Consider the following 42,200-nt stretch of genomic DNA (forward strand, 5'->3'; position numbering starts at 1 on the left):
ACGACCGCCACGTGATGGATGTACGGCCCTTCGATAAACGCCCGCTCCCACTTCGGCCAGTCGTCCACTTCCATCCAGACGTAGGTGTTCTGGGTCTGCGGGCCGGGCACGGCTTGGCCTTCGCCGGCGATCAGGCGGTAGCGTCCGCCGTCGCCGTCGAACCGGGCCACGGTCAGCGGGCCGCCTCGCAGTCGCGCGTGCAGCATGCCGGAAAGCGGGCTGGGCAGGATCCAGTGCTTGCCGATCCGCTTGGCGCTGTCGTCGGCGATCAGCGTGGTCGGGCCTTCCGCGTGCCACAGTAACACCGCGTCGTCGTTGTCCGGATGCCGTATGGTCAGGTCGGCCAGAAACGACGGCGTCCGCTCCAGCGTCGCCGCCTCAGCCAGCACCGACGAGATCGCCCCGTGCACGTCCGTCTCGCAGACCACCGGCAGCCCCTTGTCGCCCGCCAGGGCCCTCGCCAGCGAGTCGTAGGCGCCCAACTCATCCGGCAGCGATGTGAACGATTCGACGGCGATCGCCAGCAGGCCCTGTTCGTGGGCCCATTCCAGGTAGAAGTCGCGCAAGGCCAGCAGCCGCACCAGCGGTTCGTCGCTTTCAAAGCCCTCGAACGTGAAGGTCTGCTTCAGCTCCGCCAGTTCCTCGCGATAGCGGCCCTCCCGCTCGGCGGCGGTCTGTCGAACCCGCTGCACCACCTTCACCAGGTCGATCGGGACGATCTCCACGCCGAACCGTTCGAGCAGTTCGCTCTCGTTGATCTTGGTCGTCCAGAAAAAGTCGATCCGCCCGCCCACCAGGCCGATCCGCAGCCGTCGCGACGCCTTGACCACCGACGCCGTCCGCATGAAGTCCATCATGCCGTTCCGGAATGCCGGCTCATCGATCCGGCCGTTCTCGACGTAGGTAAACGGCACGCCGAGTTTGACCAGCACCTTGCTGGTGGCGAACAGCCCGCAGAGCGTATCGCGAAGCCGCGTGCCGTCCGCCAGCGGCGCCTCGTCGCGCGGGCCCCACAACAGGACCGGCAACCCGAGCTTCTTGGCGATCATCCCGGCGGCCCCTTCGGTGCCGAAGTTGCAGTGCGGCACAAACAGGGCGTCCACGCCCTCGCGGCGGAAAAAGTCCACCACCGGCCCCACGTGTCGCTGATCCCGCACCAGCCCGTCGTCGTCGGGCAGCACGTCGTCGAGATCGACGTACCAGATGTCCCAGGCGTCCAGGCAGGCTTTGATCCTCTGTTTATAGTCGATCGCGTCCTCATGCGAGAACACGAACTTGCCGATCGGGCAGAGCCCAAGTTTGACGTTCCGCCAGTTCATCCGGCACTCCTTCGTGTACGGGTCAGGACCTCAAGTCTACCCCGGACGCCAACGGCGTGACAGGAGATTCGCTAGCGATCCGCCAGCGGCTCATAGCGGGCGATGTCCCGGCCGGTGTAGATCTGGCGGGGCCGCGCAATCTTCATCTCCGGTTCCGCGTGCTGCTCGCGCCAATGGGCGATCCAGCCGGGAAGACGGCCGATGGCGAACATCACCGTGAACATGTTCGTCGGGATGCCCATCGCCCTCAGAATGATCCCGCTGTAGAAGTCCACGTTCGGGTACAGCTTGCGCTCGACAAAGTACGAATCGGCCAGGGCCAACTCCTCCAGCTTTCTGGCGATATCCAACAACGGATCGTCGATGCCCAGAAGCCCCAGCATCCGGTCCGCCGCCGCCTTCAGGATCTTCGCCCGCGGGTCGTAGTTGCGGTACACCCGGTGCCCGAAACCGGCCAGGCGGAACTGGCTCGTCTTATCTTTCGCCATGCGAATGCAGTCCTCCGGCGTCATGCCGCCACGGTGGATCTGTTCGAGCATCTCGATCACATCCACGTTCGCCCCGCCGTGCAGGCGGCCCCACAACGCGCACACCGCCGCCGCGCAGGACGCGAAGCAGTTCGCCCGACTCGAGCCCACCATCCGCACCGTCGACGTGCTGCAGTTCTGCTCGTGGTCCGCATGGAGAATCAGAACCAGGTTCAGCGCCTCCTCCACCTCCGGGCGCAGGACGTACTCCCGATGCGGAAGCGAGAACATCATGTGCAGCAGATTCGCGCAATACCGCAGGTTCGGGTCCGGGTAGATGAACGGCAGGCCCAGCGACCGACGATAGGAGAACGCCGCGATCGTCCGCACCTTACTGATCAGGCGGGCGCTCATCTCCTCGAACGCGTCATCGTCCTCGAGCTGGAAGAACTGCGGATGGAAACACGACAGGGCGTTGATCATCGCCGACAGCATCGCCATCGGCGGAGCGCTCACCGGAAAGCCCTCGAAGTGATGCTTCATCGACTCATGGAGCAGCTCGTTGTTCGTCAATCGGCGGCTGAACGCCGACAGCTCCTTCCGGTCGGGAAGCCGCCCGTAGATCAGCAGCCACGCCACCTCCACGAAATTCGTCGTCGCTCCGGTCAGTTCCTCGATCGGAATCCCCCGATACCGCAGAACCCCCTTCTCCCCGTCGATGTAGGTGATCGCGCTCTCGCACGAGGCGGTGTTCCCATAGCCCGGATCGTAGGTCACCAAGCCCGTCGTCGCCCGCAGCTTGCGGATGTCGATCCCCCGCTCCCCGTGAACCCCGGTCACCACCGGCAGTTCCACCTCCCGCCCGTCAACCGTCAGCTTCACCGTCTCACCCATCGGAAACCTCCCGTCAGAAGCGATCCGCCCAGCGGCCGACCGGTCCCCGACCGTACGTTCGGATCAGAGGCCGTCACCCACCGCATGGATCGCGGTTCCGATGGCGGCCCGACCATCGCATAACCCTGCAGCGGCCCGCGCCGCTGCACCCTTGTTCGCACCAGTATTATACGATGCCCTCCACATCCGGTTCAGAACCCGCCCTCAGCCTCCCCTCGCGAAGGTCCATCAGCGGATGCACGTCGGCTTCATTAGGGCCGACCGGCGCCGCCCCGCCAGATCTCACGCACGTGGTAGATCCGCTTGCCCGAGGCCTCGAAGTAAATCCGCGCCAGCACCTCGCCCAACAGCCCCATCGAGACGAAACTCACACTCACGATCACCAGCAGCACCGTAAGCAGCACGAGCGGCCCGTGGAAGGCCATGATATCCATCCCGCGCGCGAACTTGTCCCACAGGATGTACAGCCCGAGCACGAAACCCATCGCGAAACAGATCAGACCCAATAGCCCGAAGAACTGCAGCGGGCGGTGCAGGTAGCGCAGCAGGAACCGTACGGTCAGCAGGTCGAACAGCACGCGGACCGTCCGCCCGATGCCGTAGTTGCTCTTGCCGAACGGCCGGTTGACGTTCTGGATCGGAAGCTCGGTGATCTTGGCCCCCACCGAACTGGCCAGCGCCGGGATGAACCGGTGCAATTCGCCGTAGAGCCGAATCTCCTTGATCAGCTCCGACCGGTACGCCTTGAACGTCGTGCCGAAATCGTGAATCTCCACGCCGGAGAGCCACCGCATCAACCGGTTGGCCACCAGCGAGGGAATCCGACGCACCCAGAAATTGTCCACCCGCTTTTCACGCCAGCCGGAGACCAGGTCGTAGCCCTCGTCGATCTTGGCCACAAACCGCGGAATCTCCTCCGGGTGATGCTGAAGGTCGGCGTCCATGGCGATGATGGTCCGGCCGCGGGCCTCGTCGAACCCAGCCGCCAGGGCCGGGGTCTGGCCGAAGTTTCGCCGCAGCAGCACCAGCCGCACCCGCGGGTCGTCGCCCGCCTCACGCTTCAGGACGGCTACGCTGTTGTCCCGGCTGCCGTCGTCGACAAAGACGATCTCCCAGCTTCGGCCCAGATCCATCAGGACCTTGCGGGTCCGGCGGTACAGCTCGGCGATCGAGTCCGCCTCGTTGTAGACCGGGAAAACGATCGAAAGCTCGACGTCCATCACCGGCTCTCCCGGCCCTTCGACGGCCCGCTCGCCGGATGCGGCGGGCGATCCATGGACAACTCGCGATAGCTTATCAGCCTGATGTTGCGCAACCGACATCGCTCTATGACCTCTCGATCCGTAAGCAGTTCCAACTCCGTCTCCCGCGAACCGGTAAGCCGCGTCTCGTCGGAGGCCAGACCGCAGGCGTAGCCTGGATGAACCATCAGCTCCGTCGTGCCCGGCGATAATCGATCCAATATATCCAGAAGCCCCTGCTTTGTCCATGAACCGGTCCACGAGATGCCCACGAAACGATCCGCAGACGCCACTTGTGATGATTTAATATAATAATTACATATTAACGCCATCGGACTCAGCATCGCCAGCTTGACCCGCGTGGCCGGCTGGCCGCCGCCCGTCCACCATCGCTCGCGCAAGGCCCGCACGGCGGGGATCGAGAACTCCTCGGCGATCCGGCAGACCATACGTCCGATAACCGGGCAGAAGTGCAGATGCTTGTGGGTGTCCAGGTGCGTCGGCGTGGTACCGTGGTCCAGCAGCCACCGGACCTGGGAAGCGAAGTGCTGGTAGAGCTGATCGCGGGCGACGCGGCTGAGCCGCACCGCCAGCCAGAGCCGAATCACCCCAAACCGCGCCCGACCGTCGGTGTGGTAGATCGCCGAGAGGCGGCGGGGCTCCACCAGCGACCGGCCCAGACCGTAGGCCAGGTGCACGCCCACGCCCAACTCCGGATTCTCAGCGGCCAGACGCACCGCGTGCTCCGCCGCCGGGCCCGTCGCCGCCAGCGTCGCGCTGGTCACGATCCCGTTGCGGTGGGCCTCGACGATCCCTTCGTTGACCCCTTCCGACCAGCCGAAGTCATCCGCGTTGACGATCAGACGTCGTTCCAACATCCTTCCCTTCCGCCGTCGCGTGGCGATGGTTTTTGATGAGCGCCAAATTCCGGACATAAATGAATACGCCCAGCCCCTGTCCGAAAGTGAAGACGGGGTCGTTGATCCCGATCGCATAGATGGTCAAAATGATCCCGCCGAGCAGCGACAGATACCAGAACACGACCGGCACGTAGCTCTGCTTCCGCCGCTCCGAGGCGATCCACTGGACAATGAATCGTGAACCGAATACCGCTTGTCCGGCGAAACCCACCGCCGTCCACGCGCTGAAATCAAAGGGATTCGTCATCGGCGCATTCCTCAATATACTCCGGCTGGAATCTTGTCTGCCGAAAAGCTCAGTAGACTACAACGGCCTCGCCAACGCAAGCGAATCGCCCGCAGCGGCCGCCTTCTGTGCTGTTGAACCGGCCCGTTCCGCGGGTACAATGCGGGAGCATCACCAGTAACCCAAGAGGAGGCCGCCATGCCGACTTACGAATGTGACGTGGTTGTGACGGGGGCCGGACCGGCTGGGTTCGCCGCCGCGACATCCCCGCCGGCTTACGACATCGACGCCGCCGAGATCCGTTAACCGGATGAAACACTGAGCTTCCAGGAAACCACTGCCATGCAAGTCACGCTGAATGCCAACCACGGCTCCGACGTCGACGTCCTGGTCTGCGGTGGAGGGCCGGCGGGCGTAGCCGCCGCCGTCGCCGCCGGGCGACAGGGGGCTAGGACGCTGCTCGTCGAGCGGTTCGGCTGCCTCGGCGGGGTCGCCACCAACTCGCTGGTCGGCGTCTGGCTGGGCAGCTACTCCCGCGACGGCCGGTTTCCCGTCATCGCGGGCGTCTTTCAGAAGGTCGTCGATCGTCTGGTCGCCGAAGGGGCGGCCGTTTCACAAACCCAGGACGTGATCAGCGGCACCCGTCACGTCGGCTACGGCCCCAACCACGGCCGGACCGTGCCATTCGAATTCGAGCCCTGCAAACGCATCCTCGACCAATTCGTCGGCGAGGCCGGAGCGAGAGTCCTCTTTTTCACCACCGCCATCCATCCCATCGTCGAGAGCCGCCGCATCGCGCAAGTCCTTCTGCACGGCAAGTCCGGCCTGACCGCCGTGCGTCCCAAGACCGTGGTGGACGCCACCGGCGACGCCGATCTGGCCTTTCGGGCCGGATGCCCCACCGTCAAGGGCCGCGACGAGGACGCCCTGATGACCCCCGCGTCGGTCATCTTCGTGCTCGAGGACGTCGACTCAGCCGCGTTCGAAGCCTACTGCCGCGACACCGGCGACGTGCGTTTCCGCCGCATCATCAGCAACCTGCGAGAAACCGGCGAGTGGCCCTTTTCCACCGACATCATCGTCGGCTGCGAGATGCCCAGGCGAGGCACGTTCTTCATCAACGCCCTGTGCCACTGCGGCATCGACGGGACCGACGACGCGAGCCTCACCCGCGGCATGATCGAGGGCCGATCCGAAGCTCACAGCCTGTTTCAGATCATGCGGAAGCATATGCCCGGTTTTTCTCGCTGCCGGCTCACCCAGACCAGTCCCGCCATCGGCATTCGCGAGACCCGCCGCATCGTCGGACGCTACACCCTCACCGACGAGGACCTTTTGGCCGGGCAATCCTTCGACGACACCGTCGCCCTCACCGGCTATCAATGGGATATGACCGACCCGAAAAAGCCGTCGCATCAGCCGATGGATGGCAAACCCATCACTAAGCCTTACACCGAAATCCCCTACCGCTGCCTCGTCCCGCAGGCCATCGACAACCTGATCGTCGCCGGACGCAGCATCTCGGTCTCATGGAACGCCCTGGGACCGGTCCGCATCATGCCGTGCTGCTTCGCCACCGGCCAAGCCGCCGGCGCCGCAGCCGCCCTGGCCGCCGCGTCAGGCGCCGCCGTCGGCGAATGCGATCCGCACCAACTCCAGAACGTCCTGCGATCCGCGGGGGCGATCATCCAACCCGCGATCGGCTGATCGATCCTCAATCCGTCAGGCGATCGAGCACGATAAAGCCGATGACCTCTTCGTCGTTCGTCAGGCATCCGCTGTTGGGCGTCTGACGCAGGGCGCGGAACGCCACCGTGTTGCTCGAACACGACACGTCCGTCGCCATCAGCGTGCCGGTCTGGCTCTCGTTGAAGGGATCGTCGAACGTCTCGAAATCCCCGCCCGTGCTCATCTGCAGATGCTCGACCGCGGCGTCCACCGGGCCGATCCCCGCAATGAACCACCGCGACCCGTCCGGCGTGATGCACATCGTCCGGCCGTACCCGGCGATCCCGCCCGATACGCACGCCGACTGGCTGCCGAGGTTGTCAAGCTGTCCCGCCGTCGTCGAACCCGGCGCATCGGCCACTTCCCCGATCGCGCTGCGGAACAACTGCCCGTCGTCGGTCATGTCCGCCTCCTCGGCGAACATGAAATACCCGAAGCTGCCGCCCTTGATCGCCACCGGCAGGCTCGGGCTCGCCGGATTGTTCGTGAAGACCGTGATCGTCCCGTCCGTCACGTCCAGCAGGGCGCGATCGTCGGATGCCCCTTGCCCGTAGATGATGTAATCGCCGTCAATCGCCATCTGGACATTGTCCTGAAAACCGTCCTCGAACACGTCAATCGCCAGCGGAATCGCGTTCGGGTCGTCCACGTCGAACACGTAGATCATCTCGCCCGGACTCTCGCCATGCGCCGCCACCCGACCGGTCGTCGCGTCCACCGCCACCTGGTCGAAGGAGCCCTCAAACCCGTCGGGATTCGGGAAACTGATCACCTGCGGCGACGAACCGCTCACGTCGATCACCTTGATCACGTTGCCGTCTTCCACCTCGTCGGCGTCATTGATCGTCGCGATCAGCGACCCGTCCGCCGCCATGTGGCCCGGAGCCTGAACTTCAACGGGCATCACGAACGGGTCCAGCTCAATCTGGCTGCCCGGAACGTCCGTCAATATCCCCGTCTCGGTGTCGAAGATCGCCACCTGGTTCGAGCCCCGCACCAGGGCCACCTTCTTGCCCGCCACCCGGAAATTCCTGGTCCCGAACAGCGTGCCGCCGGTGATCTCCGTCGCCGTCGTCGCGTTCGGGTCCGTGGTCGAGGCCTTCAGCCAGTAAACCGTATCGTTATCCCCGAACACCACGATATCATCTCCCGCCTCGATCCGACCCGGATTCAACGAAAGGCTGATCAGCGTCTTGACCAGCGCCGGCAGCGCCTCGTTCGGATCGCTCGTATTCGGATCGGCGGTGTTGGGGTCCGTCACATTCGGATCGATCGTATTCGGATCGACCGTGTTGGGATCCGTGGTGTTTGGATCGGTCGTATTCGGATCGGTCGTCGGGCCGCCGCATCCCTCAATCCCAACCAGGGCCACCAACACAACCGCCACCCACACCGAAAACGCAAACCGTCTTCGCAACATCGCACTGCCTCCGAAAGATATATCCCATTACTCGCACCCTCTCAGCAGGATGAGAAACTCAGTTGCACCAGCGCAATCATCCTACCGCCACGATCAGGGCAAGGCAATCGGAATTTCAGTCTGACTAAGAAAAAAGGAGCCGCTACGCCGCCGGTATCTGGCCCACTCCGTCGATCACGTGCCGCGGCTGATACGGAAATCGCGGCAAGTCCTCCCGGCCGGTGATGCCCGAAAGCACCAACACCGTCTCAATCTCCGATTCGATTCCGGCCACGATGTCGGTGTCCATCCGGTCGCCCACGATCACCGTCTCCTCGCGCCGGCACCCGAGACGCTTGAGCGAATCCCGCATGATCAGCGGGTTCGGCTTGCCGATGAAGTATGCCTGCCGGCCGGTGGCCAGTTCGACCGGGGCGATCAGCGCCCGGCACGCCGGCAGGATGCCCCGCTCGCCCGGACCGGTAACGTCCGGGTTGGTCCCGATCAGCTTCGCCCCCGCCAGCACCAGGCGGATCGCGGTCTCGATCTGCTCATAGCTGTAGCCTCTCGTCTCGCCGACCACCACGTAGTCCGGCCGAACGTCGTCCATCGAAAACCCCACGTCGTAGAGCGCCTGAATCAGACCCGCCCCTCCGATCACGTAGGCCCGTCCGCCCGGACACTGCGAAGCCAGAAAGCTCGCCGTCGCCAGGGCGGAGGTCATGAAATGCTCCTCACCCACCTCGACCCCCATCCGCAGCAGCTTCTCCTCCAGCTCCCGCGGCGACCGCTCGGAACTGTTGGTCAGGAACAGGTACTGCTTGCCCGCGCGCTTCAGCCACTCCACGAACGCGCCGGCCCCCTCCAGCAGCCGCCCGCCGTGATAGATCACCCCGTCCATGTCGATGATAAAGCCCCTTTTCTGCCGAAGTACGTCCATCGCCGCTCATCCTTTACGCATCGCCGGTCGTTGCCAAAAGCTTGGATTATACCCGCCGGCCGGCCGTCGTCACAGCCCCCGCCGCGGGCAATTCGTCCAAAAAGCGATATTCCCGCCATCTGCCTGTAGCGGTATGGACGCGGCTCGGTATAATCGGGCGCGCCCGGTCGGCGACCGGAACGGTCAGACCGAGGGCTTGTGGAGTTCGAGCAAAGCCGACGACCCAGCGAGCAAGGCATCCTACCGTGAGTTCCGAACTGACCAACGTCGAACGCATGCGACGCCTGCCCTGGCTCTACGCCAGCACGCTCGCCAACACCGTCTTTTGCCTCCTGACCTTCTTCGGCTCGGTCTTCGTCATGTTCCTGGACGCCCTGAAACTCGATAAGGCGCAGATTGGATTCCTGCTCTCGCTGCTGCCCTTCGCCGGATTGATCGCCGTCCCCATCGCCCCCACCCTCTCGCGTTTCGGCTGCAAACGCATCTTCATTACGTTCTACGGCGCCCGCAAGGCCATCACCGCCCTGCTCCTGCTGACCCCGTGGGTCCTGGCCCGGTACGGCGAGGCCGCCGCGTTCTGGTTCGTGGCTGCGGTAGTGCTGGCCTTCGCGCTGGCCCGGGCGGTCGCGGAAACCGCCTGGACCAGCTGGTTCCAGGAAGTGATCCCCAACCACGTCCGCGGCAAGGTCGGCGCCGTCAACACCATCGGGGCGACCGTCGCCGGCATTGTCACGCTCAGCGTCGCCGGCTACGTGGTCGGCCGTTTCACCGACCTGGGCCTGAGCCGGTTCATCATCCTGATCGCCGTCGGCGTGGTCGCCGGCGGCGTCTCGATACTTTTCTACTCGGGTATCCCGGGCGGAGCCGCAAACCCTTCCCTTTCCACCGGGCGCACCGAGTTCGCGATGATGACCGACGCCCTGCGCGATGCGAACTTCCGGCTCTACCTGCTCGGCCTGGCCGCGGTGACCTTCGGCCTCGTGCCCCTGCTCTCGTTCGTGCCGCTCTACATGAAGGAACAGATCGGCCTGAATCCCGGCCGCGTGGTCTACCTCGACGTCGGTTACTACCTGGGCCTGCTGGCCTCCTGCTACCTGTGGGGCTGGGCCTCCGACCGCTACGGCAGCAAGCCGGTCATGCTCTCGGGGCTTTGCATGTTGCTGGCCCTGCCCGTCCTCTGGTTTCTCATGCCCGCCCACAGCGTCTGGAGCCTCGGGGTCGCAATGGCCATTGCCCTTCTGTTGGGCATGGCAAGCCAGGCCTGGGGCACCGGCTTTTCTCGCTACCTCTACGTGACCGCCGTCCCTCCCGAAAGCCGCACCGCCTACATGCCGATCTTCTACGCCTGGGCCGGACTGACCGCCGGACTCGCTCCGCTTCTGGCCGGGTGGTTCCTCGACCGCTGGGCCGATCTGAACTTCACCGTCGCGTTTCTGCGCGTCACTCCGTTCACGCCCCTGTTCGCCGTCTGCGTTGCACTGCTGGCGGCCGGCATCATGATCATGAGCCGCGTCCGCACCCACGGCGAGGTGTCAACCCCCAAATTCCTCGGCATGTTCTTCCAGGGCAACCCGCTGATGGCGATGGAGTCCCTGGTCCGCTACCGCTGGGCGGGCGATGAGCGCCAGCGGATCCACGTGACCCAGCGCCTCGGCCAGGCCCGCAATCCCCTCAGCGTCAATGAGCTGGTCGAGGCCCTGCACGATCCGAGTTTCAACGTCCGCTACGAAGCCATCACCGCGATCTCCAAGATGCCGCCCGAACCCGTCCTGGTCGACGAACTGCTCATGGTCCTCGGCGGCGACGAGCCCGACCTGGCCATCGCCGCCGCCTGGGCCCTCGGGCGCCTCGGCGACTCCAGCGCCGTCCTGCCGCTCCGCGAAACGCTCCTGTCCGACTATCCGCTGCTGCGAGCCCACAGTGCCCGCGCCCTAGCCGCCCTGAATGACCGATCGAGCATCCCGTTCCTGCTCGATCAATTCCGCGAGGAATGCAACGACGGGGTCTGCCTGGCCTACGCCTCCGCTCTGGGCGTCCTCCGCGCCGCTGAGGCCATCGACGATCTGCTGGCCGCCCTGGAACGCATGGGCCGAGAGGCCCCGCGCCAGGAACTGGCCCTGGCCCTGGCCCGAATTGCCGGGTCCGAGCGGAACTACATCGGCCTGTGGCGGGGCTTCCGCACGGACCCTGGCACCGCAGCCGCCCAGGCCCTCCTGAACCTCCGCAAGTCGCCCGCCGCCGACCCGGAGCTTCGCCGCCTCATGGAGCAGTGCGTCCACTGCTTCGCCCGCAACGATCTGGCCCTCGGCGCCCAAGGACTCTGCCAAATCCTGGACGGCGTCTGCCAGAAGGCCCGCCGCGAGAGCCTCCAAAAGATCCTTGGCCAGTGCGCCGCTTGTCTGCGCCGGTCGGACCAGGTCCGTCCGGAGTACCTCCAATTGGCCCTGCACGCGATCGCCCTCGGCCTCAACAGCCGCTGCTGATGAACCGATGCGGCACGCGACCCGCCTGCCGCGCGAATCCCGTTGCCAGGACAGGCTGCGATCGCTATGATGTCATTTGGGCCGCAAACGGCTCAGCCGCGAAGGTGTCGCTCGACGGCCGAAGGAATGGGGGGCGGTCGCGCCCACCGCGACCGGAGAATTCCCGTGTGTCCGCCTCAGCGGATCAGGGACCGAGACATGACCGACAACCGGAAATCGCTTTCGATACAACTTGTTCTGTTCTTCGGCGCCATCATCTGCATGTCCGCTGCGATGGGCGTCCACGAGTCCATCTTCAACAACTACCTCGCCGACACCTTCAACCTTTCCGCGCCCGCCCGCGGATGGCTCGAGATGCCGCGCGAACTGCCCGGGTTTCTCGTCGTGGTGATGGCTGGCGTCCTCTGGGCCCTGCCCGTCACCCGTTTGGGACTGGTCGGAGCCGCCATCTTTCTGGTCGGAACGGTCGGCTTGGCCGTTCTCGGCTCGTCCTACGGGGCCATGGTCGTCATGATGGTGCTGGCCAGCGCCGGGCAGCACCTGATCCACCCCGTCTCCGCCTCCATCGCCCTGGCCACCAGCGACGCGACCAACCGCGGATGGCGGATGGGCCAGATGCGGGCCACCGAGACGATCGGCCTGATCCTCGGCGCGGGAATCGTCTGGTTCCTCTTCGATAAGGTCCATCCGCAGTATCGTCTGGGATTCCTGATCGCCGGCGTGGTCGGTCTTCTGGCCGGTATCTTCTACGGCTTCATGCACATTCCCCAACTCCACAAACCACGCCCCAAGCTGGTGCTCCGACGGAGGTTCACCCTCTACTATGTTCTGGAATTCGTTTTCGGGGCCCGCAAGCAGATATTCCTGACGTTCGGGCCTTGGGTGCTGATCCAGGTCTACGGCCTCTCCGCCTCGTCCATCGCCGGGCTGCTGATGACCGCGGCGATCATCGGCATCGTCTTCAAACCCCTTGCCGGGCTGGCCATCGACCGCCTCGGCGAACGGGCCGTCATGGTCGTCGACGGCCTCGCGCTCGCCGTCGTCTGTCTCGGCTACGGCTATGCCCTGCACCTGGTCCTCCTGACCCGATCCGTCGCTCCCGGCTACTTCCTCGCCGACGGACTCTTCTCGTCAGCCGCGTTCGGCTCCACCGTCGGCACGACGGCCCGCACCCTCGCCTGCGGATGCTTCATCGCCGATAACCTCCTCTTCGCCCTCGGCTCAGCCCGCGCCACCTACCTCTCGCGAATGAGCCACTGCCACCAGGAAATCTCCTCCACCCTGGCCATGGGAGTCTCGATCAACCACATCGCCTCGATGACCATTCCGGTCGTCGCCGGCGCCCTCTGGGCCGCCCTCGGATACGAACACCTCTTCGCCGCCGCCGCCGTTCTGGCCCTCTCCATCTCAGCCCTCTCCACCCTCGTCCCCGCCCGCGGAGTCCCGCTCATCGCCCACCAACCGCCCGCCCCCGAACCGCCTCTGGAACCCGAACTGCAACCGGTCGCCGCCGAATCCAGCTCTCTCGCCAAGTAACCGTTCGAATTCTTCTGCCGCCGAGAACGGCATTCTGGCTTCTGAATTCTCTCTTCTCAGTAATCCGGCTCCGCCGTCCGCAGCAGTTCCTTCCACCGCCCGATGTGCCCGTGCTCATCCGCCAGGTTCTTCTCGATCACCGCACGCGTCTCATCGTCCCACTCGACCGACTTGAGCAGTGCCCGGTAGTCCTCGATCGTCCCCTTCTCCACCCATATCCCCGCCCGCAGGCTCCGCGTCCGCCCCATCAGCCGCGAACCAAAGCCCACCATCGCCCCCGCCCAACCGTACAACCCGCGAATCCAACTCGGACGGCCGCTGTACTCGAACAACTTGACCATGTAATCCTGCAGGTGAGTCATCTCGTTGCACATCGCCGCGATCAGCTCCCGGTTGTGCTCGCACATCCGACGGTGAATCTGGTACCGATACACCCCCACCGCCAGCGTCTCAAGATTGCACAGCCGCCGAAGCCCTCGCCGGATCGCCCGCCGCTTCCGCCGCGACATCGCGTGCCCGCGAATCTTGAACTGCTCGATCCGCACCTCCGGCCGGATCACCGATACGTCATGCCCCCCTATCTCGCCTCCCGTCGCCTGCGATCCCACCGGCGCACCGCTCGTCTTCGACTCCACCATCACAAAACCCTCCCGAAATGATCCCCACGATGCCTCCTATTCTACCCGATACCAGGCATCGAAAGCAACCGGCCACCCGACGCGGCCCAAACGCAAACCCTGACGCGGCCGCTATCCGTCGATCTGCTTCTCAACGTACGCCAGCCATTCAACCGTCTCATCCCGCTCGTCCGTCATGCCGGTATCGAGGGCCTGCCGCAGGAACTCCCGCGCCTCGGTCCACCGACCCGACTGCATCGCCTCCTGGGCTTGGAACAGCAACGACAGCCCCTTCACGCGTACGGCGCAGTGCCTGACGTACTGCTTGAACTTGCGACACTCCGCCAGATCCGCATCGCGAAGCTCACCGGCGTCCCGATCGAGCTGATCCAACACGCCCACCGTCTTCGAAAAAACCTCCAGCCGGTCCTTGCCATGCCTTCCCAGGTCTGTGCTCAACTGCCAGCGATACTGCGGCATCTTGCGGTTCCATCCCAGACCCCACGCGTCCGTCGACCGATTCCACGGAAACCGATAGATCAAGGCCTGAAGGGAACTCAATGCCGCGTTCAGCCGGTCCCACAACGCTTCCCCCTCCAACGCCTGGGATTCCCCGAACGCCCATCGATAGTAGTCCCGACGGTAGGCGCCCGCGTCAAAACCCTTGTCCTCAGCCATGCGGGCCCACAACCCGCCGTTCTGATAGCCCACCCAGCTCATGCCCTGGTCGCTCTCCGTGTTCCAGGTGATCCACAGCAGGAACATCTGGTCGATGCCCATCCGCTTGAACTCCCGGAAATCCGCCGCCATCGAGGGCCCGAACACCGGACAGAGATTCGACAGCATGAAGGTGTCGGTGTGCATGGAAAAGACGTACGCCGCCTGCGAATTCCGACGGCAGTACTCCTGCAGGTATTCGTGAAACAGCCGATGCCCGGGCTCAGGGTTCTCCGCCAGGGGAATTGAAAGGTTCTGCCCCCAAAAGGCGAACAGCGTCGGGACGTCACGGCATTCGGGCGGCACCCGCAACGTCCGCGTCGTGCTCTCAACCGTCAGCGGCCGTTCGCGATTGTCGAAGTTGTACGCCTCCTGAAAGACCTCCACGTCGGGCAGTTCCTCCTGAACCCGCTGGCGTATGCGCTTCACCGCGTTCCCGTATAACTCCATGAACGGCTTGTCTCGGCACCGCTCGCACCGGCACACCGCCCCGCCGTCGCCCGGCCAGATGCTCAGCCGCTTCATTTGCGGTATCCGCCGAAGCGATGCGATCACGTTCCTGGCGCATTCCTCGACCGCCTCAGCCGCCGAGTAGCAGAAATTGTCGCCCGTGTACTTGCCGCGAACGCGCTGCCCGTCAACCTGCGGATACCAATCCGGATGCCGGTCGTAGTATGCATCCGACTTGAGGAAGTAACACATCGCATGCCCGCTGCCCTCGAGCATCAGGCCGCGAAGGTTGACCGCGTCGATGATGGCATTGGCGTCCACGTGGCTGGTGCTTCCGTCCCAGCGCCACATATCGAGGCCAAACGAGTTGAACCGGTTCTTGGCCGCCCAATCGACCAGTTCGACCGTCATGTCCAACTCCGCGCGAATCGTCCGGACGTCGAATTCAGCCGTCTGCGCCCTTCGCGCGTCGCGGGGAATCTCAAGGCGATCCCGCTGCGGAACGCACTCGAAATCCGGCGAGAAAAACCGCACGCCGCCGAATGTCTCCAGAAAGGCATAGACCCCGAACAGGACGCTGCGGGAATTGCTGCCGGCGATCACGAGGTTATCGCCCTGCGTCTCGATCGAATACCGGTCCCGATCCTCGTCGCCACCCATCTGCTTCAAGATGATCGCCGGCTCCCCGGCGGCAACACCGGCAAGCGGCAGCCAAACCCCTCCAATCCGCTCCAGGTACCGCCGCAACTCAGCCGCCGCGAAACGGATCGTCTCAGAGCCCTGGGCAAGAATACTGTACGCGGACCGACGGCATTCAAACAAGGTCAGGACGGACATCCGGGCCTCCCGCTTGAAGGGATCTACCGCCTTCGTTTCCTTCCATTCGAAGCTCAGCCGCCCTGCTTCGCCGCCACCTGCTGCTTCTTCAACTCGCCTGCCTCGTGGGCGCCCACGAGTTTGACGTTCGGCTTGACCATTTCGATCGGGTCCTCGTCGGTCGGCATGGGCGGATAGTCCGGGCGGCGCAGGCCAGGCACCAATTCGGCGATTCGGACCGCCTGTCCGCTCGCCATCGAGTGGTTCGCCGCCACGCCGGTCAGGATCGAATACGCTCCGCTTCGCTCGTCGGCGGCCCGGAGGTACTTGTCCTTCGGCGGATCGACGGCGAACAGATCGGCCAGCAGCGGGTCGTCGCCGCCGCCGTGGCCGCCCGTACCCGTCCACAAATCCACCGAGTACGACGTCTGGAAATGCGGGAAGACCCGTGTGTGCGTCCCCTCGTTGATCAGCTCGCCCGGCACCGTCCCGTCGCCGTTGATGTACACCGACTCCTGGCAGACGTGCTCCAGGCGGCCCTTCGAACCGTTGAACGCGATCATGTACCCTTCCCACGGCGTGAACGCGTTGAGCGAATACGACAGCTTCGCGCCCGTATCGTACTCCACCACCACGTTCATCGAATCCTCGATGTCGATCTGATCGCTGAACACGCACCGGTCGCGGATATACCCGTCGTGATGCTCGTTTTCCAGATACAGGTCCCGCAGGCTCTCGTTCGACCGCATGTCCACGTGGAACGAGCACTTGCCCGCCTCCGGACAGTCCAAACAACGCTCCGACCGCTTCGTCAGCCCCGCCCGCTCCGCCGTCGCCGGCGTGTAGAACTTGCGGTGCCCCATCGCGAACACCTTCGTCGGCACCGCCGACAGCCACCAGTTCACCAGGTCGAAGTGGTGCGTCGCCTTGTGCACCATCAAGCCGCCCGAATTCCGCTTGTTCCGGTGCCACCGCCGAAAGTAATCCGCCCCGTGATGCGTGTTGAGCAGCCAGTGAAAGTCCACCGACTGAACGTCCCCGATCACCCCGGACATCAGCATGTCCTTGATCTGCGTCCGCGGCGGCGAGTAGCGGTAGTTGAACGTCACCGTGCACTTGCGGCCCGTCGCCTTCTGCGTCTCGATGATCTTCCGGCAGCGGATTTCATCGGTCGTCATCGGCTTTTCCGTGATCACGTCGCAACCGAGTTCCATCGCACGGCGGATGTAGTCGCTGTGAGTCACGTCCGGACCGCTGGTCACGATCACGCAATCGGGCTTCTGCTCGGCCACCATCCGCTCAAAGTCTTTCGCCTCGTAGCCCGGAACCTCCCGCCCCGTGTCCGCCGCCCACGACACCCGCATCTTCAGCCGGCCCGGATTGATGTCGCAAAAACCCACCATCTCGCAGACGTCCGGGTAGCGATCCATCACCGCACTGGTGTACATCCACGACCGACCGCCCAGACCAACCTGCGCAAACCGCTTCTTCGCCATCATGACCCTCTCACTGTTCTCTGTCGCCTGTCACAAAAAGCACGTTTTTCGCCTGTGGCACGGCAAAATCTAGATTATCCCACGCCCAACCGACCATAACAAGGTTCTGCCGCGAAATTCCCGCCACGACCCCGCGATCACCGCGCCTGCCGGCCCCGCCGCCATTCGATCACCAGGATCACAAAAAATGCTTATATAGCCTTGTAATACGTATTACGGGTCATTATAGTATGGGCTAAGAGACTGGTATGCCTGCGAACATGTTGGAGATCGACTGATGAAGATGTCCTGGGTTCTTGTTCCGGCGATGGTCCTGATCTGTACGTTTTCGGCGATCGCCGACGAGGCGGCAAGCCGCCCCGCCGGCTCCCAGCTCCACTCGCAGGTCCGCGACCGGCTGGAGCCGGCCGATCGCCTGCTGGTCGCCTTTCAACAATCCGAGCGCGACCGATCGCCTGCGGTGGGCTTTCGGGCCAAGGACGACCCGGCCCTTGGGGCCGACGTGCGGGCATGGTGGGACGAGCGGGCGTTGACCCTGGAAGTGCGGGTCTTTGATCCGACCGACGGCCCGGGCGGGGTCGGCGCCGAGCTGTGGATCCATGACGGCATCCAGGTGGGCATCGAGACCAATCCCGAGAACGACATCCTCCTGCCGGGCTACACGCCCACGTCGTTCGAAATGGGGTTCTCGCCCCAGCCGGACGGCGGCGTGGCCATGTTCTGCTGGCAGCCCGGCGGTCTGGCCATGGACGACGTGCGGGCCGAGAGCGAGAAACTCGAAGCCGGATATCGCCTCACCGCTGCGATTCCATGGAAGATGCTCGGCGCCGCGGCGCCGTTGCGATGGCTGGGCCTCAACATCCTGGTCAACGACGGGTCCAACGGCCGACGGTTCACCGAGTGGACCAGGGGCATCGGCGACGGCAAGGATCCCAACGAATACGTCCGCGTCGCCCTCGTCGGCCGCGACGCGGGCCAATCCTCCGCCGGCCGCTTCGCCACCGATCAGATGGTCGGCAAGGCCTACGACGAGGACGAGACCTTCAGCGGACGGTTCGTCGAATATGCGCTCGCCGATCTGCCCGCCCAAGAGGTGACCCTCACCGCGACCCACGAAAACGGCCAGGCCATCGACCTTGGAACGGCCGATTTGCCTCCAGCCGCCGCGGGACAGGTGCGAGTGATCCAGTTCACCGCCGCAGCCTCGCGCCTGGCGGCTGAAGGACGCTACCGGCTCTCGGCCTCCGATCGTCCGGTGACGGCGGTCAAGCCGATCGTCCGGACCAACACCAAACGCCGCATCGAGGCCAAGATACAGGAGCTTTCAGATCGGACGGATGCTCTTGAAAAGCGTCTGGCCGAACGTCCCGAGCACGCCGCCGACGCTTACGTCGGCATGGGCGTGCCGACCGCAAGACGGTTTCTCGATCACGTCCGCGCCGGCGGCTGGGAAGGTAATCAATCCGACGACTGGGACGTGATGCAGCTCGAGGAGGTCGAGTGGATCCTCGATTGGACGGACGAACGTCTGGATCGCCTCTCGCGCGGCGAGGTCCAGGTCTACCAGCGGCCGGTCCTGCGGCCGGAAACGGTGACTGTCCGCGACGGTGCGTTCCACGGCAAGATCATCGGCGACGATCGTGAGCGCCCGCTCTACCTCGGCGGCTACGGGGCGTGGGACAAAGTCATTACCGATCTCCCGTTCCTCACCGCGGTCGCCACGAACCTCACCCAGCAGAGTGCCTGGTCGAAGATGATGCAAAAGGACGGCTCGATCGAGTTCCTCGGCATTCCCAGCGAAACCGGACCGAGCCGCCTGCTGAAAAACCTCGACACCTGCGCCGAGCGCGGCGTGATGGTCGATCCCATCATGACGCTTCACGTCCTGCCCGACTGGGTGGCCTACGAAGCCGACGACGTCTACGGCATCGAAGGGGGCGGCTTCATCCGCTACAAGATCGACCACCCGGTCATCCGCAGAGTCCTACGCATGTGGACCGAGGCCCTGGTCGCCCCCATCAAGGACAAGCCGGCCCTCCTGAGCGTCTGCACCACCAACGAACCCGCGTACGCCCAGAGCGGCCGCGACAAGTACAGCCGCCCAGCCTGGATCGCATATCTCAGAGAGCGACACGAGACCATCGAATCCCTCAACGCCCTCTATCAAACCGAATACGCGACGTTTGAAGATGTCCCCGTTCCGCCCCTGCTCAAGTCGATCAGCGAGTTGCCCAAGGAACTCACGGCGCTGCGGTGGTACTACGACTGGATGGCCTTCAACAACCGCCACCACGCCGCCTTTCACCGCTGGCTCCACGACGAGATCAAGGCGGTCGGACCGAACGTCCGGGCCCACACCAAGATCATGCCGCTGCTCTTCGACCGGGCGAACCTGTTTATGGGCATCGACCCGGAGCTGATGACCGAGCCGATGGACCTGGCCGGCTGCGACTCGTTCGGCAGATGGTCGTGGACTCCCGGCGGCGAGTATGCCTACGACTGGCAGGAAGAAGAGGCCTGGTATGAATTGCTCTTCTCGTTCGGCGGCAAGCCCGTCTACAACTCGGAGAACCACCTGCTCAACACCGATCTGCCCCCGATCCACATCCCGGTCGGCCACACCCGCTGCGAGGTCTGGCAGAACGCTCTGCACCACCTGACCGCCAGCGCCATCTGGGTCTGGGAGGTCTTCCCGCCGTACGAAGGGGCCACCATCTACCGCCGACCGGCCAACATTTACGCCGCGGGCAAGGCCGCTTTCGACGCCAACCGACTTGCCAATGAGGTCGCCGCGATCAACGCCGATCGCCCGGAGGCCGCCATCCTCTACTCGATGAACTCCATCTTCTGGCAGGATGACTGTCCCGCGTTGATGCCCAAGATATTCACCGCACTGATGTTCATGGGCAAGCCCGCCACGTTCATCAGCGAACGCCAACTGGCAGCCGGGGTGGTCCCGGCGAACCTTAAGTGGATCGTTCTACCCCACGCGACCCACCTGACCGATGAGGCCGTCGCGGGTCTGGCACGTTTCGTCGAATCCGGCGGCCGCGTCGTAAACGTCGGAAGCGAGTGCATGGCGTGGGACGCCTACCACCGCCCGCGCTCATTGCCACAAGTCCTGGCCCAGGCGCCGACGGTCGATCTGCCCGCAACCGAGAAGCAACTCCACGCCGCCCTTCGGGAGATCTTCAGCCGCGGGGGAATGGAATTCCTCGCATTGCTCGACGCCGAGACCGGCCAACCCGTCTGGGGTGTCGAATACCGCGCGGTCGCCTACCGCAACCGGCTCCTGGTGCCGATGGTCAACTTCCTGAACCGTCCCCAGCGGGTGCGTGTCCACTTCAAGGGCCAAGCCATGGACCTCCTGGCCGAGCGCTCGCTCGACCTGGATGCCGGCGAGGGCATTGCCCTCGAATCGCTGCAGCCGAGGGTGCTGTCCATCGGCGATTGACCCCAGAACGCTCAGAAAACGCCACAGCCCCCTCCCGGCCGGCTTCGGTGACGGTCACGGACGGTCGCGCCTGTCCCACGACCCCAAGCGGAAACGCCTGCCCTGCTGCCACGCGCGGATGACCATCATCGCCATGAGCCCCATCACCAGGATCAGCCCCAGCATGACCACCGTCTGCGGCCAACTCAGCGTCCCCAGCGCCTTGAGAATCAGAATCAGCGTGGCTGCAACATTCCCCAGCACCATAACCGCGTGTCGACCGGGCTCCACCTCAACCCGCATGACTGTTGCCCCTTCGAATATCGAAACAGCCATACACGGTAGCCTAAAACATCAGTCTAGCAGAATCCGATCAGCGACGCAAGATGAATCTGAAGCAAACCTATCTCAATGGCCACAAGCAACATAAGCATTAAGATGCTTAATAATAGCTAGTTATATCACTTTATCACCGCATATGCCGATTGTTAAGCGGACGATTAACTTAATTTGCTTGACTTGAGACCTTAACTTCGGTACTCTGGAGTTCAAACGAGAGGACGGTCAATGCCCACGATCAGACAAATCGCCGACGTGGCCGGGGTTTCGGTGGCAACCGTGTCGTACGTGTTGAACGACCGCCCCGACGTCTCCGATGAGACCCGCGAACGGGTGATGGCCATCGTTGAGAAACTCAACTACGTCCGGTCGCGCACCCGCAAGCGCAGCCGCGGTCGCAACGTTCCCGCCATTCGCAGCCTCGCCTTCGTAAGCTGCCTGCCGTTCGATCCGTGGACGGACCCCTATTTTGGCCAGTTCCTCAAGGGCTGCATCGAGGCAGCCCATCAGACCGAATCGGTGGTTCAGGTGACCCAGATTGACCCGGAGAAGCCCGGCCGCGACCGGATCCCCCTGGCCGTTCGCGAAAGGATCACCGACGGCCTGATCGTCACCGGATGGCCCAGCCGGCAGTTGATGGCCATGCTGTCAACCCAGAACATCCCCATGGTGCTGATCGATACGCGCGACGTGTACGAAGGCTACAGCCACATCCGCCCGGACCACGGCGGAGGAGCGGCCAAAGCCGTCCGGCACCTCCACCAACTCGGCCACCGCCGGATCGCCGTCATCACGGGCGACATGCAGTTTGAATGCGAAGCCGAACGTCTGGCCGCCTATCGGCAGACGATGCGGGAGCGTGGCTTGGAGGTCCACGACCGCTGGATCGTCAGGCAGCCGTTATTCTGCGAGCGCTGCGGCTATGATGCCATGCTCGCCATGATCGACCGCGGCCTCGACGTGACCGCCGCCATCTGCCACGGCGATCTGGTCGCCCGCGGCGCTCTGACCGCCGCCAGAGAACGCGGTGTGGTCGTTCCCAAGGATCTGAGCATCATCGGATGCGACAATCAGCCGTGGTCCGACCAGACCATTCCCGCCCTGACCACCATCGACGTCTTTCTCCAGGAACTCGGAGCCGTCGCGTTGCGTCATCTCCTTCAGCGGGTCAACCATCCGACGCTGCGGCCCCAGCGAATCGTGCTCGAATCGGAAGTCGTGGTCCGCAAGACCACCGCACCGCCGGGAGAACAGGCATGATCTCGGATTTCGAATTTCGAATTTCGGATTTGCGGAAGACCCGCCAACGTCGGCTGGTAATTCGACCGACTGAGACGCCCATTGATGCCATCCGTGGCCACTTTCCCTCACGGCGCTCATCCACCCGCGTTTCAAATCCGAAATCCTTCACCCTGATCGAACTCCTGGTGGTCGTCGCCATCATCGCCGTACTGGTGGCCATTCTGCTTCCGGCCCTGGCCCAGGCACGCGATGCGGCCAAGACCATCCAGTGCAAAAACAACCTGCGCCAGTTGGGGCTGGCGATGGTGGTGTACCAGCAGGATTTCAAGTACGTTCCGTACTTCTTCGGTTCGTTGACCGACCCGGACAAGTGGGCGGATCGCTACATTGCGGATCGGAAACTCGTGGTCTGCCCGGCCGACCCGTGGGGCGGATTCGAGCCCTACAACGGCGGCTCGTGGATCGATCCCAAGTACAACTACTTCGAACAGCGATGGAGTTGGGACGCTCCATGCTCATACTGGAACTTACTGAACCATCAGGCGAACTGGATGGGGAACTGGGGTGCGGCCTACGCCCTGATGATCGAATACAGCGGCAGCGCAAGCGGCGCCAACGGGCTGGATGTCGGCCAGGAGTGCACGTATATCCGCTGCATGAACTACGATACGATTCGCCACTCAAACCTCACATCGATCCACCTGGCCCCATCCGGCCGGGTTGCGGAATACCGCACATCCAACTCGGACCCCTACTGGCAGTGGGACTGGCCCGAGTGGTATCGCATGGACCTCTACTGACCAACACGTTCCTGGAGACAAAAAGTGCCTAACCACAGCCCCCGTCAAAGCCATGGTACGCGATCACCCATCCTGCTTCTGGCCTGCTTCGTCCTGAGCGCCGGCGCCGTCGGCCGCGCGGGTCCGCCAGCGCCGTGGGTCGAGGAGCGTTTCGACGACCTGGTCGTCGGCAACCTGCTCAACCAGAGCTCGCGTGCCAGCGAACTGCCCAACTGGGGACGGTGGGCTTGCGAGAGTTGGAATCCTCAGAGCCACCTGATCGTCGAAGGCGTCTCGGCTGGGTCCGACGGCAAGAGCGTCGAGGTCCGGACGGTCAACGGCTATCACAACCGCATCGCCCTCGAGACCCAGTTCGGCGGCGTGATCCGATGCCGGTTCGACTGGCAGCCGCGCCAGGGCCAGTGGACCTTCGCCGGATTCAAACGGCCCGACGCCGGCTGGGATGAATACCAGGCCGCGATCATGCTCCAGCCGCCCAAGGACGGCGGCCACGTCTTCACCTGGAAAGGCCGCGAACGCATCCAGATCGATACCGCACCCATGCAACCCGGCGACGGAACCAGCGCCGGACCGTGGTACGCCGTCGAAATGACCGTGCATCCGCGGGCGGTCGAGGGCCAACCGGGCACCTACTCCGTCAAGATCACCGGCCCTGACGGCACGATCGCCGAAGCCGGACCCCTCGAATTCTCCCACGCCGCCGACCAGGCGGTCGAAACGTTCGAAATCCGCAGCATCAAATGGTCCGAGCCCGAAGGCGAGGTCAACGGCTACTTCGACAACCTCGTGATCGAGCCCGAACCATCCGCGCCGCGGATCTCGATCGCCTGCGAGAAGTGGGGCCACGTCTACCACAAGGGCAAGCCCATCGCCCTTCAGCCGACGATCCTCGCCGGAACGCAAGCCGCCGCCGGACCCGCGGCGCTCACCGTCTTCGACCCTTACGACCAGGTCATCTTCGAACAGACCGAAACGCGAACGGTCGAAGCGAACGGCATCGACGCCACGCCGGTCACCATCCCGGCTGAGAAGCTCGAGCGGTACGGCCTGTATCGTGTCCGCCTGACCTTCGGCGAGGGCGACCAAGCCGTCTCGGCCAAGACCACGTTCCTGGTCGTCGAACCGCCCGATCCGAGCATTTCCAGTTTCGACTCGCCGTTTGGGGCGTTCCACTACCCTCAAGTCGGCGAGGATGGCAAGTGGGATCTCGTGGTCGATCAGATGTACGACATCGGCGTCCGCTGGCTGCGCCTCAATTTCCACTGGCACAGCGTCGAACCCGAAAAGGGCAAGCTCGACTGGGGCGTCATGGGCAAGTTCGCCGATTGCGCCCTGGCCCACGACATGCATGTGATGGCTGAGGTGGCGAACACGCCCAAATGGGCCAGCACCGCCGCCGACGACGAGCGGATCGGCGCCATCGACACCGGCGCCGGATGGATGTCCGTCGCGCCGCGCGATTTCGCCGACTGGGAGAACTTCTGCCGCAAGACCGCCGAGCGTTTCGGCGGCAAGGTCAAGTACTTCGAGGTCTGGAACGAGCCCGGCGCGCCGCTGGACTACAAGAACTTCAACGGCTTCTACCGCGACTCATCCGACAACTTCATCAAGCTGATCCAGACCGCCCGGCAGGCCGTCCGGTCCGTCGTGCCCGATGCCCAACTCGTCTCCAGCGGCTATCGCTGCGTCGACATCGGGCCGCACTTCGACCACTTCGTCGAGCGGGTGCTGGCCGGCGCCGCTGACGACATCGACGTGTTCGCCTTCCACGGCGGCGGCCACGGCGGCAACGCGACCAAGTACCACGACGTCCGCATCCTTCTCAAACAATACGGCCGCGACATCCCCATCTGGGACACCGAAGGCCCGGGCCTCTCTCGCGACACGTACAACACGGTCACCGGCTACATCGAGGAGTGGGCCAGAGGCGTCGAGAAGATGTTCGGCTTCATCTACGTGCTCCCTCGCTACGGCAGTTCGAATCTGGTCAATCCCGACTACACCCCGTCGATCGGCACCGCCGCCTTCGCCACGATGACCCGATTCCTGGCCGGGGCCGAGATGGAAGGCCCGCTGCGGCCCGGTCCCGCCGTTCGCGCCTATTCGCTGCGAAAGGGCGACACGCGGATCATCGCCGCCTGGTCCGAAGCGGGCGAGGAACGAGTCGGGCACTTCTACAACGCCAAAGAGACCTTCGACTGGCAAGGCAACCCCGGACCGCAGGTCGAACCCGGCGGCTACGCCGTCAACCAGGTCTCCGTTCCCGAAAGTCCGATCTACATCTTCTGTCCGCTCGACCTGGGCCTGCCCGAACCGAAGGAGCAGGAATAGCCGGTGACAGCGACACGCGGCGCATTGGCGATTGCGGCAATCGCGCTGGCGGCCTCGACCGCCGCAGCCGATCTGCGGGTCGCCGCCGTCTTCGACGACCACATGGTCCTCCAGCAGCAGATGCCCGTCCCCGTCTGGGGATGGGCCGACCCGGGCCAGAGCGTCACCGTCTCATTCGCCAGGTCTGAAGTCCAGGCCGTCGCCGACGAAGCCGGACGATGGCGGGTGAACCTCTCGGCGATGCCCGCCTCCGCCGAGCCGCAAGACCTCACCGTCGTCAGCGGCGGACGGAAGCTCGTTTGCCGCGACGTCCTGGTCGGCGAAGTCTGGCTGGCCGCCGGTCAGTCCAACATGGATTGGCCCGTCTCCGAGTGCCTCAACGCCGAAGCCGAGATCGCCTCCGCTGATCATCCGCGGATCCGCTACCTCAAGATTCCCCACCGCATCGCCGGAGTACCACTCGACGACCTCGACTTCTCATCCGCCTCGGCGGAGACGACCACCGCGCCCGCTGCGCCCAAATGGCGGGTCTGCTCGCCCGCGACCGTCGGCAGCTTCGACGGCGTCGGCTACTTCTTCGCTCGGTTTCTCCACCGCGAGCTGGATGTGCCCGTCGGCGTCATCAACGTCGCGTGGGGCGGCACGCACATCAACGGCTTTATCCCGCTGGCCGGCTACGAAGCCGAACCGGGTTTGTCCAACGAGTTGAACTGGTTCCGCGAAACCAAGGCCGAGTACCGTCAAGCCCGCGACCACTACGTCGCCGCGATGGACCGCTGGCTCACCGAAGCCAAGTCCAACCGCGCCGCCGGCCGGCCCGTGCCCGATCCGCTGCCACTCGCGTGGCCCGCCGATCCGATCGCCGCCAACCGCCACCTGCCCACCGCCCTCTGCAACGCGATGATCCACCCCCTCGTCCCAGCCGCGCGCCGCGGCGCGATCTGGTACCAGGGCGAGATGAACCTGATCGACGGCCTGTTCTACTTCGTCCGCATGAAGGGCCTGATCGCGGGCCTGCGAGCGGTCTGGAACCAGCCGGACATGCCGTTCTATTACGTCCAGATCGCACCCGGCGCCGACTCGATGCCCTGGCGGCTGCCGCTGCTGTGGGAGGCCCAAGCCAAGGTCATGACCGAAGTGCCACATACCGGCATGGCCGCCACGATGGACATCGGCGATCTCGACAGCGTCCATCCTCGTAACAAGCAGGACGTCGGCCGCCGGCTTGGCCTCTGGGCTCTGGCCCGAACCTACGGCCGCGAGAACCTCGTCTGCTGCGGCCCGATCTACGATTCGATGACCATCGAAGGCGATCGCATCCGCCTGCGATTCCGCCATACCGGCTCGGGCCTCGCCTCGCGCGACGGTCAGCCGCTCTCATGGTTCACCATCGCCGGCCCCGACAACAGCTTCGTCTCCGCCCAAGCCGAAATCGACGGCCACACCGTCATCGTCCGGCACAAGGACATCGCGAATCCCACCGCCGTCCGCTTCGCCTGGCACACCCAAGCCCAACCCAACCTCATCAATAAAGAAGGCCTTCCCGCGATCCCCTTCCGCACCGACTCGCCGCCGCTCGAGTCGTTCTATCACTGGCGCGGACCTGCCAGCCCCTGCACACCCGAAGACTAACCTCCCTCCGGTTCCGCTTGTTAGGGTCAGAAGCGCGGCTGCGTGGTTTGAGATGGTCGGAGACATCGTTCGGACCACGGGCGGCGGGCGGCCGGACAGTACGTCGCGCGGCGGCCCTCAGCCGCTCACCCGATCCGCCTGCCCTGGCGAAACGGCCTCCGTCAGAGGCCGGCTGCCGGACGCGTGCGCCACCGGTTCGCAGACCTTCTCCCCGCCCGGCCGCCGCAGCGAGCGATAGATCGCCAGAACCTGTGAGGCCACGTCGTCCCAGTTGTAGTGCCGGCGGATGCTCTCGATCTGGCGGGCCTGCAGATCGGCGGTCAGCGGGCCCAGGTCGAGCCAGTGGCGAAGCCGATGCTCCATCTCGTCCTCGTCGCCCGGCCGAAAGTACCGGTCGGGCGAAAGCCCGATCTCGCGGTGGCCGGGAATGTCGCTGACCACCGCCGACAGCCCCGCCCCAAGCGCCTCGAGCAACGCGATGGGCAGCCCCTCGTAGTAGCTCGGCAGCACGAAGAGACCCGCGTGCGAGTACAGCTCGCGCAGCGGCTGGCCCGTTACGTAGCCGGTCAGCACCACGTTTCGGCAGTTGGCGACCTCGGCCTTGAGGCCTCGGCTGTAGGCCGTCTCGTGATCGGCGTCGCCCGCAATAACCAGCTTCCAGTCGGTCTGCAGCCGCGAAAACGCCCGCACCAGATGATGCAGGCCCTTTTCGGGCACGAACCGCGCCACCGCCAGCACGTACCGTTCCGGCTGCACCCCGAACCGCTGAAGGTGAGCCCCTTCGCGGACGCGATCGAGAATCTGAACGCCGTTGCAGATCAGGTGCGCCTCGCGGGCGAAACGAGCGCGGATATGGTCGCGGATCGACGACGAAATCGCAATGATCTCATTGGCGTGCCGGCAACCGCACCGTTCGCCCAGCTTGAGCATCAGCTTGGCCATCGGGCCCCACTTGGCCCGCTGATAGTCCGGCCCGTGGTGTGTCATCACGACCCGAAGGCCCGTCGCCCTCGCCAGCGGCACCAGCATCGACGGCCCGATCGAATGGACGTGCAGGATGTCCGGCCGTCTGGTCCGGGCCAGAATCGTCGCCAGCGTCGAGTGGCAGATCGCCTCCAGGCTCTTGCTCGCCGGGCAAGACAGATTCACGAACCCCACCCCCTGCCACTCCCGGCGGTACGGGCGCGACAGGTACGGCTTGCGCGTGAACACGGTCACCTCGACGCCCATCCGCACGAGGCGCGGGTAGAGATGCTGACAGTGGCTCTCGACCCCGCCGGGCACGTCGGGAAAGCCTCTGGTACCGATCACTGCAATTTTCATCTCAATCCTTTGCCGCAAAGAGGGAGAACGATTTGACGCCCAGCTCGTCTTCCGGAAACGACCGGAACCGGGACGCCAGATGGGGGCGGGTGCGCCGCACGTAGTCGCCGTCCATAATCTGGGAAGGAACCGTTCGCACGTCCCGAAAATCCAACTCGTTCATGATGCGGGCATAGTCGCTCATCAGCAGGCGGTTCGGCGAGCCCGTGAACCGCAGCAGCTTCCAGACCGGCTCCGAATAACGCAGGTGGTTCAACGGGTCGGTCGTTCGGAGAAACGACGTGTGCGCGCCGGCGTCCACCTTGTGAAGCATCATGGCCCCGGCGGCCAGCTTGTCGCGGAACCGGGCGAACGACGCCCGTACGTCGTCAAAATGCTCCAAAACCGCTTGGCTGACAAACAGGTCGAAACCGCCGTCCGGCAGGCCGTTCAGACTGAACGCCGAATCGTGAACATAGGCGAACTCGTCCGAAAACCGCCTGTCGGCGAGGCGCTCGCCCACCCGTCGCGCCACCGCCGAACCCGGCAGGTCGTTCAGCCGGTCCAGCAGGGCCAGGTAAAACTCGCGCGGCGTTTTCGAGATCAACCGGTGCTTGTCCACCGCCGTGTAGCTCTTGGCGCCGTGGGCCAGGACGACCAGCCCCGTTCCCAGGTCGAACCCCGGTCCGACCTCCAGCACCCGCCGCCCCTCAAACGGCTCCGCGACGCCGGCAAACTTCACCAGCGCCTCACGCCAGCCCTTGACCACGCCCAACGTGTACTCCACGCTGCGCTCGATCTGCTGGCTGGTAAAGGGACGCGGCGACGTGTAGCCGATCAGACCGCGGCGAACCCGGTTGACCATGCACAGACCCAGGCCCGTGACGTGAAGCAAGTGCTGATTCAACTTCCGCGGCGTCAACGGTCGGCTCATCATCTGCCTTTCCCAGTTCGTTCGTAAATCTCGATCAACCGATGGTAGTGCCGATCCGGGCTGAGATCAACCTCAACCAGTCGCCTCGCCGTTTTGCCCATTCTAGCACACGCGCCCGGGTGGTCAAGCATAAACCGCATCCGGGCCTGGAGTTCCGCGACGTCGCCGGGCGCAAAAGTCAGCCCCGTTTCCCCGTCGCGAACCAGTTCCGGAATCCCGCCGATCGCCGCCGCCACCACCGGCTTGCCCATCGCGAACGACTCGACCACCGCCAGCGGGTTGTTCTCGTACCACTCCGAAGGCAGCACCGTAAACTGGGCCCGGGCCACCCGCTCCCGCAGCCCCACCCCGTTCATGTGCCCCCAGAACCGTATGTGGCCCAAAGAGTAACGGCGCACCCGAGCCTCCAGTTCCGCCCGTCCCGGACCGTCGCCCACCAGGTCCAACTCGACCGACATGTCCCGCACCGCCTCGATCAACGCACCCACACCCTTCTCCGGCGAAAGCCGCCCGAAATAGACGATCCGGCCCGATTCGCCCGCGCTCGGCTCGAACTCGCCCGCGTCGGTGAAATTCGGCAAATACTCAATCGGCCGATCGAACCCCATCTCCCGCAGCTTTTCGATCAAAAACCGGCTCGGCGAAATGAACCGATCCACCAGCCGGTAGACGCCCAACAGCCGGTGGTGCAGGTACATCTCCATCGTGCTCAACAGGCTCTTGACCCGCGAACCCTTGGTGCACCCGGTCAGCACGCACTGATAGTACCGCCCGCCGCGGCAGCGCTCGCACGGCCGCCCGTCGGCCAGCATCGCATAGGAGGCGCAGACAAGCTTGTAGTCGTGAAGCGTCATGACCGTCGGCACGCCCGCCGCCCGCGCCGCATGTATGATCGACGGCGAAAGCTGATGGGCGATATTGTGAAAGTGCACGACGTCCGGCCGGACCCGCTCCAGCATCGCCCGGAAACGCCTTTTGGCTTCGAACGAATAGAGGATGCCCGCCGCCGCCCGAAGCGACGCCATCGGCCCCAGCTTGGCGTGGTAGTCCACCGGCGGAGCGAACAGGTCCTCGTGCGGATACCGCGGATTCTCCGGGCAGTGCATGCCCCAGAAGTCCACCTCGTGCCCGCGCGAGGCCAGCAGACGGCCGGTCTCCAGAACGACCCGCTCCGCGCCGCCTTTCTGATACACGTATTTGTTGACCTGGAGTACCCGCATGGTCCGCTATGACCCTGAAATGGGAGCGACCCGCGTCCCGTGACGCCGCGCCGCTCCGGAAAGAACCAAATCCGTCACCACGATCGCCGAGCCCATCCCCAACACCAGCAGCACCTGCATCAGGAAATTCGCCGGGTTCACCACCGCCGCGAGCACCATCATGATGATGATGCTCGCGAACAGCCCACGCTCGCGAATGAACCGGACGAACAGGCCGTGGTAGAGCGCGCCCATCGCGATCATCCCCAGCACCACGCCCCAGTAGTGGAAATTCAGGTACAGGCTCCCCATCGGCGTGGCCGGCGCGCCGCCGCCGGTGAACGTGAGCCCCAACCGCTCCTTGAGCACATAATCGAAATGCAGCGGCTTGTCCGGGTACAACCCGCGGGGAATCACCACCATCGCGTTCTGAATGTACTCCCAGCCGTACTGGAGTTCGAACCGCCCCAGATCGATCAGACGCACCAACTGCGTGAAGTTCAGATCGTAGACCGCCTGGTAGCGCAGGCAACTGCGGTGCACCACGAAATCGACCACCGACATGTCGTCCAGGTCGAGCCCCTTGATCACGTCGGCCAGTCCGATCAGCCCGAACAGCCCCACCCCCGCCGCCAAAACCAGCATCGGCGAAATCCGCCGATACTTGTTGTAGATCGCGATCGAAAACAGCACGACGTAGAACGCGGTCGCCCGATGGCCCGTCGTCATGAAGATCAACCCGACCACCAACGCGATCAGCACCACGATCCGCAGCCGGCAACGGCCCGTCCGACGAAAATCGCGGGCCGCGAAAAACAACGTCCCCAGCACGGCGAAGAACTCGCCGGTGATCTTGAAAATGCCGCTGCCGATCTCAGCCGACCGGCGCAGCCCCTCGACGTTCGTCCCGGACAGCAATCCCGGCGTCACGCCCGACCACATGCCGTAGTACACCAGCAGCGCCGCACCCGCCGCCAGAAAACCCGCCATCACCGGCCAGTGCAGAATCGTCTGCGTCACCGGAGGCGCGACAACCCGCGGGCCGCCGCGACGGACGATGGCGTACAGCGAAACGCCCGCAAGAAAACTCAACAGACCCAAAACCTGCACGTACATCACGTTCGCGTAAAGCGTGCGGTCCGGCAGCTCCACCCGGATCAGGGCCAGCGACGGCAGGGCGTAATAAAGCGTGAAGAAAACGAACGGAAAAAAGAACGGCGAGAGGAAGTTGAAGTTCCGCCGAATCCACGAAACCGCCGTATACACCGAGAGAACGAGAAAGGGAACGACGAAACTGATCGCCTCCAGCAGCCACGTCAGGCCCTCGTCCTGCCGCATCTGCCCCACCAGCCCCATCACGCCCAGCAGCAGAAGCAGCCACAGCAACCCCAACAGCCAGCCGGAGGCGCGGCCCGTCGCGGCCGCGCCGGCAATCCTGGCGTCGATCGGCTGCATGCCCGGCGTCACACCGCTCATCCTGCTTCGTCTCCCGTTTCCTTCCCGCCAGCGCCGGACAGACTCCCGCTCTCGCCCTCCGCCGTCTCGCGCCGGTGCCTGCCCAATAACGCGCTGAACCGCTGGTCAATCTCGTCGTTCGCCCGGCGCACCGACGCCCGCACGCCAGCCGCCAGCGTCTCACGATCCGCCAACCCCGCTGAGATCACGTCCCAGAGTCTCTCCTCGGTCAGTTCCGCGATATCCAGAATGAACTCCCGCGGTTCGATCATGCTGATGATCCCGAACCCTTTGGGAATCTCGTAGGCGATCGCCACCACCGGCGTGCCCGCCGACAACGCGAAGATGTTGGAGTGGATGCGCGTGCCTACGAAAAGGTCCATCGCCCCATAGAGCCCGCGCAGTTCCACCGTCGTGTAGTCGCCAGACAGCACGACCGGCCGCCCTTGCCGCACACGGCGGGCGATCTCGCGACTCACCGGCAAATCCTCCGCCGCATGCGGCATCAGGAACACCTGCGCCCCGCGCTGGCCGGCCAGACGGTCAATCGTATTGGCCAGAATCGTCAGGTACGCATCGAACCGCCCAGCCCCGTCGCCCTGAAGCGGAAAGTGCCAATGCCTGGCCGTCAGGCCGATCCGAACCGCCGCCGCGCCATCCACTTCGACGCCTTCACGGTTCAATACATCATGCAGTATCCGGTCGTCATCCTGTCCCGTCGGCGACTCCGGCCGCCAGAACGCCAGGTCCGGCAACAACTCGATACGAGCCGGATCAATTCTCAGTTCATCGCGCACACAGCGACGCGAAATCTCCTCGCGCACGACCACCCGCTCAAACCGCCTCATGCACGCGCCCAAAAGCCATCGGGCCGGACGCCCCACCACCGGACCCACCGAGTGGCCCAGGGCGACGATCCGCTTGCCCAGACACAAAGCCAACAAGGACTGGTGCACCATCCGATAGACGAACAGCAACTGCGCCGTCCCGCCGTACGAGTACAGGTAGCTCCCGCCCTTGAGGATCGCCAGATCGGCCGAGCGCAGCGCCTCGAACGCGGGCCGATGACGGCGAGGGATCAGCCGGCCCGCCCGTCCGCCCAACGCCCGCACCGCCGCCAGCACCCACAGCGACACCGCCAGGTTCCACAGCGCCGAGGCCATCGCCGCCGGCCCGCGCCGACCGTCGAACACGCGAGGGAATATCGCCTGATGGTGCGCCACGCCCAACCCTCGGACGTGCTCGAACATCTTCGACGGCCCATCGCCGCCGCCCGCATAGTCCGCGTTCAGGACTTCGATCTCCGCACCCGGGCACGCGCGACGCAGCAGCAGAATCGTATTCTCCAGGATGGCAAGGTCGCCCTTGTTGCTGTCGTCGCTCATGTTCAGGATGGCAAACCGCAACCGTCTCGTTCCTTATCAACCCGTTCCGCCGACGATCCGCCCCTACCGCAACAGGGCCCGCGATCGGCGGCGAATGAACCGAACCAGGTCCCGAAATCCCTTGTGACGAAGCTTGTACGTCGCCCACGACCCCCACGACGCCAGCGGCGACTGACGATATCCCGACAGATCGGCCTCGCCAAGCCAGCGAAGCATCCGCTGCGAGCCCGCGTTCAAACCCTCCAACCGCTCCGGAATGTGGCGCTGAATGTCCTGCCACATGAAAATCTCATCCGTCCCCAGCCGCAACGCCCGTCTCGAGATGCGATCGACCACCACGTCGCCGATTCTTCCGTCGACGTCGAAGTTGCACTGCGCCGGGTCCATCCCTTCCAGCAGCAGACCCGTGATCGTCCGAAGGCATTTCTCGCACTGCCCGCAGTTCAGCGAGCCGTGCTGCGAATAGCAAATCCGCAGGTACTTGAGACACTCGGGGGCGTGGCGCACCAGATGGTGAATCTTGTCCTGCCGGCTTAGTTCGTACGCGTCATGCACCACCCGAACGTCCGCCCAGCCCATCCGCGAATCCACCGCCGGATGCGACCCCCACGGATGCCGGAAATCCGCGGTGTGAGTCGCCGATATGACCATCGTGCCCAGCCCGTGCCGCGTCAGCGGACTCGCCGCGCCCAGCAGCATCATCCCGTGCCCCACGCACCCCCACCACGTCTCCAGCCCGTGCAACCGCTCCAGCGGACGCTCGTTGACCAGCTCCCGCATGTTCGTCCGGACCGTCCGGACCTCCACCCCCTGCTTCTCCGCGAACCCCACAATCCACCGCCGCACCTTCTCCCAGAACACCGCATCCTCAAACGAAATGTCCGCGCCCCAGATCGGAATCAGCGTCGGCTTTCGATCCTGGTGCCGCGAGTAAGAAGCCAACGAATCGAGGCCCGAGCTGAACAACAGGCCCACACCCTCGTTCTCGAACCGGTTCGCCGTCACCCGCTCGGCGTCCAGTGACGCCTCGCCAGAGAACTTCGGAAACCAGCGGCGAAACTGGCCCGCCAACTCGCCCGCCGCCGCCAGAAACCGCTCGTCCACCTCGCCCACGCGAACCGTCGCGCCGGTCGCCCACGCGATCGGCATCACCGTCGAAAGCACGGGAACGTTGAGAATCGAACGCGGCACGTCCGAAATGTCGCACGAGTATTCCGCCACGAACCGCCCGCCCAGGAAGTACCTCCGCAACGGACCCGGCACGTGGATAACCGACTCGAGCCGGTTCCGGCTGACCTGAACGTCGCCGATACGGATATCGTTCTTGGCTATCATCTGAAACTCGGAGACCTCATGGTGATTTATCCACGACGGCTGGGCATGACGCCGGCTGCGGCGACGATACGCGATTATAGAAAACCGCCCGAAGATAGAAAAGCAGAAAAAGCGACGTCAAGCCGCCGGCCAACGCGATCCCGGCCACGCCCAACCGCCACATCAGCAGGTAGTTCATCGCCACCTTCAATACCGTGAACGCCGCCCCGTACGTCACGAACACCGCCGTGAAACGCAGCGACAGCAGCCCCCGCAGGTAAATCCGCCCGATCGTGTTCGGCAGCAGCCCCAGCATCAGGCACGCCATCACCCAGCCGACCAGGCCGAGGCTCTCGCCGTCCAGCGCGCCCCGCCCGTAGGCCAGACGCGCGATCGGCTGGTGCAGCAGCACGAAACCCACCGTCAGCAGCGCCACCATCGGCATCACCACCCGCACGCTCTTGCGCACGTCCTGCCGCAGCCGCTCCGGTCCGTGCTGGCAGTAGTTGATGCTGAAGTGCGACAGCATCGCCACCAGAATCCCGCCCGTCACGAACGTCACCGGAATCATGTACAGCGTGTCCGCGTAGTGAAGGATCGAAACCTGGCTCTCGCCCAGCCACGACGCCATCGCCTTGTCGATGATCGGCTGAAAACCCACCGCCACCATCCCCGTCATCTGCAGCGAACAGTCCTTCACGAAGGCCCCGAACCGCGGCGCGACCCTCAGCGACCATCCCAGCTTCATCAGCCGAAACGCCTTCAGCGCGACCAGCAGAATCAAAAAACGCGACAACTCGCCGATCACGTACCCCCAGACGATCGCGTGGACGCCGAATCGGTCCTTCATCGCGTAGATCACCGCCAGGTTGACCCCCGCCCGGAACATCGGCGAAAGGGCCGCCAGGGCAAAGTGACGGTACGCGTTCAGCACTCCCGCCGTCACGCTGGTCAATACGATCAGAATCACCAGCGGCGCCATCTCCAGCAGCAGGCGGTGGATCAACGCCAACGACGGCGCGTCAAAGTTGGCCACCACCACCAGCACCGGTTTGACCAACAGCAGGAACACCGCCGCCAGCACTGCCATCGCCCCCGCCCCATACACCATGATGTTGCCCACGAACGCGCCCACGTCCTGGCCCTCCTGCCGGGCCTGCACCACGTGAGGCACGATGATCGTCTCGATCACCGGGGCGAACAGCAGCGAGAGGAACAGCACCATCGAGTATGCGAAAAACAACGCGTCCGTCTCGGTCGTCGCCCCGAACCACGCCGCGATGAACAGCGGCACCAGGAACCCCGCCGCCTTCCCCACCGCCGACAGCACGGTCGTCGAAACCGCGTCACGAGCCAGCGGGCTGCCAAGTATTCGAGCCTTCCACGAGGCGAGCCAGGTCATCCGCGATTTCCAGTCCTATGCCTCATCCGATCAACAACCGATCCGCCGCGCCGACCGCCCAACCGCGATCACGCGCTCTTCCTCCTCGAACCGCGATCCTGCGGCGCCCAGGCCAGCACGAACGCCAGCAGCGCCGCGCCGATACCGCCCGCAAAACCGCTCGCCAGCACGTTCTTCTTCAGATTCGGCTTGACCGCACGCTTCAGGTACGCCGCCTCGGCCACCACCTCGATATCCTCGATCGCGTCCTTGTTGATCTCCAGCCGGGCGATCTGCCGCGACGTGTCCTGAATCTTCGCCGGAAGCTCCTTGTCCTTCTTCAGGGCCAGTTTCTCGATCTCCTGTTCGAGTTGCTCGACCGCCGACTCGTTCTCGATCTGGAGTTGCCGCGACTCCTCCGCGAACGTCGCCACCGACGTCCGAAGCCTCTCGATCTCGATCGTCGCGTCGCTGATCTGCAACTCGCACGTCTTGACCCGGTCATACGCGTCGTCCACCAGGTTGATGCCGTTCTGAATGTTGTTGGCCAGCAGAATGCCCGAAATCGCGTCCGATTCCTGCGTCGTCGGCAGCGCCTCGCGACTCCTCAGCAACTCCTGCGTGTTGTTCTCCAGCAGGCCCAGCATGCCCTCCAGCTTCCCCTTGACCGCCGCCAGATTCTCGACCCGTCGCTCCCGGTGGGCGATCTCCTCCTTGGCCCCGCGAATCTGCTCCGCCTTCTTGCGGACCGACACCTCCGTCACCTGGTTGGCCTCCGCGATCTGGCTCCGCAGTGCTTCGATCTCCGCCCCCGCCACCTCCCGCTCAACCTCCAGAATCTTGACCGCCTCGTGAAGCTGGTCGATCTCGGTGATCAGGATCGCCCGCTGCCGTTCGGCCCGCGGATTGAACGCGTCCTTGATGTGCTTGATCAGCGAGTTGGTCACCTTGATCCCGACCTCCGGCTCGGCCGTCAGGCAGTTCAGGTAGATGATCTCCCCGCCGCCCGCCGCGTGGGCGTTCAGGTCGCTCATCAGCATCGCGGCATACCGCGCCTCATCCAGCGACAGGCCCTCCAGAACCACCTTCGCGAAACTCCCCTTCTTGACCAGTTGCACCACGTCGTCCGCCCGGGCGATGTACTGCGACTGGTCCCCCGCCAGGCCCGCGCGCCCCAGCCGCAACGCCGCCGTCACCTCGTACTCCTTCGGCAGCATCATGCTGACCGCCCCCGCCGCCAATGCCACCAACACCGTCAGCACAATGATCATCCGCCGGCGATCCCACAGGATCAGCCCGTACCGCATCGGATCGATCCGCTCCTCCACGTAGGAAGGCGCATCCTGCCGGTCAACCATGGCGAGACTCCGTCAAAACGCGTTCGGGGTGCAACGTGAACAACCTCATTATCCTAATCCCGTCTCCCGCCCCTGTCAACCGTCCTTGCCTCCTTGCCAACCCGCCGGTACAATGCCGCAACAGATCGCCGTTGAACAGCGCCGGCGACGCCTGATCTCCTGAAACAACGGTCGCAGCCGATGGTATGACACGCACACAAGCGCAACTGACAGCGACGCCTCTACCGACCGCAGCCCAGGCCGCTGCGCCGCTGACACGTCAACCACCTCGATCGGCGTGGGCGGCCGTGGTCGTGCTCGCCGCGGGCGTACGGCTTGTCTACTGGCTCACCTCGCCCTCCGTCCTGCGGGACACCGTCGGCTTCATCGCGCGGGCCGCCGAGTTCACCGACCGGACCTTCCTGCAGCATCCCGTCCAGGAACCGCTTCATCCCGTCTTGATCCGCCTGGCTCACCGGCTGCTGTTTCCACGCGCCTTCGACCTCGGCCCCCCCGATCCCTTCGCTTGGGAACTGGCGGCCTTTACCGTCGGAATGGTCACCTCCCTGGCCTGCCTCGCCCTGCTCTACGGTCTCGGCCGCCGGCTCCATTCCCCCGCCGCGGGACTCTGGGCCGCCTTCTTCTTCGCCGTTCAGCCCTATGCCGTCATCTATTCGGTCAACGGGCTTTCCGAAACCACCTTTCTCGCCTTCGTTCTCCTGGCCGTCCTGCTGACCCTGGCGGCCGACGACAACCGGAACCGATGGCTCCTCGCCGCGGGCGCAGCCGCTATGCTCGCCCTCCTCGTCCGCAAGGAAGGCATCGTCCTGCTCGCCGCGATCGCGATCTACCTGCTTCTCGCCAAGCCAATCCGTCCACGCCGCCGACTGGGCCAAACCGCCGCCTTCCTCGCCGGCGCCGGAGCCCTCGCCGCACTCTACTGGCTCATCGGTGGACGGTTCCTCTGGTTCGGCGAATACCTCCAGTGCTTCGACTTCCGCTACACCATCGACAGATTCTTCGGTCCCGCCGAAGGCCAGCCGAACGCCCAGGCCAGCCTCTGGATTTCCTCCCGCTACCAGTTCTTCATACCACTGATCCTCGCCTGGTTCAAACAGAGCGGCTTCCTGCCCGTCGCCCTCTTCCTCGTCTTCGCCCTTCAGCGCCGCCGCTTCCCTCTGCGACCCGGGGCAATCCTCTTTGCGATCTTCATCGTCCTGCACCTGACCATGGTTATGGTCCAGATCTTCGGCACTCACCGCGTCGTCAGCCGCTACATGTTCCCGCCGGCCGTCATGACATTTCCCGTCGCGGGCGCCGTCCTGGCCTGCTGGCTCCAATCCCTCGCCGACCGCACCGGCCGGCCCGCCCGCCGATTCCACCTGTCGCTCGCCCTCATCCTGATCGCCCTGCTCGTGCCCGAGGCGCTGCAGCGGGGATTCTCCGGCCATCGCGACGAAATCCACCGGACCGGCCAGTGGCTCGCCCGCAACACCCGCGCCGACGACTACCTCTTCGTCGAGGACTGCCGGATCAACTTCTACGGCGGCCGATACGGCGCCACCACCAGCATCAAGGAAATGGGCGAGCACATCACCCACGCCCGGCACCGTGGTCTCGACCGCTGCCTCTTCGTCCTGCGAGACTCCGAGGGCAAAAACCACGTCCTGCGACACCTGCGATACCGCCTCGATCAGCGCGGCGACCTGGCCGCCGAAACGCTCGCCTCCTTCGACGGCCCTTCCGGCAAGCTCTCGGTCCTCCGCATCCGCCCGCGAACGCCACAAACGCCCTGATCCGGCCGCCTCACATGGCGAGGTTTTTCTTGTCACTCCGTCCGTCCGGCTGTAGGATGGTCCTTCCAAAATCGGCCCGGCACGTGGCCGGAGTTGGACTACGCCGTAACGTGCCTTTACAGGACTTTGACCTATGGCTAAACGCGTCTTCGCCGTCGCCGCCCACCCCGACGACATCGAGTTCATGATGGGCGGAACCTTCATCCTCCTCGGCCAGGCCGGCTACGAGCTGCACTACATGACCGTCGCCAACGGCTCATGCGGCACCGCCGTCCTCAGCCGCGACCAAATCGTCGCCACCCGCACCGAGGAATCCCGACAGGCCGCCAACTCCGTCGGCGCCCACTACCACCCGCCCCTCGTCGACGACCTGGACATCTACTACGACCGCGACCTGGTCTCCAAACTCTGCGCCATCGTCCGCAAAATCGACCCGCAGATCATCCTCCTCCAGTCGCCCCAGGACTACATGGAGGACCACATGAACTCCTCCCGCCTCATGGTCACCGCCGCCTTCTGCCGCAACATCAAGAACTTCCCCACCGACCCGCCGACCCCTCCCGTGACCGGCGAAGTCGCCCTCTACCACGCCCTCCCCTACGGCCTCTGCGATCAGCTCCGCAACCCCATCAAGGCCGAAATGTACGTCGACGTCCAGTCCGTCCTCGACAAAAAACGCGACATGCTCGCCTGCCACAGGTCGCAGAAGGAATGGCTCGACCACTCCCAGCGACTCGACTCCTACCTGACCACCATGACCGAAATGACCGCCCGCATGGGAGCCCAGTCCGGCCGATTCAAATACGCCGAAGGCTGGCGGCGGCACTCGCACCTCGGCTTCGCCGATGAAGACTTCGACCCGCTCCGCGAAACCCTCGCAGGAAAGGTCCTCTACACCACTTCCACTCGTTCCAAAGGAGGCAACTCATGGCAAGGCCAATAAGCAAACTCGCTCCCGACTGGTGGGACTATACCACGCTCGATCCCAAAATCCTCCACGACGCCGCCAGGCTCACCCCGCGCGACCTCCAGCAGCTCTCGCGCCCGGGCTTCAAGGTCGTCTTCTACGACACCCTCGAAGACTTCTACCTCGCCGAGGCCCTCGAATACATCGAAGCCTGGCGCCAGGCCTCAGCCGATCAGCCCGTCGGCGTCTGCGGACCCATCGGCCCCACCGAACAACTCCCGCTCGTCGCGCGACTCGTCAACGCCCTCGAACTCAACCTGCGCCACGCCCACTTCTGGGGCATGGACGAATGGGTCCTCGACGGCAAGGAAGTGCCCGAATCCCACCCCCTCTCCTTCGCCAAGACCGACCGCGAACTCTGCTTCAACCGCATCAATAAAAAACTCGCCATGCCCGAACCCAACCTCCACTTCCCCAAAGCCGACCCCAAACAGTACGTCGCCTCCTGGGAAAACGCCCGCTGCGCCGTCATGCAGGGCGGACAGGGCGACATCAAGCACTGGGCCTTCAACGACCCGCTCAAACGCAAAGGCAAGTACAAGGACAACCCGCCCACGCCCCAGGAATACCTCAAGCTCAGCACCCGCGTCGTCGATCTCCACCCGGTCACCATCATGCAGAACGCCCGCACCTCCGGCGGCGGACAGATGGACCTCGTCCCCTCCCAAGCCGTCACCGTCGGACCGCTGCAAACCTGGCAGGCCGAAAAAGTCTCCATCTGGCAGGCCGGCAGCCACGACAACCCCTTTGGCATGCGACTGACCACCCTCATGATCGGCAAAAAACTCCCCGACGCAGCCGTCCCCATGTCACTCCTGGCCCTCCATCCCAACGTCCAGTTCAACTTCTACCGAGGAGGAATCGGCACCGTCGCCGTCGAAATGCACTAACGGGCCGCCTCCTGAAAACCATCGCCGACCATAGCAACGCGTGTGGGTCCGCCGCCCCGGCGGACTCCGCGCCTCATTCCTCCCGCCCCGCCGCGAACCCGCGAAACCCAACAATCTCAAAAACCAACATCCCCAACGACCCACCGAGACACATCCCAAACACGATCAGCATCGCCCCAAACGGAAAAACCACCGCCGCCCCCACAGAACATCCCACCAACGGATAAAGATAAACCCGCCTAACCCGCAGCCGCCCACTCCCGCCCAACCGCGCAAACAACACCGCGCCCACATAAAACCCAAACGCCGTCACCACCGGCGCGATAATCCACAGCAACCCGCGCAACAGCGGAGTGTGAAACGACCTCGAAACCAGAAACAAACCCATCCACCCCAAATAAAACCCAGCCCCCAACAAAATCGAAACCACGAACCTCGGACCGGCAACCCCAAAAATGTACCTGCCTCTGCTCGTCACGAGCTGCTCCACCGAATACCACACAATCCACGAGAAACCGGCCCCCTCCCCTGATCCACCTGATTCGCCTACCCCCTGGCTACCCGACCCCCTACCGGGCCAACTCCCCATAATGCTCCGACGCCTCCAGAATGCCGCCCGACCGGGCATAGAAATCCCCATCCAGATGAAATACCCCACGCTGCGGCCGCGTCCACTGAGCAGCCGCGCACGGATGAAAGCTCATCAGCTCATCCCAGCGCCGGTAGTTCTGATCGCCGTTCGTCTCGAACGCCCCGATCTTCAGCCCCGGCAGCGCCGGCAGCCGCGACGCCACATTCTTGTTCCAGTCCACCAATATCGGCGAGACGGTCAGATCGGCACAAAAACACGGCACCCCAGCCGACCGCGCCGCCTTCGCCGTCTTCAGACTCATACTCATCGTCTTGGCGGTCGGCTTGAGCGCGATCGCCCCATACCCCAACGCGATCCGCTCCCGCGCATGCTCGTCGCTGTGCGCGCTCTCATCCGCCGCCACCATCACCCCCAGATCCGACACATCGACCTTGTACTCCTCCGCGAACGGCTCCTCCACCAGCACCACCCGCTCGAACGCCCCGATCCTCTTCGCGTGGTCCAACAGCCGCCGCAATCGATCCTTGCTGTCGTACCGCCCGTTCGCGTCCAGGTAATACGCAATCCGCCCGCTGTCGGTGTACGCCGTCTCGATCCCCCCTACCGCCTCGTGGATCGCCGA

The 42,200-nt window shown here is 64.5% G+C and carries 32 protein-coding genes; 11 read left to right on the forward strand and 21 right to left on the reverse strand.

Going from position 1 to position 42,200, the window contains the following annotated elements:
- The 5 genes from GXY33_21010 to GXY33_21030 all read right to left on the reverse strand — a co-directional run.
- Positions 1-1,319, reverse strand: a 1,319-nt coding sequence (locus GXY33_21010; protein ID NLX07625.1) for a fucose isomerase, incomplete at its 3' end; no start/stop codon positions are given.
- 71 nt (positions 1,320-1,390) lie between these two features.
- A complete protein-coding gene (locus GXY33_21015) occupies positions 1,391-2,680 on the reverse strand; it encodes a citrate synthase (protein ID NLX07626.1) in 1,290 nt (429 codons plus the stop codon).
- 251 nt (positions 2,681-2,931) lie between these two features.
- Positions 2,932-3,900 (reverse strand): glycosyltransferase family 2 protein, encoded by a 969-nt coding sequence (locus GXY33_21020; protein NLX07627.1) that lies wholly within the window; start codon positions 3,898-3,900, stop codon positions 2,932-2,934.
- Positions 3,900-4,799, reverse strand: a complete 900-nt coding sequence (locus tag GXY33_21025) for a ChbG/HpnK family deacetylase (GenBank protein NLX07628.1) — start codon at positions 4,797-4,799, stop codon at positions 3,900-3,902. The genes GXY33_21020 and GXY33_21025 overlap by 1 nt, the downstream gene beginning before the upstream one ends.
- Entirely contained in the window at positions 4,765-5,088 is a 324-nt protein-coding gene (locus tag GXY33_21030) for a lipid A biosynthesis (GenBank protein NLX07629.1), read from the reverse strand. The genes GXY33_21025 and GXY33_21030 overlap by 35 nt, the downstream gene beginning before the upstream one ends.
- A gap of 321 nt (positions 5,089-5,409) precedes the next feature.
- On the opposite strand from GXY33_21030, the gene GXY33_21035 reads away from it, so the two are divergent.
- Positions 5,410-6,774, forward strand: a complete 1,365-nt coding sequence (locus GXY33_21035) for an FAD-dependent oxidoreductase (protein NLX07630.1) — start codon at positions 5,410-5,412, stop codon at positions 6,772-6,774.
- 7 nt (positions 6,775-6,781) lie between these two features.
- On the opposite strand, the gene GXY33_21040 is transcribed toward GXY33_21035, so the two are convergent.
- Together GXY33_21040 and GXY33_21045 are read right to left on the reverse strand one after the other, a co-directional pair.
- A complete protein-coding gene (locus GXY33_21040) occupies positions 6,782-8,215 on the reverse strand; it encodes a hypothetical protein (protein NLX07631.1) in 1,434 nt (477 codons plus the stop codon).
- A gap of 142 nt (positions 8,216-8,357) precedes the next feature.
- Positions 8,358-9,134 (reverse strand): HAD family hydrolase, encoded by a 777-nt coding sequence (locus tag GXY33_21045; GenBank protein NLX07632.1) that lies wholly within the window; start codon positions 9,132-9,134, stop codon positions 8,358-8,360.
- Positions 9,135-9,379: 245 nt separating this feature from the next.
- Here GXY33_21045 and GXY33_21050 point away from each other — a divergent pair, with 245 nt between their 5' ends.
- Positions 9,380-11,617 (forward strand): MFS transporter, encoded by a 2,238-nt coding sequence (locus GXY33_21050; GenBank protein NLX07633.1) that lies wholly within the window; start codon positions 9,380-9,382, stop codon positions 11,615-11,617.
- Positions 11,618-11,815: 198 nt separating this feature from the next.
- The gene (locus GXY33_21055) at positions 11,816-13,153 is read left to right on the forward strand and encodes an MFS transporter (GenBank protein ID NLX07634.1); all 1,338 of its coding nucleotides are present in this window, start codon (positions 11,816-11,818) and stop codon (positions 13,151-13,153) included.
- A gap of 56 nt (positions 13,154-13,209) precedes the next feature.
- Here the strand turns inward: GXY33_21055 and GXY33_21060 are convergent, their stop codons facing one another.
- The 3 genes from GXY33_21060 to GXY33_21070 all read right to left on the reverse strand — a co-directional run bounded on the left by GXY33_21060 (position 13,210) and on the right by GXY33_21070 (position 17,249).
- Positions 13,210-13,791 carry a ferritin-like domain-containing protein gene (locus GXY33_21060; protein ID NLX07635.1) on the reverse strand — a complete coding sequence of 194 codons (582 nt, stop codon included), beginning with the start codon at positions 13,789-13,791 and terminating at the stop codon, positions 13,210-13,212.
- Between the two features lie 111 nt (positions 13,792-13,902).
- Positions 13,903-15,774 carry a DUF4838 domain-containing protein gene (locus GXY33_21065; GenBank protein NLX07636.1) on the reverse strand — a complete coding sequence of 624 codons (1,872 nt, stop codon included), beginning with the start codon at positions 15,772-15,774 and terminating at the stop codon, positions 13,903-13,905.
- Between the two features lie 53 nt (positions 15,775-15,827).
- Positions 15,828-17,249: a Gfo/Idh/MocA family oxidoreductase gene (locus GXY33_21070; GenBank protein NLX07637.1), complete on the reverse strand. Its 1,422-nt coding sequence runs from the start codon at positions 17,247-17,249 to the stop codon at positions 15,828-15,830.
- Between the two features lie 277 nt (positions 17,250-17,526).
- On the opposite strand from GXY33_21070, the gene GXY33_21075 reads away from it, so the two are divergent.
- Entirely contained in the window at positions 17,527-20,703 is a 3,177-nt protein-coding gene (locus tag GXY33_21075; protein NLX07638.1) for a hypothetical protein, read from the forward strand.
- 54 nt (positions 20,704-20,757) lie between these two features.
- Here GXY33_21075 and GXY33_21080 read toward each other — a convergent pair whose 3' ends face one another.
- Complete coding sequence (locus GXY33_21080; GenBank protein ID NLX07639.1) at positions 20,758-20,985, reverse strand: hypothetical protein; 228 nt, start codon at positions 20,983-20,985, stop codon at positions 20,758-20,760.
- 264 nt (positions 20,986-21,249) lie between these two features.
- Between GXY33_21080 and GXY33_21085 the strand changes: the two genes are divergently transcribed.
- From GXY33_21085 to GXY33_21100, 4 genes are read left to right on the forward strand one after another with little or no spacing between them, the layout of a single operon-like run.
- Positions 21,250-22,281, forward strand: coding sequence for a LacI family transcriptional regulator (locus tag GXY33_21085; protein ID NLX07640.1), 1,032 nt, complete (start codon positions 21,250-21,252; stop codon positions 22,279-22,281).
- Entirely contained in the window at positions 22,278-23,063 is a 786-nt protein-coding gene (locus tag GXY33_21090) for a DUF1559 domain-containing protein (GenBank protein NLX07641.1), read from the forward strand. The genes GXY33_21085 and GXY33_21090 overlap by 4 nt, the downstream gene beginning before the upstream one ends.
- Positions 23,064-23,087: 24 nt before the next feature.
- Positions 23,088-25,394 (forward strand): hypothetical protein, encoded by a 2,307-nt coding sequence (locus GXY33_21095; protein NLX07642.1) that lies wholly within the window; start codon positions 23,088-23,090, stop codon positions 25,392-25,394.
- A gap of 3 nt (positions 25,395-25,397) precedes the next feature.
- Positions 25,398-27,026 carry a sialate O-acetylesterase gene (locus tag GXY33_21100; GenBank protein ID NLX07643.1) on the forward strand — a complete coding sequence of 543 codons (1,629 nt, stop codon included), beginning with the start codon at positions 25,398-25,400 and terminating at the stop codon, positions 27,024-27,026.
- 117 nt (positions 27,027-27,143) lie between these two features.
- Here the strand turns inward: GXY33_21100 and GXY33_21105 are convergent, their stop codons facing one another.
- From GXY33_21105 to GXY33_21140, 8 genes are all read right to left on the reverse strand, one after another.
- On the reverse strand, positions 27,144-28,349 hold the full coding sequence (locus tag GXY33_21105; protein ID NLX07644.1) for a glycosyltransferase family 4 protein: 1,206 nt from the start codon (positions 28,347-28,349) through the stop codon (positions 27,144-27,146).
- Between the two features lies 1 nt (position 28,350).
- Positions 28,351-29,262: a class I SAM-dependent methyltransferase gene (locus tag GXY33_21110; protein ID NLX07645.1), complete on the reverse strand. Its 912-nt coding sequence runs from the start codon at positions 29,260-29,262 to the stop codon at positions 28,351-28,353.
- Positions 29,262-30,482, reverse strand: coding sequence for a glycosyltransferase family 4 protein (locus tag GXY33_21115; protein NLX07646.1), 1,221 nt, complete (start codon positions 30,480-30,482; stop codon positions 29,262-29,264). Before GXY33_21115 ends, GXY33_21110 begins: the two co-directional genes overlap by 1 nt.
- A 6-nt stretch (positions 30,483-30,488) precedes the next feature.
- Positions 30,489-31,937, reverse strand: a complete 1,449-nt coding sequence (locus GXY33_21120) for an oligosaccharide repeat unit polymerase (GenBank protein NLX07647.1) — start codon at positions 31,935-31,937, stop codon at positions 30,489-30,491.
- On the reverse strand, positions 31,934-33,322 hold the full coding sequence (locus tag GXY33_21125) for a hypothetical protein (protein NLX07648.1): 1,389 nt from the start codon (positions 33,320-33,322) through the stop codon (positions 31,934-31,936). The genes GXY33_21120 and GXY33_21125 overlap by 4 nt, the downstream gene beginning before the upstream one ends.
- A gap of 42 nt (positions 33,323-33,364) precedes the next feature.
- Entirely contained in the window at positions 33,365-34,636 is a 1,272-nt protein-coding gene (locus tag GXY33_21130; GenBank protein NLX07649.1) for a hypothetical protein, read from the reverse strand.
- Between the two features lie 16 nt (positions 34,637-34,652).
- A complete protein-coding gene (locus GXY33_21135; GenBank protein ID NLX07650.1) occupies positions 34,653-36,017 on the reverse strand; it encodes a hypothetical protein in 1,365 nt (454 codons plus the stop codon).
- A 68-nt stretch (positions 36,018-36,085) separates the two neighbouring features.
- The gene (locus GXY33_21140; GenBank protein ID NLX07651.1) at positions 36,086-37,354 is read right to left on the reverse strand and encodes a hypothetical protein; all 1,269 of its coding nucleotides are present in this window, start codon (positions 37,352-37,354) and stop codon (positions 36,086-36,088) included.
- A 185-nt stretch (positions 37,355-37,539) separates the two neighbouring features.
- Here GXY33_21140 and GXY33_21145 point away from each other — a divergent pair, with 185 nt between their 5' ends.
- The 3 genes from GXY33_21145 (at position 37,540) to GXY33_21155 (ending at position 40,986) form a co-directional block, all read left to right on the forward strand.
- The gene (locus GXY33_21145) at positions 37,540-39,129 is read left to right on the forward strand and encodes a glycosyltransferase family 39 protein (GenBank protein NLX07652.1); all 1,590 of its coding nucleotides are present in this window, start codon (positions 37,540-37,542) and stop codon (positions 39,127-39,129) included.
- Positions 39,130-39,262: 133 nt separating this feature from the next.
- Entirely contained in the window at positions 39,263-40,072 is an 810-nt protein-coding gene (locus tag GXY33_21150; protein ID NLX07653.1) for an LmbE family protein, read from the forward strand.
- Positions 40,057-40,986, forward strand: coding sequence for a glucosamine-6-phosphate isomerase (locus GXY33_21155; protein ID NLX07654.1), 930 nt, complete (start codon positions 40,057-40,059; stop codon positions 40,984-40,986). Before GXY33_21150 ends, GXY33_21155 begins: the two co-directional genes overlap by 16 nt.
- A gap of 73 nt (positions 40,987-41,059) precedes the next feature.
- On the opposite strand, the gene GXY33_21160 is transcribed toward GXY33_21155, so the two are convergent.
- Together GXY33_21160 and GXY33_21165 are read right to left on the reverse strand one after the other, a co-directional pair.
- Positions 41,060-41,464, reverse strand: a complete 405-nt coding sequence (locus GXY33_21160) for a hypothetical protein (GenBank protein ID NLX07655.1) — start codon at positions 41,462-41,464, stop codon at positions 41,060-41,062.
- A gap of 91 nt (positions 41,465-41,555) precedes the next feature.
- A partial coding sequence (locus tag GXY33_21165) for an L-alanine-DL-glutamate epimerase (GenBank protein NLX07656.1) occupies positions 41,556-42,200 on the reverse strand: 645 nt, incomplete at its 5' end.

The organism is Phycisphaerae bacterium, assembly GCA_012729815.1.
GTDB lineage: Bacteria > Planctomycetota > Phycisphaerae > JAAYCJ01 > JAAYCJ01 > JAAYCJ01.

Bases quoted from the DNA above. Each gene is read 5' to 3' on its own strand.
- GXY33_21060 (NLX07635.1), bottom strand. From the start codon at position 13,791: ATGGTGGAGTCGAAGACGAGCGGTGCGCCGGTGGGATCGCAGGCGACG.
- GXY33_21020 (NLX07627.1), bottom strand. From the start codon at position 3,900: ATGGACGTCGAGCTTTCGATCGTTTTCCCGGTCTACAACGAGGCGGAC.
- GXY33_21155 (NLX07654.1), top strand. From the start codon at position 40,057: ATGGCAAGGCCAATAAGCAAACTCGCTCCCGACTGGTGGGACTATACC.
- GXY33_21025 (NLX07628.1), bottom strand. From the start codon at position 4,799: ATGTTGGAACGACGTCTGATCGTCAACGCGGATGACTTCGGCTGGTCG.
- GXY33_21120 (NLX07647.1), bottom strand. From the start codon at position 31,937: ATGAGCGGTGTGACGCCGGGCATGCAGCCGATCGACGCCAGGATTGCC.
- GXY33_21150 (NLX07653.1), top strand. From the start codon at position 39,263: ATGGCTAAACGCGTCTTCGCCGTCGCCGCCCACCCCGACGACATCGAG.
- GXY33_21040 (NLX07631.1), bottom strand. From the start codon at position 8,215: ATGTTGCGAAGACGGTTTGCGTTTTCGGTGTGGGTGGCGGTTGTGTTG.
- GXY33_21115 (NLX07646.1), bottom strand. From the start codon at position 30,482: ATGCGGGTACTCCAGGTCAACAAATACGTGTATCAGAAAGGCGGCGCG.
- GXY33_21035 (NLX07630.1), top strand. From the start codon at position 5,410: ATGCAAGTCACGCTGAATGCCAACCACGGCTCCGACGTCGACGTCCTG.
- GXY33_21030 (NLX07629.1), bottom strand. From the start codon at position 5,088: ATGACGAATCCCTTTGATTTCAGCGCGTGGACGGCGGTGGGTTTCGCC.
- GXY33_21110 (NLX07645.1), bottom strand. From the start codon at position 29,262: ATGAGCCGACCGTTGACGCCGCGGAAGTTGAATCAGCACTTGCTTCAC.
- GXY33_21105 (NLX07644.1), bottom strand. From the start codon at position 28,349: ATGAAAATTGCAGTGATCGGTACCAGAGGCTTTCCCGACGTGCCCGGC.
- GXY33_21135 (NLX07650.1), bottom strand. From the start codon at position 36,017: ATGACCTGGCTCGCCTCGTGGAAGGCTCGAATACTTGGCAGCCCGCTG.
- GXY33_21140 (NLX07651.1), bottom strand. From the start codon at position 37,354: ATGGTTGACCGGCAGGATGCGCCTTCCTACGTGGAGGAGCGGATCGAT.
- GXY33_21085 (NLX07640.1), top strand. From the start codon at position 21,250: ATGCCCACGATCAGACAAATCGCCGACGTGGCCGGGGTTTCGGTGGCA.
- GXY33_21055 (NLX07634.1), top strand. From the start codon at position 11,816: ATGACCGACAACCGGAAATCGCTTTCGATACAACTTGTTCTGTTCTTC.
- GXY33_21080 (NLX07639.1), bottom strand. From the start codon at position 20,985: ATGCGGGTTGAGGTGGAGCCCGGTCGACACGCGGTTATGGTGCTGGGG.
- GXY33_21015 (NLX07626.1), bottom strand. From the start codon at position 2,680: ATGGGTGAGACGGTGAAGCTGACGGTTGACGGGCGGGAGGTGGAACTG.
- GXY33_21145 (NLX07652.1), top strand. From the start codon at position 37,540: ATGACACGCACACAAGCGCAACTGACAGCGACGCCTCTACCGACCGCA.
- GXY33_21130 (NLX07649.1), bottom strand. From the start codon at position 34,636: ATGATAGCCAAGAACGATATCCGTATCGGCGACGTTCAGGTCAGCCGG.
- GXY33_21090 (NLX07641.1), top strand. From the start codon at position 22,278: ATGATCTCGGATTTCGAATTTCGAATTTCGGATTTGCGGAAGACCCGC.
- GXY33_21075 (NLX07638.1), top strand. From the start codon at position 17,527: ATGAAGATGTCCTGGGTTCTTGTTCCGGCGATGGTCCTGATCTGTACG.
- GXY33_21065 (NLX07636.1), bottom strand. From the start codon at position 15,774: ATGTCCGTCCTGACCTTGTTTGAATGCCGTCGGTCCGCGTACAGTATT.
- GXY33_21070 (NLX07637.1), bottom strand. From the start codon at position 17,249: ATGGCGAAGAAGCGGTTTGCGCAGGTTGGTCTGGGCGGTCGGTCGTGG.
- GXY33_21045 (NLX07632.1), bottom strand. From the start codon at position 9,134: ATGGACGTACTTCGGCAGAAAAGGGGCTTTATCATCGACATGGACGGG.